At 74.3% G+C, this 41765-nt stretch carries 37 protein-coding genes (1 of these 37 only partly in view); 17 read left to right on the forward strand and 20 right to left on the reverse strand.

All coding sequences use genetic code 11. The features are described 5' to 3' along the window. The 6 genes from ACFVTF_RS16270 to ACFVTF_RS16295 all read right to left on the reverse strand — a co-directional run. Window positions 1-398, reverse strand: the start of a protein-coding gene (locus ACFVTF_RS16270) for an IucA/IucC family protein (protein ID WP_387814068.1). 1318 nt of this gene lie to the left of the window's left edge; only the first 398 of its 1716 coding nucleotides appear in the window; it begins with the start codon at window positions 396-398; its stop codon lies beyond the left edge, outside the window. Then, window positions 395-1603 carry an acetyl-CoA carboxylase biotin carboxylase subunit family protein gene (locus ACFVTF_RS16275; protein WP_387814070.1) on the reverse strand — a complete coding sequence of 403 codons (1209 nt, stop codon included), beginning with the start codon at window positions 1601-1603 and terminating at the stop codon, window positions 395-397. Before ACFVTF_RS16275 ends, ACFVTF_RS16270 begins: the two co-directional genes overlap by 4 nt. A gap of 103 nt (window positions 1604-1706) precedes the next feature. Beyond that, window positions 1707-2696 (reverse strand): ABC transporter substrate-binding protein, encoded by a 990-nt coding sequence (locus ACFVTF_RS16280; RefSeq protein ID WP_387814072.1) that lies wholly within the window; start codon window positions 2694-2696, stop codon window positions 1707-1709. 87 nt (window positions 2697-2783) lie between these two features. After that, a complete protein-coding gene (locus tag ACFVTF_RS16285) occupies window positions 2784-3626 on the reverse strand; it encodes an ABC transporter ATP-binding protein (protein WP_387814074.1) in 843 nt (280 codons plus the stop codon). Further along, window positions 3626-4660 carry a FecCD family ABC transporter permease gene (locus ACFVTF_RS16290; RefSeq protein WP_387814076.1) on the reverse strand — a complete coding sequence of 345 codons (1035 nt, stop codon included), beginning with the start codon at window positions 4658-4660 and terminating at the stop codon, window positions 3626-3628. Before ACFVTF_RS16290 ends, ACFVTF_RS16285 begins: the two co-directional genes overlap by 1 nt. Then, window positions 4657-5622: a FecCD family ABC transporter permease gene (locus tag ACFVTF_RS16295; protein ID WP_387814132.1), complete on the reverse strand. Its 966-nt coding sequence runs from the start codon at window positions 5620-5622 to the stop codon at window positions 4657-4659. Before ACFVTF_RS16295 ends, ACFVTF_RS16290 begins: the two co-directional genes overlap by 4 nt. Before the next feature lie 275 nt (window positions 5623-5897). Here ACFVTF_RS16295 and ACFVTF_RS16300 point away from each other — a divergent pair, with 275 nt between their 5' ends. Together ACFVTF_RS16300 and ACFVTF_RS16305 are read left to right on the forward strand one after the other, a co-directional pair. Continuing rightward, window positions 5898-6698 carry a (2Fe-2S)-binding protein gene (locus ACFVTF_RS16300; protein WP_387814078.1) on the forward strand — a complete coding sequence of 267 codons (801 nt, stop codon included), beginning with the start codon at window positions 5898-5900 and terminating at the stop codon, window positions 6696-6698. Window positions 6699-6799: 101 nt separating this feature from the next. Beyond that, entirely contained in the window at window positions 6800-7201 is a 402-nt protein-coding gene (locus ACFVTF_RS16305; RefSeq protein WP_371520546.1) for a VOC family protein, read from the forward strand. Here ACFVTF_RS16305 and ACFVTF_RS16310 read toward each other — a convergent pair. Continuing rightward, the gene (locus ACFVTF_RS16310) at window positions 7162-7536 is read right to left on the reverse strand and encodes a DUF6191 domain-containing protein (protein WP_387814080.1); all 375 of its coding nucleotides are present in this window, start codon (window positions 7534-7536) and stop codon (window positions 7162-7164) included. The two genes, ACFVTF_RS16305 and ACFVTF_RS16310, sit on opposite strands and share 40 nt — an antisense overlap. Before the next feature lie 104 nt (window positions 7537-7640). On the opposite strand from ACFVTF_RS16310, the gene ACFVTF_RS16315 reads away from it, so the two are divergent. From ACFVTF_RS16315 to ACFVTF_RS16335, 5 genes are all read left to right on the forward strand, one after another. After that, complete coding sequence (locus tag ACFVTF_RS16315; RefSeq protein ID WP_371520551.1) at window positions 7641-8399, forward strand: dienelactone hydrolase family protein; 759 nt, start codon at window positions 7641-7643, stop codon at window positions 8397-8399. A gap of 450 nt (window positions 8400-8849) precedes the next feature. Next, complete coding sequence (locus ACFVTF_RS16320; protein WP_387814082.1) at window positions 8850-9728, forward strand: alpha/beta fold hydrolase; 879 nt, start codon at window positions 8850-8852, stop codon at window positions 9726-9728. Window positions 9729-9843: 115 nt separating this feature from the next. After that, entirely contained in the window at window positions 9844-11985 is a 2142-nt protein-coding gene (locus ACFVTF_RS16325) for a protein kinase (protein ID WP_387814084.1), read from the forward strand. After that, entirely contained in the window at window positions 11982-12284 is a 303-nt protein-coding gene (locus tag ACFVTF_RS16330) for a glutaredoxin domain-containing protein (protein WP_387814086.1), read from the forward strand. Before ACFVTF_RS16325 ends, ACFVTF_RS16330 begins: the two co-directional genes overlap by 4 nt. 762 nt (window positions 12285-13046) lie before the next feature. Then, on the forward strand, window positions 13047-14684 hold the full coding sequence (locus tag ACFVTF_RS16335) for a M4 family metallopeptidase (protein WP_371520562.1): 1638 nt from the start codon (window positions 13047-13049) through the stop codon (window positions 14682-14684). A 94-nt stretch (window positions 14685-14778) separates the two neighbouring features. Here the strand turns inward: ACFVTF_RS16335 and ACFVTF_RS16340 are convergent, their stop codons facing one another. The 3 genes from ACFVTF_RS16340 to ACFVTF_RS16350 all read right to left on the reverse strand — a co-directional run bounded on the left by ACFVTF_RS16340 (window position 14779) and on the right by ACFVTF_RS16350 (window position 18212). Next, window positions 14779-16083, reverse strand: a complete 1305-nt coding sequence (locus ACFVTF_RS16340) for an MFS transporter (protein ID WP_387814088.1) — start codon at window positions 16081-16083, stop codon at window positions 14779-14781. Between the two features lie 294 nt (window positions 16084-16377). Further along, window positions 16378-17364, reverse strand: coding sequence for an ABC transporter substrate-binding protein (locus tag ACFVTF_RS16345; protein WP_387814090.1), 987 nt, complete (start codon window positions 17362-17364; stop codon window positions 16378-16380). A 59-nt stretch (window positions 17365-17423) separates the two neighbouring features. Next, entirely contained in the window at window positions 17424-18212 is a 789-nt protein-coding gene (locus tag ACFVTF_RS16350; protein ID WP_371520571.1) for a MerR family transcriptional regulator, read from the reverse strand. 394 nt (window positions 18213-18606) lie between these two features. Between ACFVTF_RS16350 and ACFVTF_RS16355 the strand changes: the two genes are divergently transcribed. Genes ACFVTF_RS16355 through ACFVTF_RS16365 form a run of 3 tightly spaced genes read left to right on the forward strand, consistent with a single transcriptional unit; the run spans window position 18607 to window position 22045 of the window. After that, window positions 18607-20169, forward strand: a complete 1563-nt coding sequence (locus tag ACFVTF_RS16355; protein ID WP_387814092.1) for a flavin-containing monooxygenase — start codon at window positions 18607-18609, stop codon at window positions 20167-20169. Then, a complete protein-coding gene (locus ACFVTF_RS16360; protein WP_387814094.1) occupies window positions 20166-21143 on the forward strand; it encodes an alpha/beta fold hydrolase in 978 nt (325 codons plus the stop codon). The genes ACFVTF_RS16355 and ACFVTF_RS16360 overlap by 4 nt, the downstream gene beginning before the upstream one ends. Further along, window positions 21140-22045 (forward strand): SDR family oxidoreductase, encoded by a 906-nt coding sequence (locus tag ACFVTF_RS16365; protein ID WP_387814096.1) that lies wholly within the window; start codon window positions 21140-21142, stop codon window positions 22043-22045. The genes ACFVTF_RS16360 and ACFVTF_RS16365 overlap by 4 nt, the downstream gene beginning before the upstream one ends. 165 nt (window positions 22046-22210) lie before the next feature. Here the strand turns inward: ACFVTF_RS16365 and ACFVTF_RS16370 are convergent, their stop codons facing one another. Next, window positions 22211-23665, reverse strand: a complete 1455-nt coding sequence (locus tag ACFVTF_RS16370; RefSeq protein WP_387814098.1) for a PLP-dependent aminotransferase family protein — start codon at window positions 23663-23665, stop codon at window positions 22211-22213. Between the two features lie 204 nt (window positions 23666-23869). Here ACFVTF_RS16370 and ACFVTF_RS16375 point away from each other — a divergent pair, with 204 nt between their 5' ends. After that, window positions 23870-24466, forward strand: a complete 597-nt coding sequence (locus ACFVTF_RS16375) for a LysE family translocator (RefSeq protein ID WP_371522926.1) — start codon at window positions 23870-23872, stop codon at window positions 24464-24466. 93 nt (window positions 24467-24559) lie between these two features. Here the strand turns inward: ACFVTF_RS16375 and ACFVTF_RS16380 are convergent, their stop codons facing one another. From ACFVTF_RS16380 to ACFVTF_RS16395, 4 genes are all read right to left on the reverse strand, one after another. Continuing rightward, the gene (locus ACFVTF_RS16380) at window positions 24560-25573 is read right to left on the reverse strand and encodes a serine hydrolase domain-containing protein (protein ID WP_387814100.1); all 1014 of its coding nucleotides are present in this window, start codon (window positions 25571-25573) and stop codon (window positions 24560-24562) included. Further along, window positions 25570-26502, reverse strand: coding sequence for a DUF6895 family protein (locus ACFVTF_RS16385; protein WP_387814102.1), 933 nt, complete (start codon window positions 26500-26502; stop codon window positions 25570-25572). Before ACFVTF_RS16385 ends, ACFVTF_RS16380 begins: the two co-directional genes overlap by 4 nt. After that, window positions 26499-27254, reverse strand: coding sequence for a hypothetical protein (locus ACFVTF_RS16390; RefSeq protein ID WP_387814104.1), 756 nt, complete (start codon window positions 27252-27254; stop codon window positions 26499-26501). Before ACFVTF_RS16390 ends, ACFVTF_RS16385 begins: the two co-directional genes overlap by 4 nt. 217 nt (window positions 27255-27471) lie before the next feature. After that, a complete protein-coding gene (locus ACFVTF_RS16395) occupies window positions 27472-27672 on the reverse strand; it encodes a hypothetical protein (RefSeq protein ID WP_371520590.1) in 201 nt (66 codons plus the stop codon). A gap of 156 nt (window positions 27673-27828) precedes the next feature. Here ACFVTF_RS16395 and ACFVTF_RS16400 point away from each other — a divergent pair, with 156 nt between their 5' ends. Both ACFVTF_RS16400 and ACFVTF_RS16405 read left to right on the forward strand, forming a co-directional pair. After that, complete coding sequence (locus ACFVTF_RS16400; RefSeq protein ID WP_371520592.1) at window positions 27829-28602, forward strand: SDR family NAD(P)-dependent oxidoreductase; 774 nt, start codon at window positions 27829-27831, stop codon at window positions 28600-28602. 154 nt (window positions 28603-28756) lie between these two features. Continuing rightward, window positions 28757-30598: an ABC transporter ATP-binding protein gene (locus ACFVTF_RS16405; RefSeq protein ID WP_387814106.1), complete on the forward strand. Its 1842-nt coding sequence runs from the start codon at window positions 28757-28759 to the stop codon at window positions 30596-30598. A 127-nt stretch (window positions 30599-30725) separates the two neighbouring features. Here the strand turns inward: ACFVTF_RS16405 and ACFVTF_RS16410 are convergent, their stop codons facing one another. After that, a complete protein-coding gene (locus ACFVTF_RS16410; protein ID WP_371520597.1) occupies window positions 30726-31394 on the reverse strand; it encodes a lysophospholipid acyltransferase family protein in 669 nt (222 codons plus the stop codon). Between the two features lie 174 nt (window positions 31395-31568). Between ACFVTF_RS16410 and ACFVTF_RS16415 the strand changes: the two genes are divergently transcribed. Then, on the forward strand, window positions 31569-31781 hold the full coding sequence (locus ACFVTF_RS16415) for an EF-hand domain-containing protein (RefSeq protein ID WP_371520600.1): 213 nt from the start codon (window positions 31569-31571) through the stop codon (window positions 31779-31781). A 120-nt stretch (window positions 31782-31901) separates the two neighbouring features. On the opposite strand, the gene ACFVTF_RS16420 is transcribed toward ACFVTF_RS16415, so the two are convergent. Then, a complete protein-coding gene (locus ACFVTF_RS16420) occupies window positions 31902-34112 on the reverse strand; it encodes a CDP-glycerol glycerophosphotransferase family protein (RefSeq protein WP_387814109.1) in 2211 nt (736 codons plus the stop codon). Window positions 34113-34909: 797 nt separating this feature from the next. On the opposite strand from ACFVTF_RS16420, the gene ACFVTF_RS16425 reads away from it, so the two are divergent. After that, window positions 34910-35176: a hypothetical protein gene (locus tag ACFVTF_RS16425; protein ID WP_063349971.1), complete on the forward strand. Its 267-nt coding sequence runs from the start codon at window positions 34910-34912 to the stop codon at window positions 35174-35176. A 241-nt stretch (window positions 35177-35417) separates the two neighbouring features. Then, window positions 35418-35864, forward strand: a complete 447-nt coding sequence (locus tag ACFVTF_RS16430; protein ID WP_363367071.1) for a YjbQ family protein — start codon at window positions 35418-35420, stop codon at window positions 35862-35864. Window positions 35865-35951: 87 nt separating this feature from the next. Here the strand turns inward: ACFVTF_RS16430 and ACFVTF_RS16435 are convergent, their stop codons facing one another. Beyond that, complete coding sequence (locus ACFVTF_RS16435; RefSeq protein ID WP_371520611.1) at window positions 35952-36557, reverse strand: DUF1990 family protein; 606 nt, start codon at window positions 36555-36557, stop codon at window positions 35952-35954. Between the two features lie 177 nt (window positions 36558-36734). Between ACFVTF_RS16435 and ACFVTF_RS16440 the strand changes: the two genes are divergently transcribed. Continuing rightward, the gene (locus ACFVTF_RS16440; protein WP_371520614.1) at window positions 36735-36953 is read left to right on the forward strand and encodes a hypothetical protein; all 219 of its coding nucleotides are present in this window, start codon (window positions 36735-36737) and stop codon (window positions 36951-36953) included. Between the two features lie 153 nt (window positions 36954-37106). Here the strand turns inward: ACFVTF_RS16440 and ACFVTF_RS16445 are convergent, their stop codons facing one another. Both ACFVTF_RS16445 and ACFVTF_RS16450 read right to left on the reverse strand, forming a co-directional pair. Continuing rightward, complete coding sequence (locus tag ACFVTF_RS16445; protein ID WP_387814112.1) at window positions 37107-40169, reverse strand: AAA family ATPase; 3063 nt, start codon at window positions 40167-40169, stop codon at window positions 37107-37109. Next, window positions 40166-41335 carry an exonuclease SbcCD subunit D gene (locus tag ACFVTF_RS16450; RefSeq protein WP_387814114.1) on the reverse strand — a complete coding sequence of 390 codons (1170 nt, stop codon included), beginning with the start codon at window positions 41333-41335 and terminating at the stop codon, window positions 40166-40168. Before ACFVTF_RS16450 ends, ACFVTF_RS16445 begins: the two co-directional genes overlap by 4 nt. Window positions 41336-41765: the final 430 nt, after the last annotated feature.

Consider the following 41765-nt stretch of genomic DNA (forward strand, 5'->3'; position numbering starts at 1 on the left):
CAGTCGGCCGGGTCCTCGCCGTACAGGTCGGTGAGCCGGGCGTGCACCTCGGGCCGCGCGCGCTCGTGCAGTTCCATGGTGGCGAGGGTCTGGCGGCACTCCTCGGCGAAGGCGTCCCAGCCGGGCCGGTCCTCGGCCTCGGCCAGGCCGGCCAGGGCCGCCACGACGGCGTCCAGGCCGGTGAGCCGGCGCCCGGCCAGCTCCAGCAGGGGCAGCCGGGCGGCGTACTCGCACTGGAAGCCCTCGACGGCGACGGGCAGGGCGAGTCCGGCGTCCGCGACGGTGAACCAGGCGCCGTCCGCGCGGTCCTCCACGGCGCCGCGGGTGCGCAGGCCGAGGACGTCCTCGCGCAGCAGGGCGGAGAGCACCCGCAGGGTGAGCTGCTCGTCGGCGGTCACGGGGTGATCTCCCAGCGGTTGGCGGCGCGGAACCGGGCGACGGCGGCGTCCACGGCCTCCTGGTCGGCGCCGACGGCCCACATCACGCCCAGGTAGTCGCGGTTGGTGCGGTAGTGCTCGTGCCGCTCGCCGAGCGGGCGCAGCGGGCGGTAGGCGAGCCGGACGCCGTCGCGCTCCTCGTCGTACGGGCCGGGGGCGGCGGTGAGGATGCCGGCGCGGTCGGCGCAGACCACCTCGTTGCGGGCCCGGCGCGGGGTCGCGGCGCACTGCGCGCCGAGGTCCGCGGGGAGTTCCCGGCCGAGGTGGGCCGCGAGGATGTGCTCGAAGAGCGGGACGCCGAGGATCTCGGCGAGCATCAGGTCGCACTGGTCGCCGATGGCGCGGTAGTTGACCTCGATGATCCGGGCGCGGCCGTCGGGCTGCACGACGAACTCGGTGTGGCAGGCGCCGAGTCCGATCCCGAGCGCGTCGAGTTGGGCGAGCACCTGCGCGACCACCTCGCCGGGGTGCGCGGGGGTGAACTCCAGCACCTCCTCGATGAAGTCCGGCGGCGGGGAGAGCTGCGTGCGGAAGCCGCCGAGGACGTGCCGGCGGCGGCCGTCGCCGAGTGTCTCCAGGGTGCACAGCCGGCCGTCCAGGAACTCCTCGACGACCAGCGTCGCGCCGGCCCGGCGGTGCTGGATCTCCCGGCAGCGGAGGGCGAGTTCGGCGGCGTCGGCGACCAGTGTGACGTCCTCGCTGGCCACTCCCTCACGGGGTTTGACCACGCACGGGAACGGCGGCTCCAGCTCGGCCGGGTCCTGCCCGGAGGGCAACTCGGCGGACCAGACGGCGTCCTGCCCGGTCAGGGCGAGGTGGCGGCGCAGCTGGCCCTTGTCCTTGGCCCGCAGTGCGGCCTTCCAGTCCTTGCCGGGGAGGCCGAAGTACTCGGCGGCCAGGGCGGTCTGGGTCTGCAGGTGGTCGCTGTTGCTGAACACCGCGTCGGGCGCGTGGTGGCGGGAGACCAGGCTGATCACGGCGCGGAAGTCCCGGACGTCGCACTCCAGCACCTCGGGTGCGGTGAACGGGAGGTCGGCGTAGGCCTTCCGGTGGGGTTCGGCGTGGTCGGTCAGGACGGTGACGTCGAGCCCGAGCCGGGCGGCGGCGGGCAGGAAGCCGGCGGTGACCGAGTCGGTGGGGTTGAGGGCGAGCAGGTAGAGCCGCATGGGGTGGTGGTCCTCGGGGGTGGTGGCGGACGGGAGCGACGGCGGGCGGTGGCGGTGGCGGCCACAGCGGCAGCCGCCACCGCCCGCCGTCGTCCGTCGGCGGTTACTTGGGCGCGTCCACGCCCGCGGCCTTGGCGATGTCGCCGAGCATGGCGTCGGCGGCCTGGACGCCGATGCCGGACATCCAGGTCTCGTCCGGGACGTTGAAGACCTTGCCGTTCTTGACGGCGTTCAGGCCCTGCCAGACCGGGGTCTGCTGGACCTCGCTCTCCTTGGTCTTGGACGGGTCGTCGGCGGTGGTGACGAACACCAGGTCGGCGTCGGCCTGGTTGATCTGCTCGGCGCTCACCTCGACGATGTTCTTGTCGACGTCCTGGGCGGCCGGGCGGGCCAGGCCGACGTCCTTGAGCACCACGCCGCTGTAGGAGGCCTTGGCGTAGAGGCGGGTCGGCCCGGCCACGAAGCGGACCACCGAGGCGGTCGGCATGGCGCCGCCGTTCTTCGCCTTGATGGCCTCGCCGAGCTTGGCGGCCCGCGCCTCGTAGTCGGCGAGCGCCTTCTTGGCCTCGTCCTCCTTGCCGAGGGCCTGCGCGTAGAGGGCGAGGTTCTCCTTCCACGGGAACCCGGTGGTCTCGGCGAGCACGGTCGGCGCGATCGCGTTCAGCTGGTCGTAGACCTTGGCGTGGCGGACCTTGGAGGAGAGGATCAGGTCGGGCTTCAGGGAGGCGATCAGCTCCAGGTTCGGCTCGTTCATCGGGCCGACGTCCTTGGTGTCCTTGATCTTGTCCTTGAGGTAGTTCGGGAACCCGCCCTCGGTCTTCATGTGCGGCGACACCGCGCCGACCGGGGCGATGCCGAGCAGCGTGACGTCGTCCAGCTCGCCGCTGTCCAGCACCACGACGCGCTTGGGCTGGGCCTTGATCTGGGCCGTTCCGGCGGCGTGGGTGACGGTGCGCGGGAAGCCGGCGGAGGCGCCGGCGCTCGCGGAGGAGGCGTCCCCGCCCTGCTTGGTCCCGCCGTCGCTGCCGCAGGCGGCGAGCAGCGTGGTGGACAGGGCGACGGCGAGGACGGCGACGGGGAGGCGGCGGTTCATGGGGGTCCTTGGATCGGGTCGAGCGGGGGTCGGGTTGCGGAGCGTCGGGGGTGAGGGGCGTCGGGGGTGACGAACGGGGGTCAGCGGTCAGCGGTCGGCGGCGCGCGGCCGGGTCCGCGCCCGGGGGACGACCAGCGGCGTGCCGGTCTCCGGGTCGGGCACCACCCGGCACGGCACCTGGAACACGGCCTCGACCAGGTCGGCGGTGAGGACCTCGGCGGGCGGCCCGGCGGCGGCGAGCCGCCCGTCCTTGAGCACCACCAGGTGGTCGGCGTACCGGGCGGCCTGCCCGAGGTCGTGCAGCACCATGACGACGGTGCGTCCGGCCTCGGCGTGCAGGTCGGCGACCAGGTCGAGGACGTCGAGCTGGTGGCGCAGGTCGAGGAAGGTGGTCGGCTCGTCGAGCAGCAGCAGTTCGGTGTCCTGGGCCAGGGCGAGCGCGATCCAGGCGCGTTGGCGCTGTCCGCCGGAGAGCCGGTCGACCTGCTGCTCGCGCAGTTCGGCGGTGCCGGTCCGGGCGAGGGCGTCCTCGACGGCGGCCTGGTCGGTCCTGGACCACGGGCTGAGCATCCGCTGGTGCGGGTACCGGCCGAGCCGTACCAGCGCCTCGACGGTGATCGCCTCGGGGGTGACCGGCTGCTGCGGCAGCAGGCCCATCCGCTTGGCGAGGGCCCGGGCGGACATCCGGTGGATGTCGGAGCCGTCCAGGGTGACGGTGCCGGCGGCGGGGGCGAGCAGCCGGACCAGTCCGCGCAGCAGGGTCGACTTGCCGCAGGCGTTGGGCCCGACGATGGCGGTGACGGCGCCGCCGGGCAGGTCGAGGTCGAGTCCGTCGACGATCGTGCGGTCGCCGTAGCGCAGGTCGAGGCCGTGCGCGGCGAGCCGGTTGGCGGTGGTGGTGACGGACCCGACGGTCGTCGTGGGCGTCATCAGTTGCTCCTCTGGGGAGGCCGGCCCTGGCGGATCATCAGCGCCAGGAGCCAGGGCGCGCCGAGCGTGGCGGTGACGGCACCGACCGGCAGGCCGTGGACGGGGATCACGTGGAGCACGAGGAGGTCGGCGGACAGCAGCAGGACGGCGCCGGTGAGGGCGGTGAGTCCGAGCGTGCCGAGGGTGGGCGGCCCGGCGAGCAGCCGGACCAGGTGCGGCACGGCGAGCGCGACGAACGCGACCGGGCCGGTGAGGGCGGCGGCCAGCGAGGCGAGGGTGATGCCGAGCAGCAGCAGCCGGAGGCGGTCCCGGCCGGGGTCGAGGCCGAGGCCGCCGGCCGAGTCGTCGCCGAGGTCGAGGACCGCGATCCGCCGCTGGCAGAGCAGCACGGCCAGGGCGGTCAGCGCGATGGCGGAGCCGCCGATCCACACCTCGGTCCAGTTGCGGCCGTAGAGCGAGCCGGTCGTCCACTGCATCGCGGAGGAGGCCAGCTCGGCCGGGAACCGTACGATCATCAGGTTCACGGCGGCGGCGAGACCCTGCTGCACCGCCAGGCCGACCAGCACCAGCCGGGTGACGGCCATCTTCGACCGCCAGGCGAGGCCGCCGAGCAGCAGCGCCGCCAGCAGTCCGCCGCCGAGCGCGGCCAGCGGGATCAGCTGCTGGGAGGCGCCGGTGGCGAGCATCAGCACCGCGCCGAAGGACGCGCCGCCGGTGACGCCGATGGTGTCGGGGGAGGCCAGCGGGTTGCGGAAGAGCCGCTGGAGCACCGAGCCGGCCATCGCCAGCCCGGCCCCGGCGATCAGCGCCGACACCACCCGGGGCGCCCGGAACTGCTGCACCACCAGGACGTTTCCGGGTTCGCCCTGCCCGACGAGGGCCCGCAGCGCGTCCCATCCGGACAGGCTCAGCTGTCCGGTGCCGAGCGCGACGCCGGTCAGCACCACCAGGACGGCGGCGGCCAGCGCCGACCACGCGGCGGTGCGGGCCCGGCGGCGGGCGAGCGTGCCGACGGGCACGGCGAGCGCGGTCACCGGGCCACCTTCCGGGCCAGTACGGCGAGCAGCGGCGCGCCGAGGAAGGCGGTCACGATGCCGACCTCGATCTCGGAGGGGCGCACCACGAGCCGTCCGAGCACGTCGGCGGCGAGCAGCAGCAGCGGACCGGCGATCAGGCAGCCCGGCAGCAGCCAGCGGTGGTCGTTGCCGAGCAGCGGGCGGACCAGGTGCGGCGCGGCCAGTCCGATGAACGCCACCGGCCCGGCGACGGCCACCGCGCTGCCCGCGAGCAGGACGACGGCCAGCCCGCCGGCCAGTCGGATCCGGGCCACCGGCACGCCGAGCGACTGGGCGGTCTCGTCGCCGAGGGCGAGCGCGTTGAGGGCGGGCGAGATCGCGAACGCGCCCAGCAGGCCGAGCAGCAGGAACGGCAGCACGGGGGTGAGGGTGTCCAACTGCCGCCCGCCGATCGAGCCGGCCAGCCAGAACCGGGCTTCGTCCAGGGTGCGGTGACTGGCCAGCATCAGCGCGGAGGTCCAGGAGGTGAGCACCACGGTGAGCACGGTGCCGCCGAGCGCGAGCCGGAGCGGGTCGAGGTCGCCGCCGCGCCGGGACATCGCGTACGCGGCGACCGCGGCGACGGCCGCCCCGGCGAAGGCGAACCAGACGTACTCGACGGGCCGGGTGAGGCCCAGCGCGTAGATCGCGGCGACCACGGCGAGGCTCGCGCCGGCGTTGACGCCGAGGGTGACCGGGGAGGCGAGCGGGTTGCGGGTGACGCCCTGGGCGACCGCCCCGGCGACGCCGAGCGCGGCCCCGACGGCCAGCCCGATCACCGTTCGCGGCAGGCGAAGGCCCGTCACCACATCGGCGTCGCCGCCGTGGGCGGCCCCGGTGAGGGCGTCGGCCACGGTGGACAGCGGGATGGATCGGGAGCCGAGCGCGAGGCTCAGCGCGGCACACAGCACGAGCGCGCCCACACCGGCGAACAGCAGCAGGGGCCGCTGGACCGCCGACGATCGAGGCGTCGCCGGGGCTGTGGTGGCCGGCGGGTCGGTTCTCAACACGAGTCGAGATCTTAGGTTAGGTTTACCTAAGTTCGTCAATCTTGGGCCGTCTGGTCCGATGTCGGGCCGTTCGCCGCGGCGCCACCCTTGCCCGGGTGTCGTGGGTGTCGCGCCGCCCGGCCCGGTCCCGGGTGGTGCGCATCCTGAGGCGTTGTAAGGTGAGCCTCACCTTATTCGATCATGCGGAGTCGATCCACGGAGCGCCGATGATCCCCGGAACACCCCTGCCCGTCGCGCCGACGTCCACCCTGCCCGGCGACTACCGGCGCCTGCGCGAGCTCTGCCCGGTGCTGGAGCTGCGCCTGCTCGGCGCCGACGAACCCGACCCCCGTGCCGCCGACGGCTGGTACTCGGGGGCCGAACTCGCCGCCGACGAACGGGCCCTGGCCGCCGTCCTGGCCGGCGGGGAGGAGCGCATCGCCGCCGAACACGGCCGCGCCCCCCGCCCGCACGTCACCGCCTCCAGACTGCTGCACCACTACGTCTGGTCCGCGTGCCTGCTCATCGCGGGCCCCTGGCACCTCGCCCGGAAAGTCCCCCTCGTCGACCCCGCCGACCTCTGGCTGCACGCCCCCACCGGGGACCTCGCGCTGCGCCCGCGCGACCACGTCACCCTCCCCGGCGACGACGAACTCCGCGCCGAACTGCGGGCCGCCGTGGTCGCCCACGTCGGGCCGGTGCTCGCCGCCTTCGCCGCCCCCAGCCGGCGCCGCGACCGCGCGCTCTGGGGCATGGTGACGGACGACCTCGCCTCGGCCGTCTGGTACCTCGGCCGGATGCTCGGCGAGGAGGACGCCGCGGTCGTCGCCGCCGGGGCGGTGCTGCCCGGCGGCACCCTCCCGCTGCCCGGCGCCGCCGACTTCCGCCGCCTGCACACCCCCGACGGGCGCGGCCACCACACCCGTACCCGGCTCGGCTGCTGCCTCTACTACGCCGTCAAGCCCGAGGCCGTAGCCTGCCTGACCTGCCCGCGCACCGGTGACGAGGAACGGCTGCGCCGGTTCTGAGGGGTCCGTCCGCGGATCGCCGTCGGGGGGCGTCGAGGGGATCGTGTGGGGGGATCGTCGGGGACGGTTCGTTGTCAGTGGTATCGGCTAGGGTCGCGGCCATGATCGATTCGACGACGCGGGTCCGTATCGCCCGGCCCTCGCGCGACCTCGCGGCGGCCGAGCGCTTCTATGTCGGCGGCCTCGGCCTCGACGTGCTGTGGCGCACCACCGAGCGGGTGTCCGGCGAGCACGACCTGCTGATGGTCGGTCCGCCCGGCGGAGCCTGGCACTTCGAACTCACCCACGACCCGGAGAACCCGCTGGAGCCCACCCCGACGGTCGACGACCTGTTCGTCGTCTACCTCGGTGCGCCGGTGGACGACGCCCTGGTCGCCCGGCTGGAGGCCGCCGGCGGCACTCCGGTCCGGGCCCACAACGCCTACTGGGAGGAGTTCGGCGTGACGATATCCGACCCGGACGGCTACCGGCTGGTGCTCTGCTCCCGTGCCTGGGGAGCCTGACCGCCTGTCCGACCCCGTTCGGTCTCGCCGCCCGCCCCGCCCCTGTTGTGCAGCACCGCCACGCCCCGGTCCAGGTCCACGCCGAAGTGCGGCGGCGCTCCGACTTGGGCGCCGTCCCGCAGCGTCAGCTGTTCCCGCCGCTGTTCGACCTGCACCCGCTTGCCCGGGCTGAACAGCGCCTGCACCTCCTCCAGCCCGCCGCCCAGGCCCACCCCGGTGCTCCCGCCGCCCCGCCGCCAACGCCCCGAGGACTCGCCCCGGATCTGCCACGCGATCAGCAGTATCAGCCCGATCGCCGCCGCCGCCACGCACGCCACATCTACGATCACACCCATGTACGCCCAACGCCGGGCGGTCGCACCCGCGTTCCCCGCGGGCGCCGCGCCGGCGGCGGCGTCCACCGGCTACCTGCCGCGCGAACCGAAGGAGACCCCTCACCATGACCGTGCGCGGAACCACCGTGGACATCCCGACGGCGGACGGCACCGCCGACGCCTACCTCGCCCATCCCGACGACGGGCGGGCCCATCCCGGAGTCATCCTCTACATGGACGCCTTCGGGCTCCGACCCCAGCTGAAGGACATGGCCGACCGGCTCGCCCAGGCCGGGTACGCCGTGCTGGTCCCCAACGCCTACTACCGGAACGGCCGCGCGCCGGTCGTCGAACTGCCGCCGCTGATCGACCTGGAGAAGGACCCGACGATCTTCCAACGGATCGGCCCGCTGCTCCTCAGCCTCACCCCCGAAGTGACCGCCCGCGACGCGGACGCCTACCTGCGCTGGCTCGCCGACTCCCCGCTCGTCTCGGACGGCCCGGTCGGCCTCACCGGCTACTGCCGCGGTGCGTTGCTCGCCCTGTGGACGGCCGCCAGCCACCCCGACCGGATCGCCGCCATCGCCGGGTTCCACGGCGGCAACCTCGCCACCGATGCGCCGGACAGCCCGCACCTGGGCGCCTCCCGGATCACCGCCGAGGTGTACTTCGGCCACGCCGACGAGGATCCGTCCATGCCCGCCGAACAGATCGAACGGCTCGCCGAGGCCTTCACCGCCGCTGGTGTCCGCCACCGGGAAGAGGTCTACCCGGGCGCCGCGCACGGCTACACCCAGGCCGACACCACCCGCTACGACGCCGTCGCCGACGCCCGCCACTGGGAGGCGGTGCTCGACCTGTTCGGGCGGACCCTGTCGGCCTGAGCCGCCGGAGGGCCGGGGCGGCGGCCGCGGTGCGGTCAGCGCGACGCCGCCCCGGTCTGGGCCGTGCGGGCGCGGGCCGGTGGCGGCCTCGCGCCACAGCACCTCCTCTTCGTCCTCCGGTCACGCGACGGACGCGAGGTGTTCGGGTTTGAGTGGAGCCGGGCCGTCATGGTCTGGTGCCTGACAGCGAGTCCGGGCCCGACTGGTGGCCGATCCGCCAGGCGTTGGGGGCGCCCGGGGCTCGTGGCAGCGGTGAGCAAAGAACCCGCGTCACCGGGCAGCACAGGCCGGGACCGGGCGGACGGATCCAGGGGGGAACCGAACGTGCAGAAGACGGAGAACAGGCAGAACGCGCAGGAGCCGTGGGGCGCGCGGGACACGCAGGGCGCACGGGGGATGGGGGGCGTACAGGCAGTACGGGGCACACAGGGCACGCGGGGCACACGGGCCATGCGGGACGTGCAGGACGCCATCGCGCAGGCGCTGGCCGAGAGCCTCCCCGGCGGGGTCCGGCAGGGCGAACTCGACCGTGGTGGACGGGCGTTGCGCTGGGTGGAGGCGGGTCACGGCGGCCCGCCGGTGGTGCTGCTCGCGGGCTGCGGCACCTCGTCGCTGACCTGGGCGCCGGTGCTGTCCGAACTGGCCGCGCACAGCCGGGTCGTGGCGTACGACCGGGCCGGGCTCGGTGCCAGCGACCCCGCTCGCGTCCCCGGTCCTTCGCTGGAGTCCCCGACCGGGGACCTGGCTGCCCTGGTGGAACACCTCGGCGCCGGCCCGGCCGTCCTGGTCGGGCACAGCTGGGGTGGCCAGCTGGCCCAACTCCTCGCCTGGCGGCACCCGGAACTGGTGGCCGGCCTGGTCCTGGTGGATCCGGCGCACGAGGAGTTCCAGCCACCGGCCATCCGCGCGGCCGAGGCCGTCCTGTTGCGGGTGGGGCTGCTCAGGGCGGCCATGACGCCCGCCGCACGCCGTGCCGGGGGAGCCGTCGCGAGGGCGGAGGCGGCCGTCGAGGCACACCACCACCAGCGGCGGACCGTCCTCGACGAGAACCGGCTGACGGTCCTCGCGGTCTCCGAGCTCCGGCGGCGGCGCGCGGCCTCGCGGCTGCCCGACGTGCCGGTGACGGTGCTGAGCGCGACCGACGGCCTGCCGGGGGCGATGCGCGCCCGCTGGACCGTCCTCCAGTCACACGTCGTCGCCGGCGCGGCCAAGGGCTCGCACATCGTGGTGCGCGGCGCCGGCCACCACGTCCACGCCGACCACCCGCAGGCCGTCGCGGCCGCCGTCCTGGAGGTGGTCGAGCACGCCCGGCAGGGCCGGGTCAGCTGACGGTGGCGGCCCTCAACCCCTGGCCGGACAGTGCCTGCTGACCGTTCGACCCCCTCTGGCACACTGGGGGCCGAACGGCCCGCTGGGGAGGGTCATGACACATGGGGGCGGGAGCATGAGGGGTGCGGGCGCCGTGCTCGGCGGGCGGTACACGCTGGTCGAGCGGATCGGCGGCGGGGGGATGGGCACGGTCTGGCGGGCCGACGACACGGTGCTGGCGCGGCCGGTGGCCGTCAAGATCCTGCACTCGGCGCTGTTCGAGGACGACACCTTCATCCAGCGCTTCCGCCGGGAGGCCCAGCTGGTCGCCGCGATCGACCACCCCGCCGTCGTGGACGTCCACGACTACGGCGAGAGCGGCGGCGGTGCGGAGGGCCGGGAGGGCGGCGAGGGCGGCGACGCCGGGGACCGCTGCGCCTACATCGTCATGGAGCTGGTCGACGGCCTGCCGTTGGACCGGGTGCTCGCCGAGGAGGGCCCGTTGCCTCCCGAGCGCGCCCTCGGCCTGGTCGCCGCCGCGCTGGACGGCCTGCACGCCGCCCACCGCCGGGAGATCGTGCACCGGGACATCAAGCCGTCCAACCTGATGGTGCGCACGGACGGCCGGGTGACCATCACCGATTTCGGCATCGCCCGGGCGATCGCCAGTACCAAGATCACCGCCTCGCACGCGATCGTCGGCACCGCCCTCTACATGGCCCCCGAACAGGCCGAGGGGACGGGCACCGGGCCGGGCTCCGACCTCTACTCGATCGGTGTGGTCTGCTTCGAACTGCTCACCGGGAAGCCGCCGTTCGTCGGCGAGAGCGTGTTGGAGGTCGCGCTCAAACACGTCCGCCAGCCGGCGCCGGAGCTGCCGGGGGCCTTCCCGGCGGCGGTCCGCGAGCTGGTCGCGAAGGCGCTGGAGAAGAAGCCGGAGGACCGGTTCGCCGACGCCGCCGAGATGGCGGCCGCGGCCCGGACGGCGATCGGTGCGAAGGACGCGGGCGCCGCGGCGGGTGCGGCCGGCGCCCCGGCCGACACCGGGACGGTCGACCTCAGGGCGGCGGCCGGGGGAGCGGCCGCGGGTGAAGGGGCCGGGGCCGGGGTGGCCGGGGGCGCCGGCGCGGCGAAGGCCGGTGCCCTGGTGCCGGTCGCGGACGGCGCCGACCAGCCCGCGTCGGGCGAGCGCCCGGCGTCGGGTGGCCCCGTGCCGGACGAGGACGAGGTCGCGAAGGTGGGGCCGCAGCCGGTGACCGAGCCGGGCAAGCGCCGGTCGCGGCGCGCACTGCTGGTGCCGGTGATCGTCCCCGTGGTCATCTCGATGGGCACGGCGACCGTCCTGCTGGTGGACCGCGGCCCCGGCCGGTCGGACGCGGCCGAGCCGCCCGCCGCCCAGCCGACCGTCGTCGTGACGGCCCCGGTGACCCCGGGCACGGGCAGCCCGACGGCTCCGGCCACGACGCCGCCCGTCACGCCGACACCCTCCGACACCCCGGTCGCCGACCAGCAGCCGAGCACCCAGCCGGGCGCGCCCGTCCCGGCCCCCGCGCAGGGCGGCAACGGAGGCGCGGCGGGCCGGGGCACCGGTGCGGGCGCGGCGGGCGGCGGCAACGCGGCCGGTGGCGGCGGTGCTTCGGGTGGTTCCGCGGGCGGTGCCTCGGGCGGTTCCGCCGGCGGGGGTTCGGGCGGCCAGTCCAACCAGTCCGGCGGCGGGGGCGGCACCGCCAACCAGCCCGCCAACCCCAATCCCAACCCGCAGCCCCCGGCCCAGAACGCGGCCGGTGGCTCTCCTACCGGGGGCGGCTCCCCGTCCGGCGGCGGTTCGCCCTCGGGCGGCGGCAACCCGCCGGCCCCGCAGACCCCGACCCGGCCGCCGTCGTGCGGCGGCACCTCCTGGACCACCATCGTCAACGTGAAGGACGGCCGCCCGATCGGGATGGCCCGCGACGAACTGACCGGCGACAACCCGATCGTGGTCGGCGGCGCGGCCCAGTACGGATGGGTGCGGGCGACCGACCCCGGTTCCTGGATCAGTTTCAACGCCTGCAACAGCGGCGGGCCGCTGCTCGTCCAGACCATGGACGGCAAGGTCACCCTGAGCGGCGGCTTCAGCTTCCTGACCAACTGGACGGTGCGCAGCGGATCCGCCCAGGGCTCCTACACGCTGGCCGACTACCAGAACCAGCGTTGCATGACCGACAACGGCCCGGGGAGCGCGGTCACCATGGTGACCTGCACCCCCGGCAACACGGCCCAGGAATGGCGGTTCCAGTGACAGCGACCGGCGGAGCCGACGACGGCGTGGTCCTCTACTGGCGGCCGCTGTGCACGTTCTGCATGAACCTGCGCCTGGCGCTGCTCTTCACGCGCCTGCGCTACAGCCGGCGGTTCACCATGGTGAACATCTGGAAGGACCCGGACGCCGCCGCCTCCGTCCGCTCGGTCGCGGACGGCAACGAGACCGTGCCGACCGTCACCGTGGCCGGGCGGCCGATGGTGAACCCGTCGATCCGCCAACTGCTCGCCGCAGTGCGGGAGTACGCGCCGGATGTGCTCCCCGAGAAGTCTCGCTGACCGGTCCGGGCGAGGAGCGGTACCCCTTCGCTCTCCCGGTCCAGACCCCGATCCCGCCGTTTCCGCTGCTGCCGCTGCCGTTTTCGCCGCCGCTTCCGCGGCCGGACGGGCCCGGCGCGGGCGAGCGGGGCGCCGCGGGAGCCGGGCGTCAATCGCAGCTGCCGGTGGAGGAGGGGCCGTTGTGGGGCGCGGGGTCTCCCCGGCTCCGGTGCGCTCCTGAGCGGTCGCTCCCAACTCGCCGACTGCGCTGAGGAGTCGGGCGAACACGAGGTCCGGTGGCGCTAGCAGATGGCCCGGCGGCGGGCAAGGGTGGCAGGTGGCGGGACCTCGCCAACCGGATGTCAAGATTCCGTATGGGAAGTTCTACAGGCATGTAAAAGTCGATTTCGGCCCGCTCGGCTCCGCGCGCCGGATCGGCGTTCGATAGTCGATCGGACATCGGTGCAGGCGGTCGGGCGTGGTTCGGGTGGGAACCCACCGCAAGGCGCGGTGAATTGCCCCGTTTTGCCCACCACTTGAGAGCCCTGGCGAGCTGGCGGGACCTGGCCAATCGCTGAGGTAGACCTGTCAATTCACCTGCTGGATTGTCATGCTTCTGGACAGCCCCGGCGGTAGCCCCCACCCCCACCCCTTGGTGGCTCGCCGCTCGACCGCCCGGGGTTTCAGCACGTCAGCGCCCATTTCCGCCCCACAGGTGCCGACCCCGGCCCCCGGAACGCGGCGCGACCGCGTCCACACGCGGTTTCCCGGAAGGACTCGCACGTGAAGCGAAAGCTCGCAGCTGTCGCCGTACTGTCGGCCACCGCCCTGCTGACCGGTGTGATCCAGGTGAGCACCGCCGCCCAGGCCAGCCCCGTAGCGGGCGTCCAGGCCCAGGCCGACCACCAGCACGCGGCCGTGCTCGCGCTGGCCGGCGGCCAGTCCGGCCCGCTCGCCAAGGCCCTCGCCCTCGGCGAGAAGGAGCGGCTCGTCGCCAAGGACGCGGTGGTGGACAAGGACGGCACCCGGCACCTGCGCTTCGAGCGCACCTACGCCGGCCTGCCGGTGCTCGGCGGCGACCTGGTCGTCCACCAGAAGGCCAACGGCTCGGTCAAGTCGGTCGACAAGGCGGTCTCCGCCAAGCTCGCGCTGCCGAGCCTGACCCCGCAGATCCCGGCCGACAAGGCCGCCGCGCAGGCCGCCGGCGCCGTCCAGGCCACCGTCGGCGTCGTCGCGGACAAGGATGAGTCCCCGCTGGCCGACGTGCACCAGACCGGCAAGGCCGAACTGGTCGTCTGGGCGAGCGACGGCAACCCGCGTCTGGCCTACCGGACCACCGTCGAGGGCGTGCGCGCCGACGGCACCCCGAGCAACCAGGTGCTCGTCACCGACGCCGCCACCGGCAAGGTGCTGTCCACCCACGAGAAGATCGAGACCGCCGCCGGCACCGGCAAGGGCGTCTTCGTCGGCCAGGTGCCGCTCACCACCGCGCAGAGCGGCTCCAGCTACTCGCTGAAGGACGACACCCGCGGCGGCCAGTCCACCACCGACATGAACAACGGAACCGCCGGCAACGGCTCGCTGTTCGCCAACACCTCCAACAACTTCGGCGACGGCACCGCCTCCAACCGCGAATCCGCCGCCGTGGACGCCCAGTTCGGCGCGGCCACCACGTGGGACTTCTACAAGAACACCTTCGGCCGCAACGGCATCCGCAACGACGGCGTCGGCGCCGCGAGCCGCGTCCACTACGGCTCCAACTACGTCAACGCCTTCTGGGACGACAGCTGCTTCTGCATGTCCTACGGTGACGGCAACGGCGACGCCGCCCCGCTCACCGAGATCGACGTGGCCGGCCACGAGATGAGCCACGGCGTCACCGCCGCCACGGCGAACCTCAACTACTCCGGTGAGTCCGGCGGCCTCAACGAGGCCACCTCCGACATCATGGGCACGATGGTCGAGTGGTACGCCAACCTGCCCTCCAACCCGCCGAACTACTGGATCGGCGAGCTGATCAACCTGAACGGCAACGGCACCCCGCTGCGCTACATGGACCAGCCCAGCAAGGACGGTCAGTCCGCCGACTCCTGGTCCGCCGGTGTGGGCAACCTCGACGTGCACTACTCGTCGGGCGTGGCGAACCACTTCTTCTACCTGCTGTCGGAGGGCAGCGGCGCGAAGAGCATCAACGGGTTCGACTACAACAGCCCGACGGCCGACGGCTCCTCGCTCGCGGGCATCGGCCGGGACAAGGCCGCGCAGATCTGGTACCGCGCGCTGACCGTCTACTTCACCTCCACCACCGACTACGCGGGCGCCCGGGCGGGCACCCTCAGCGCGGCGGCGGACCTGTACGGCAACGGCAGCGCCGAGTACAACGCGGTCGCGGCCACCTGGACGGCGGTCAGCGTCAACTGACGACCGCCTGAGTGGGCCCTGCCGAACCGTGGGTGCCGGCGGGCAGGGCCGCACGGCGGGGGTGACGGTGTGCGGACCACCGTCGCCCCTGCCGTCATGTGCGCGGGGCGCGACGCGCGGGCGCGGCGATGCGGGGTCGGACGCCGGAACCCTCAGACCGACCGTCGGTCCCACCGTCGGCTCCACCGCCGGTCGGAGCGGTCGGAGTGCGGCGGCGGTAGCGCTGTTCGGTCGCGGTGCACGCGGCGAGCAGCAGGGCGGCCGCCGCCGCGGCCGCGGTGATCGCGAACGGTGCGGCGGGCGCGAAGTGCGTGGTCGCCCAGCCGCCCAGGAAGGTGCCGGCCGACTGGGCCAGGATCAGCGCGCTGACCAGCGCCGCCATCGCCTCGCCCAGCCGGACGGCCGGCACCGTCCGCTCGACCAGGCCGAACATCGTGATCATCTGCGGTGCGACCGCCACCCCGAGGAGGCCCACGGCAACGGTCAGGCTCCACAGGCTCCCGGCGGAGACGAGCAGGACGCAGGAGGCGGCGAACAGCAGCACCGTGCCCGCCCGCAGCCGGGACGCCAACTCCCACCGGGCGGGCAGGCCCGCGGCGGCGATCCCGGCCAGGGAACTGGTGAACCCGATGAAGCCGTACAGCAGCCCGGCGGCGCCCGGCCGGCCCAGTGCCTCCGTGGTGGCGGTCACCCCGACCTGCACCGAGCCGAAACACGCGCCCAGCAGCGCCATCCCGGCCAGCAGCAGGACGTAGGGCAGGGTGAGCAGCCGCTCGGCGGAGCGGGCCGGGGACTTCGGGATGCCGGGGGAGGCCGTCGGGTGCAGCGCGAACAGGGTCGCGCAGACGCCGGACAGCGCGGCTGCCACGAGCAGGCCGACGGCGGGGGAGGAGACGGTGGCGAGGACCCCGACCAGTGCCGGCCCGGCGGTGAAGCCGACTTCGTCGACGATCCCGTCCAGCGACAGCATGACGGAGGTCGACTCCCTTTCACCGGCGGTCAACCGGACCCACCGGCTGCGCGACAGCGGGCCGACCAGCGGGACGGACAGGCCGACCACGGCGGCGGGCGCGAGCTGCCAGCCGAGGGCCGACCCGCGTTGCGAGGCGGCCACCAGCGCCACCAGTGCCGTCGCGTTGACCAGCGCGGCGACCAGCCCGACCGTCCGCTGCCCGCGTCGGTCCGCCAGCCGACCCACCAGCGGGCCGCCGACCGCCTGGCCGACCGCCAGCGCACCGGCGACCAGGGAGCCGCGCCACACGCTGTCGGTGTTCCGGCTCACCAGCAGCAGGGTGCCGATCGGGCTCATCGCGTTCGGCAGCCGACCGAGCAGTGACCACAGCAGCACCCGGCCGCCGGTCAGTTGCGCCGCCGTACGGAACTTCACGACCACGGACATCGGTACGCCCCCACACGGAGCCGGTGCGGGCGCCCGCCTCCCGTCACCGGCCCGACCAGGCGACAGCGACCTGCGGGTGAGCCTCGACGGTAGGGGTGCGCCCGGGGGGTGGGTAATCGGTCGATCGACCAGTGGCGGCGGGGGTGGGGGAGGGGTGGGGTTGGAGGAGTGGACAACGGGTGGGGCGCGCGAGGTCGCGGCGGTCCGTCACCATCGGTCCGTCACCATCGGCCCGCCGCCTTCGGTCCGCCGCCCTCGGCCCGCCGCCTTCGGTTCGTGCGCCGCCGGGCGTGCTCAGGGCGCGAGGTCCTTCCGGATCTGGTCCAGGATCAGGCCGGCCCCCGTGTAGCCGATCCCGAGCATCCACAGGCTGTCGTCGACCCGGAACACCCGGCCGGTGCGGACGGCTTCCAGGTTCTTCCACAGCGCGCCATCGGTGATCCTGCCCTGGTCGGACTTGGCCGCGTCCCCGTAGACCGAGTAGAAGATGACGTCGGCCGCCGCCTGGTCGACCTGCTCGGGGCTGATCTCGACCGAGAACCCGGGCTTGTCCTGGTTGGCGGGCCGGCCGAGCCCGAGGTCCTTGAACAGCGAGCCGACGAAGGTGTCGTTGAGGTACAGCCTGGTCGGTGCGCCCGCGAGGAAGCGGGCCATCTCGACCCGGGTGGCGGCGGCCTTGGCCGGGCCGCCGAGTGCGGTGACCAGGTCCCGAGCCTTCGTCCGGTACGCCGCGTCGGCCGCTTCGGCTTCGGCCTGCCGGCCCATCGCCTCGGCGTGCAGCCGGACGTTCTCCTTCCAGGCGGGCCCGGTGGTCTTGGACAGCACCGTCGGCGCGATCTTCGCCAACTCGTCGTACCGCTTGTCGTCGCGCACCTGGTTGCTCAGGATGAGGTCCGGCCGCAGCGCCGCGATCGCCTCCAGGCTGGGCTGCCCGATGGCGCCGACGGCCTTCGTCGTGGCCAGCCGTTCGGCGGGCAGGTAGGCGGGGAAGGGGGCGCCCTCGGTGACGGTGGTCGCGCCGACCGGCGTGAGCCCGAGGGTGACCACGGAGTCCAGCGCGTCGGTGTCCAGCGCCACCACCCGGGCGGCCCGGGCCGGTACGGTGCTCTCGCCGCGAGCGTGCCGGATGGTACGGGGTCCGGACCCGCCGGAACCGCTGGCCGTTCCGGTCGAACCGGCCGACGGTGCCGGGGAGTTCGGACCGCAGGCGGCGAGGGCGAGGCCCGGGGTGAGCCCGGCGGCGAGGCCGAGCGCGGCGCGGCGACTGAGGGGTCTGGGCATCGGCGTTTCCTCCAACGGGTGGGCAGGGCGCGGGAATCCCTGCCCTCCCGCCGGAGGGGTTACGCCTCGGTGTCGTTCTCCCGTCGCTGGCGCAGCAGTTCGTCGTACTCGGCGGGCACCCGTCGGTCCATCGCCAGGGCGAACTGCGCGTCGACGACCGTACGGGCCAGCGGCCGCACCCGCAGGATGCGTTCGGTGAGCCGGGCCGCCTCGCCGGGCGGCAGCGGGGCGTCGGCGGCGAGGGCGCCGAGCAGGTGCTCGCCGACCACGTCGATGAAGATCTCGGCGATGGCTTCCACGTGCTCCTGGGTGCGCCGGCTGGCGTCCAGCACCACGGAGAGCGGTACGCCCTCGGCGACGAGCGCGGTGGTGGCGTCCATCAGGCGGCGGCTGATGTGGGTGATCCCGTCGTCGTCGATCGTGATGTAGCCCTGGGCGATCGACTCGGCGGTGTTCTCCTCGGTGAGCTGGTCGTCGAAGACGGTCCTGAGTTCGTCCCAGTCCAGGCGCACCGGGGTCTCGTCCGACCAGGGGGCGACGATCGCGGCCTCCAGCCCGATCAGCTCGGCGACGTCCCGCCCGCTCTCGCCGGCGCCGATCAGTTCGGCGATGCCGCCCAGGGTGTGGCCGCGGTCCAGCAGTTCGCCGATCATGCGCAGCCGGGCCAGGTGCTCCTCGCCGTACCAGGCGATCCGGCCCTCCTTGCGGGGCGGCTGGAGCAGTTTGCGCTCGCGGTAGAAGCGCAGCGTCCGGCTGGTGATGCCGGCCGCCTCGGCCAGTTCCTCCACCCGGTACTCGCGTTTTCCGTCACCCGCAGCTGCTCTGACCTTGTCCACGGCGATCAGCATAGGTCCGTCACCTCCGAAGGCTCCCGGAATCCGGGTGGCCGCGCTTCTTCCATCCGGTGTCAGCAAGGGCTACCCTGCCAATCGTGCCAGTAATTACTGGCGCGATTAGCGGGGCTCCGACGCCGGTCGTCGGGGAACCCTCTCGGCAGTACGGCAAGGCGGCGCGCAAGGCGGCGTAAGGCAGTGCGCACAGCACCATGCAGAGCAGCACCAGAGCGATACCGCGGCTTCACCCGGGCGCATCAGGGCAGCATCAGGGCAGCGCCAGGGCGGTACGAGAGCAGTCGAGCACAGCACGAGCACGGCGTCGTCGGCGCGCCAGGAGGCGCGGTACGAGCGGGCGCCACGGTACGGCAGCGCGAAGATCATCGCCCCACCCTCACGAGGAGGCCGCATGGCATCCAGCAGCAAGCGCCCCCGCTCCGGCACGTCCGGTGCCCCCGCGGCGGACGAGGCCGTCCCGCACGTGCGGGTGGCGGTGATCGGCTCCGGCTTCGGCGGTCTCGGCGCCGCGGTCCGGCTGCGCCGCGCCGGGATCACCGACTTCGTCGTCCTGGAGCGCGCGGACTCGGTCGGCGGCACCTGGCGCGACAACAGCTATCCCGGCTGCGCCTGTGACGTGCCCTCGCACCTCTACTCCTTCTCCTTCGCGCCCAATCCCGCGTGGCCGCGCAGCTTCTCCGGCCAGCCGGACATCCGCGCCTACCTGGAGAAGGTCGCCAGCGTCTTCGGCCTGCGCCCGCACCTTCGGTTCAACACCGAGGTACTGGAGGCGCGTTGGGAGGCCGAGCAGGTCCGCTGGCGGATCACCACCTCGGCCGGTCAGTGGACCGCGGACGCGGTGGTCTCCGCCGCCGGACCACTGGCCGACCCGCAGATCCCCGACCTGCCGGGGCTCGGCGCCTTCCCCGGCAAGGTGTTCCACTCCTCCCGCTGGGACCACGACTACGACCTGACCGGCAAGCGGGTCGCGATCGTCGGCACCGGAGCCTCCGCCGCCCAGATCATCCCGTCGATCCAGCCGAAGGTCGGCAGGCTGACGGTCTTCCAGCGCACGCCCGCCTGGGTCCTGCCGCGCCGGGACCGCGAGATCAGCCAGCTGGAGAAGTGGCTGCACGACCGCGTGCCGGTCACCGGGAAGATCCGCCGCGGCACCCTGTTCGCCCTCCGCGAGCTCCAGGTGGACGCCTTCGTGCGCCGCCCGGGCATGCTGCGCGTGGTCCAGCAACTCGCCGAACGCCACCTCGCCCAGGGCGTTCCCGACCCGGCCCTGCGCGCCAAGCTCACCCCGGACTACCGGATCGGCTGCAAGCGCATCCTGCTCAGCAACACCTACTACCCGGCGCTCGCCGCGGCCAACACCGAGGTCGTCGCCTCCGGCCTGCGCGAACTGCGCGGCTCCACCCTGGTCGCCGCCGACGGCAGCGAGCACGAGGTCGACGCCATCGTCTTCGGCACCGGCTTCCACGTCACCGACATGCCCATCGGGGCCCGGGTGTTCGGCGCCGACGGCACAAGCCTGGCGGAGGAGTGGAAGGACGGCATGGAGGCGCTGCGCGGCTCGGCCGTGCACGGCTTCCCGAACCTGTTCTTCGTGATCGGCCCCAACACCGGCCTCGGCAACAGCTCGATGATCCTGATGATCGAGTCCCAACTGAACTACCTGATCGACGCGTTGACCACGCTCAAGTCGATCGGTGCCACCGCGATGCAGCCCACCGCCCGGGCCCAGCGGCAGTGGAACCTCGAACTCCAGCACCGGATGGACCGCACCGTCTGGACCACCGGCGGCTGCCGCAGCTGGTACCTGGATCCGAACGGCAAGAACACCGTGCTGTGGCCCGGCTCCACCACCGCGTTCCGCCGCGCCACCCGCAAGGTCGACCTCGGCGAGTACGAACTGATCATGCGCGCCGGCCAGGACACCGCCCGTGCCGCGCAGGAGGTGTCCGCATGAGCGCCGCCGAGCTGCCCGCCGAGTACGTCCCGCCCGTGCCCGTCGAGGAGTTGAGCATCCGATCGGCGGACGGGATCCGGCTGCACGTCGAGGTCCACGGTCGGCCCGGGGCGCCGACCGTCGTGCTCGCCCACGGCTGGACCTGCTCAACCGCCTTCTGGGCTCCGGTGATTCGCCAACTCGCCGACCGTTACCGCGTGGTGGCCTACGACCAGCGCGGCCACGGGCACAGCGAGATCCCGCCGAGCCGGGTCCGGTACTCCACCCGGGCGCTGGCCGAGGACCTCTCCGCCGTCCTCGCCCGGACCGTCCCGGCGGGGGAGAAGGCCGTGCTCGCCGGGCACAGCATGGGCGGGATGACCATCATGGCCGCCGGTGGCCGCCCCGAGATCGCCGAGCGGACCGCCGCCGCCGTCCTGGTCTCCACCGGGCCGGGTGAGCTGGTGGCCGAACTCACCGTGCTGCCCGAGGCGGTGCGTTCCCCGGGGCTGCGCCGCCTCCTGAACCGCCTGCTGCTGCGCTCCCGGCTGCCGCTCGGGCCGGTCTCGCCGGTCAGCCGGGTCGCGCTCAAGTACGCGACCATGGGGCCGGGTTCGCCCGCCGGGCAGGTGGAGGCGACGGCCCGGATCGTGCACGCCTGCCCGACCGCCGTCCGCGCCAACTGGGCGGCCGTCCTCGACCGTCTGGACGTCCACGCCGGACTCGCCCGGCTCGCCGCACCGACCGCCGTCGTGGTCGGCACCGCGGACCGGCTGACCCCGCCGGTGCACGCGCACCGGATCGTCGCCGAACTCACCGACGCGCAGGGGCTGTTGCTTCTTCCGGGGGTCGGGCACATGGCGCCGCTGGAGCGGCCGGTCGAGGTCGCGGCCGAGATCCACCGCTTGGCCGCCGCGTACCTGTCCGCCGCGCCTGCCGCCGTCTCCGCCCCTACCTCCTCCGCCCCCGTTTCCGAGAGGACCGCCGCCGCATGAACGCCATCCCGCCGTTGTCCGCACAGGTCGTCGTCGTCACCGGGGCCGCCCGCGGGGTCGGGGCTTCGCTCGCTCGCGCGCTCGCCCGGCGCGGGGCCAAGGTCGCCCTCCTGGGGCTGGAGCCGGACGAGCTCAAGGCCGTCGCGGCGCAGTGCGGCGCGGCCGCGACCAGCTGGGAGGTGGACGTCACCGACCTCGACGCGCTCGGCGACGCCGCCCGTCGGATCAAGGAGCACTACGGCCGGATCGACACCGTGGTCGCCAACGCCGGCATCGCCATCGGCGGGCCGGTGGCGGACAGCGATCACCGGGCGTTCAGCCGGGTGATCGAGGTCAACCTGCTCGGCAGCGTCGCCACGGCCAGGGCCTTCCTGCCCGCGCTCGCCGAGAGCCGGGGCTACCTGCTGCAGATCGCCTCGCTCGCCGCGCTCACTCCCGCGCCGCTGATGAGCGCGTACTGCGCCAGCAAGTCCGGGGTGGAGGCCTTCGCCCACTCGCTCCGCGCCGAGGTCGCCTACCAGGGGGTCAAGGTCGGTGTGGGATACCTGAGTTGGACCGACACCGACATGGTGCGCGGCGCGGACGAGGACGCCGTGCTCAAGCAGATGCGCACCAGGCTGCCGTGGCCGGCCAGCAAGACCTACCCGCTGGAGCCCGCAGTGGAGCGGATCGTCGCCGGCATCGCCCGGAGGTCCGCCCATGTCTACGCGCAGGCCTGGCTGCGCGGCATGCAGCCGGTCCGCTGGCTGCTGCCGAGCCTGATCGCGGCGGTCGGCTCCCGGGATGTCGCCCGGATCGCGCCCCAGCTCGCCGCCACCGCCGCCTCCCGGTTGCGCGCCGTCGGCGCCGGCGGAGCTGCGGACACGGCGGTGCGGGGCGGCCGGACCGGCGCCGCCGACTGAAGGGCGCCGACTGACGGGAGCCGACTGACGGGCGCCGACTGACAACTGACGGCTGACAGATTTCAACTGACGGATAACAGATAACAGATTTCAACAGTTGTTATCTGTTATCCGTCAGTTGTTCGGCCGCTTGGCTGCTTCGCTGCCTGACTGCCCGGCCGCCCGTCACTCCGTCCACTCCTCCGCCGTCCCCCGCGCGATCCGTGCCAGCGTCTCCAGCGCTCGCGTCAGCACGGGCAGCGGCGGCGAGGCCAGGGCGACCCGGACGGCGGACGGGGAACGCCGGGGGTCGGCGGCGAACGCCGCCGCGGGTGTGACGGCGATGCTCGCCCGCGCCGCCGCCGCGACGAACGTCTCCGCCCGCCAGGACGCCGGCAGCTCCCACCACAGGTAGTACGAGCAGGGGTCGGCCCGGACGCGCTGCCCCGCCAGCACCTCGCGCGCCAGCAGCTGGCGCGCGACGGCGTCGGCGCGCTTGGCCGCCGCGACCTCGGCCACGGTGCCGTCCCCGATCCAGCGCACGGCCGCCTCCAGGGCGAACCCGCTGGGCGTCCAGCCACCCGAGCGCAGTGCGCCCGCGATCCGCTCGCGCAGCGCGGCGGGGACGACCGCGAACCCGGTGGTCAGCCCAGGCGCGAGCCGCTTGGAGAGGCTGTCGACGAGGACGGTGCGTTCCGGTGCGAGGTCGGCGAGGGCGGTCAGCTCCGGGCGGAGGAAGGACCAGATCGCGTCCTCGACCACCGGCAGGTCGAGGCGGCGCAGCTCCTCGGCGAGGGCGGCCGTCCGCTCGTACGGCAGGCTCCCGCCGAGCGGGTTCTGCAGCCTCGGCTGGACGTAGACGGCGCGCAGCGGCGCGGCCCGGTGGGCGGTGGCCACGGCGTCGGGCAGCAGCCCGTGCTCGTCGACGGCCAGCGGCACGAGTGTGATGCCCAGCCGCTGGGCGACGGCCTTGACCACCGGGTAGGTCAGCGCCTCCACCCCCAGCCGGTGGCCGGGCGGCACCAGCGCGGACAGTGCCGCGGCGACGGCCTGCCGTCCGTTGCCCGCGAACAGCAACTCCTCCCCGGCGATCTCCGGGGTCACCTCCCGGTCCCCGCCCGACCGGTCCCCGACCGACAGATCCCCACCCGACAGGTCCCCGCCCGGCCGGGCACCGTCCATCCGGCCACCGCCCGACCGGCGTTCGTCCGACAGCAGTGCCGCGAACGCCTGCCGGGCCGCGCCCGTCCCGGCCGCGCCCACCGGTGCGAGCGCGGCACCCAGCGCGTCCGCCCGGAGCAGCGGCGCCAGTCCGGCGGCCAGCAGTCCGGCCTGCTCGGGGACGGCGGGGTAGTTGAGTTCCAGGTCCACCGGCGCGTCGGCCGGTTCGGCGAGCGCCACCTGCCCGCCGGTTGCCCCGCCGCCGGCCCCCTGCCCGGCCCGGACGAAGGTGCCGCGCCCGACCTCCCCGGTGGTCAGTCCGCGCCGGGCCAGTTCCCGGTAGACGCGCCCGGCCGTGGAGTTGGCGATGCCCCGGCTGCGGGCGAAGGCGCGCTGGGTGGGCAGTTGCCGGCCCGGCCGCAGCCGCCCGTCGGTGATGGCGCCGGCGACCTCGTCGGCGATCCGGCGGTAGTCGTCCATCGGGGGGACCCCTCCACGCGAGTTGACGGCATTGCACGGCACCGCGCCAGCATTGCACCGAGTGCAAAGTCATCATTGCATCGAGATCGATGCCGGGCCTAGCCTCCTCGCATGGAAGCACTGACCTCCACCGCTCCCGCCGCATCCGCCCTGTCCGCCGTGGGCGGGCACGCCGTACTCGGGGTCGCCGCCGTGGCGCTCGGGATGGTGCTGACACCGGGGCCCAACATGATCTACCTGGTCTCCCGGTCGATCGCCCAGGGCCGCCGCGCCGGGCTGCTGTCGCTGACCGGGGTCGCGGCCGGTTTCCTGGTCTACCTGGCCGCGGTGACGGCGGGCGTGGCCGCCGTGTTCTCGGTGGTGCCCGCCCTCTACACCGCGATCAAGCTGGCCGGCGCCGGCTACCTGCTGTGGCTGGCCTGGAAGGCCGTCCGTCCGGGCGGTACGGCGGTGTTCGCCCCGCAGCAGCTGCCGCCGGACCCGCCGCGCCGACTGTTCGCGATGGGCTTCCTGACCTGCCTGCTCAACCCCAAGATCGCCATCATGTACATCTCGCTGCTGCCCCAGTTCGTGGCGCCCGAGCGTGGTCACGTCGCGGTGCAGAGCCTGGTGCTGGGGCTGACCCAGATCGTGGTGGCGGTCACCGTCAACGGGCTGATCGCGGTGAGCGCGGGAGGCATCGCGTCCTTCCTCGACCGCCGTCCCGCCTGGCTGCGGATCCAGCGCTACGCGATGGGGACGGTCCTCGGCGGCCTCGCCGTCCACATCGCCGCCGACCGCGCCAAAGCCGTGGCAGCCTAGGTCCGCAGCGCCGCCCGCCGTCCGCCGTCCGCAGCCCGCAGCCCGCAGCCCGCAGCGCCGTAATACGGCAGCGCCGCACCCCCAGACCGGGTCCTAAGCCGCCCGCAGCACCTCGTACGCCGCCTGGAGGAACCGCCCGTCCAGCGACGGCCCGGTGTTGGCCAGGGCCGCCACCGCGGCCGACGTCTGGGGCGAGAACCCGACGAAGGCGGTGAACCCCCGGGTCGCCCCGGCGTGGAAGTACAGGTCGCGCCCGCCCGGGCGGCGGTGGTTCCACACCAGGCACAGCTGGTCCGTCGAGCGCGGCAGCCGCAGCCGCGGCCGCTGGACCTCGCTTAGCGCGGACGCCAACTCGCCGTGGCCACCGTCGAGATGCGCCCTCAGGTAGCGCAACAGGTCGGCCCCGCTCGCCCGGAGCGCGCCGGCCCCCGGCAGTCCGGGGATGTGCCACGGCGGCAGTTCCTGCCCGCGCCGGTACCCGACCGCCCGCCCCGGCGGGTCCGCCGTACAGGTGGTGGCACCGAGGCCCAGCGGTCGGAGGACCCGTTCGGCGAGCAGTTCCCCGTAGGGCGAGCCGCCCGTCTCGGCGAGCGCCCGACCGAGCAGCGCGACACCGTAGTTGGAGTACCGGTACCGGCTGCCGGGCCTGCACCGTACGGTGGTTCGGGCCACCCCGGCCCTCAACTGCTCGTCCCCGAACGCGACGTACGGATTGGTGAACCAGGTCGGCACGGCGCGCGCGGCCAGTCCGGGCGGCAGCCGGGGCAGGCCCGAGGTGTGGGTGGCCAGGTGCAGCAGTCTGATCGGCTCGGGGGAGCGGACGGTCACCGGGCGCCAGCAGTCCGGCAGGTGGCGTTCCACCGTGTCGTCCAGGGAGAGGTCTCCGCGCGCGGCCATCTGGGCCAGCAGCAGCGCGGTGAAGGTCTTGCTGACCGAACCGAGTTCGAAGACGGTGTCCGGCGAGCACGCGGCCCTCCGCCCGTGCCCGAGCCGCCCGTGGCAGTGCACCTCCTGCGTGTCCCCGAGCGCGACGGCGACCGTGACGGCGCTGGCGTACGGCCCGGCCGCGCGCACCACCTCCGCGACGGCCGGACCCAGCCCGTTCACGCGGCCGCCGTGGTGGCCCCGAGCGCCCGGGCGAGCGTGATGCCACCGGCCACCACCGCGACGACGGCGGTGTGCTGGTGGTCCTGGAACGCCCGCTCGCGGTCCTCGTCGACCGGGTCGGTGTCGCGCGGCAGCAGGCCGTCCTCGTGCTGGACGGCGGCCAGCGCGTCCCAGCCCTGCCGCCCGGTGGCCGGCTCACCGATGCACGCGTCGACCACGAGGAGTTCGGCGGCGAGGTCCCACTGGCCGATCTCCAGCCAGATGTCGAGCCAGGCCGGCAGCCAGTCGCGCACGTGCTCGCGCATCGGCTCCGGCAGGCCGTCCGGGCGGGCGCCCCAGTCCGTGAGGTGGAAGACGGTGTGGGTGATGTCGTAGCCGGTCATCCAGTTGACGGCCCACGGCTCGGGCGTGGCGCCCAGCCAGGTGCCGGCGGCGAGTGCGGCCCAGTCCGGCTGGTGGGCGAGCCCGATGACCCGTCGGGCGTTGGCGACCCCCAGGCGCCGGTTGGGGTGGATCTCCTCGGCGTGCGCGGCCCGCAACCGGCTGAGCGAGTCGAGCAGTTCCTCCAGCGCCGGGTGGCGGTAGCCGGCCCGGGCGAAGTGGGCGTAGGTCTCCAGCGGGTCGGTCATGGTGAAGTGGCGCAGCTGCCGTTCGTACAGCAGGTCGCCCTCGCGCAGTTGCGCCCAGGCGTGGTCGAGCAGCTCGCGTGCGGTGCGGGCCTCGGTGGGCCCGGTGACGCCGTCGCGCAGGATCAGCGAAGCGGCCAACGCGATCTCGCCGAGCGGTTTGTAGGCGTCGTCGGGGTCGGAGAGGTCGACCACGGTGTTGTCCGGGATCCGGCCGAGGCCGTCGGCGTGGGAGGCGTGCAGCCAGGCCAGCGCGCGCGAGGCGAGCCGCTGCGCGGTGGCGAGGACGTGGGTGTCGGTCATCGGACCCGGCTCCGTCGGTCGGCCGGCGGACGGGAGGAGCGGTCGAGCAGCCGACCGGCGACGGCCAGTTCGAGTCCGGTGCGGGCGCTGCCGTTACCGGCCAGCCGGATGCGCTCCAGGACGGGTTCGACCTCCAGTCGCAGCGGCCGGCCCTCGGCACCGGCCCAGGCGAGCCAGCGGGCGAGCCGGGCGGCGGTGGGGAGGTCGCGGCGCAGCATGGAGCGGACGGTGCCGCGGGCGAGGGCCAGGGTGTGCGCGCGGGCGGTGTCGTGCACCGGGCCGTCGAGCCCGGGCAGTGCCAGGACGGACAGCTGCGCCATCCGCACCGACCAGGTCTGCCAGCCGACGGCCTCCGGGCCCGGAGGCGGCACGGGCGGCGGGGCACCGGTTCCGTACGGCGTGCGGGCGAGCACCTGCCCGGCCGCCCAGTCCTGCCATGCGATCACCAGCGCGGCGTCGGCCGGGGCCGTTGCCGGGTCCGGTGCCGGGTCCGGCGCCGGAAAGGCCTGCCGCGCCTGGGCCAGCAGTTCGGCGGTGGGCTCGTCGGGCGCGGCCCCGGCGAGTAGTTGCGGGGCGAAGAGGTCCGCGCCGAGCACCCGCAGCGCGGCCAGGGTCGGGCGCGGTACGGCGCCGTCCGGGTCCGCGAGCGCGGCTGCGCCCGCGTCGCCCCGGAGGGCGTCGAGGGTCCGGCGCGCCACCCGTTCGACGGCTGCGGCGTACTCGTCGCGCAGTGGCGTCTCGGCGAAGGGCATCGGTGCTGTTCCTCCTGGTCGGGGAGCCCCCGGCGGGCGGCCTCGCGGGCGCGGGTTCGCGGGCGCGGGTTCACGCGGACGGGCTCACGGGCACGGGCTTACGAGCCTCGTCAGGCCCGCCGAGGAGCCGGGGAAGGGGTGGGCCGGTCCACATCGGTGGACCGGCCTCGCGATCGGGTCGCCCGGCTGCCGGGTCGGTGATCGGGTCGCCCGGCTGCTAGCGGGTCGACTTCTCCTTCGGTGGCTTCGGCGACAGCAACAGCGCCAGCAGCAGGAGTCCGAGGGCTTCGGGCGAGTACGTGGGCGCGTCGGACACGACGGCCTCGTCCTCCACCATCAGGCTCGCGAGTGTGTCCGTCTCGGCGCGCGTCGCGGCCGGCGTGGTCGTGGTCTCGTGGGTCCGGGAGTGAGTAAGCATCAGAAGTGCCTCCTCAGTTGAGCGTCACCGCCCGGTCGGGCGATGCCCCCGTCCGAACGGTACGGGCGCGGTCCGGTACCTGCATCCGCAGACGGCCGGGCCGGGATAGTCCATTCGGAGTGGGCGCGGCCGCGGTGAGTCGGTACCGTCGGTGGCATGACCACAGCCTTGATCACCGGCGCGACCGCCGGCATCGGAGCCGCGTTCGCGCGTCGGCTCGCCCGCAGCGGCTACCAGCTCGTCCTGGTGGCCCGGGACACCGGGCGCCTGGAGCGTGCGAGCGCCGACCTGCACGCCGAGCACGGAGTCGAGGTGGAGGTGCTGACCGCCGACCTCGCCACCGACGAGGGCATCGCGGCCGTGGAGGCCCGGCTCGCCGACTCCGCCCGCCCGGTGGACCTGCTCGTCAACAACGCCGGTTTCGGCAACAAGGGCGCGTTCGGGACCGTCCCGCTCCAGGACGAGCTGGACATGCTGAAGGTGCACATCGAGGCGATCCTGCGGCTGACCACGGCGGCCCTGCCGGGGATGCGCGAGCGCGGTCGCGGCGCGGTCGTGAACGTCGCCTCGGTGGCGGCGTTCCTGCCGCGCGGCACGTACGGGGCGAGCAAGGCGTGGGTGGTGAGCTTCACCCAGGGCGTGCTGCGCGACCTCGGCGGCACCGGGGTGCGGATGATGGCGCTCTGCCCGGGCTTCACCCGCACCGAGTTCCACCAGCGGGCCGGCATGGGCACCGGCAACATCCCGGCCTGGTCCTGGCTCTCGGCCGAGCGGGTGGTGGCGGAGGCGATGCGCGACCTGGCCCGGGGCCGCTCGTTGTCCGTGCCGGGCAAGCGCTACAAGGCGGTGGTGGCCCTCGCCCGCCTGCTGCCTTCCGGCCGGCTGGGCGGCCTGTCCTCGAAGGCGGCGCGCAGCTACCGGACGAACTGACGCGGTCGGGGCGGTCGGGGCGGTCTGGCGGCCGGGCGGTCCGAGGGGTGGTCGCCGTGGGAATAGATCCAGCCTCACTATTAGCTAGTCTAACTATGAGCTATTCTCGCTATGCTGGCGGCCGTCCGACCGCCCCACCCACGGAGGTTTGCCCTTGAGACCCACCACCATCAACTGGACCCCGCCCGAACGCGCCCAGGGCGAGCCCCGCCCGCCGGCCCAGTGGCGGCGCATCCTCGCCCTCTTCCGCCCGTACACGGGCCGCCTCACCGTCGTCGGGCTGCTGGTGGCCGCCTCCGCCGTGGTGTCGGTGGTCTCGCCGTTCCTGCTCAAGGCGGTCCTCGACACCGCGATCCCGCAGGGCCGCACCGGGCTGCTCAGCCTGCTCGCGCTCGGCATGGTTCTCGCGGCCGTGGTGAACAGCGTCTTCAACGTCCTGCAGACGCTGATCTCCACCACCGTCGGCCAGCGCGTCATGCACGACCTGCGCACCGCCGTCTACAGCCACCTGCAACGGCAGTCGCTGGCGTTCTTCACCCGCACCCGCACCGGCGAGGTGCAGTCCAGGATCGCCAACGACATCGGCGGCATGCAGTCCACCGTGACGTCCACCGCGACCAGCCTGGTCTCCAACTTCACCGCGGTGATCGCCTCCGTGGTCGCGATGGTCGCGCTCGACTGGCGGCTCACCGTCGTCTCGCTGCTGCTGCTCCCGGTGTTCGTCTGGATCAGCCGGCGGGTCGGCAACGAGCGCAAGAAGATCACCACCGAGCGGCAGAAGCAGCTGGCCGCGATGAGTTCGGCGGTCCAGGAGTCGCTGTCGGTCAGCGGCATCCTGCTCGGCCGCACGATGGGCCGCTCCGACTCGCTCGCCCGTGAGTTCACCGGGCAGTCCGACCAGTTGGCCGACCTCGAAGTGCGGTCCAGCATGGCCGGGCGCTGGCGGATGAACACCATCCAGATCGTCATGGCCGCGATGCCCGCGGTCATCTACTGGGCGGCGGGGCTGTCCGCGGCGGGCGGCGCGCCGATCGTCTCGGTCGGTACCCTGGTCGCCTTCGTCACCCTCCAGCAGGGCCTGTTCCGCCCGACCGTCAGCCTGCTCTCCACCGGCGTGGACGTGCAGACCTCGCTCGCGCTCTTCCAGCGCATCTTCGAGTACCTCGACCTGCCGGTGGAGATCGCCGAGCCGCCGGAGCCGCGGAACCTGACCGACATCCGCGGCGAGGTCCGCTTCGAGGGCGTCGACTTCCGCTACGACCCCGCGCAGGAGCGGCCGACGCTCTCCGGGGTCGAACTCAAGGTCCCGGCCGGGAGCTCGCTGGCCGTGGTCGGTGAGACGGGCTCCGGCAAGACCACGCTCAGCTACCTCGTCCCGCGGCTGTACGACGTCACCGGCGGCCGGGTCACCATCGACGGCGTGGACGTGCGCGAACTGTCCTTCGACACGCTGGCCCGCGCGGTCGGCGTGGTCTCCCAGGAGACCTACCTCTTCCACGCCTCGGTCGCCGAGAACCTGCGCTTCGCCAAGCCGGAGGCCACCGACGCCGAACTGGTCGAAGCCGCCCGGGCCGCGCAGGTCCACGAGACCATCGCCGCCCTGCCGGACGGCTACGACACCCTGGTCGGCGAGCGCGGCTACCGCTTCTCCGGCGGCGAGAAGCAGCGCCTCGCGCTCGCCCGGACGATCCTGCGCAACCCGCCGGTGCTGATCCTCGACGAGGCCACCAGCGCGCTCGACAACCGCACCGAACAGGCCGTCCAGCAGGCCGTGGACACCCTGGCCGCCGGCCGCACCACCATCACCATCGCGCACCGGCTCTCCACCGTCCGGGCCGCCGACCAGATCGCCGTCCTCGACCACGGAGAGGTGGTCGAACTCGGCACCCACGAGGAACTGGTGGAGCTGGACGGCCGCTACGCGGCACTGCTGCGCCGGGAGGCGCCGGAGCCGGCCGCCGTCGTACCGGAGGCGGCCGCGCTCGGACACGTGTGAGCGGCCGACCGGGTGCGGCGCGACGTGATGTGGCGAGGTGTGACGTAGCGGGGCGTGATGTGGCGGGGTGCTACGTGGCGAGGCGTGATGTGGCGGGGTGCGATGCGGCGCGGCGCGCGGCCGGGGCCTACGCGGCCTTCGGCGCCTCGTTGTAGCTCTCCGCGACCTCCTGGCCGGAGAGCCGCTGGATGGCCGCCATCACCTCGTCGGTCACCTGCCGACGGGCCTTCAGCGAGCGGGCCTGCCCGTGCAGCTCGTCGAAGTGCAGCGGCTCGCCGAAGCGGACGGTCACCTTCTTGATCCGCGGCATCCGCTTGCCGACCGGCAGGATCTGCTCCGGCCCCTCCAGCGCCACCGGCACCACCGGTACGCCCGCGGTCAGCGCCAGCCAGGCGACGCCCGTCTTGCCCCGGTAGAGCCGGCCGTCCAGCGACCGGGTGCCCTCGGGGTAGATGCCGAAGGCCTTGCCGTCCTCCAGGATCTCCAGCGCCGACTCCAGCGAGGCCTGAGCGGAACGGTAGGTGCCGCGCTCGACCGGCACCGCGCCGATCGCCTCGAAGAAGTCCTTGGACAGCCGGCCCTTGAGCCCCGTTCCGGTGAAGTACTCGGCCTTGGCGAGGAAGTGGACCCGGCGCGGGGCGGTGAGCGGGATCACCACGCTGTCGATGAAGGACAGGTGGTTGCTGGCCAGGATGACCCCGCCCTTGCGCGGCACGTTCTCGATGCCCTCGATGGTCGGCCGCCAGATGCCGCGTGAGACGGGTTTCAGCACCAGCCTGGTGGCGAGATCGAGCATGGTCCCTCCCTGGACGAACGATCGCCCGGGAGGAGCCCGGGCCTGCAATCAGATCCGCAGACTACGACAACCACCCCCGCGGCCGTCCACTCCCGGAGACCGTGGCGCGCACCACGGCCGGGTAGGGTACGCCCGTCCGAACAGAGCACAACCCCGCAGTACCAGGAGGGCACGATGGAGACCACCGAGGCGATCAAGGCCATGTTCGACCGTTTCGACAAGAACGGCGACGGCAAGATCACTCCGGCCGAATACGCGCTGGTCGCGAACGAGATGGGCGACCACGACGTGACGCTGTCGATGGCCGAGGCCCTGATCCACGCCATGGACACCCACCACCAGGGCTACCTGACCTTCGACGAGTTCCTGGCCGCCCGCCAGCGCTGAGCGTGCCGACGGGTCCGGTCGCCGTACCGGCGGCGCCGGGCCCGGTGCCACACGGCTCCTCAGGGCTCGTCAGGGTTCGTCAGGGTTCGGGTCAGGGCTCCGGGAGCGCCGCGGAACGCCTCAGGACTCCACCGGGAACACCCGGCGCACCACCCGCTCCGCCGCCCCGCCGTCGTCCCACGGACAGAACCGCGCCCGGAAGCGCGCCCGAGCGGCCGGCTCCGGATCGCCCGCCAGCAGCGCCTTCGCCAGTCCGTCCGGGTCCACCGTGACGGCCCCCGGCGGCTGCTCGAACAGGTCGAAGTAGACGCCGCGCACCCGCTGGTACTCCTCCCAGTCCGGCGCGAAGATCACGACCGGCCGGTCCAGCACCGCGTAGTCGAACATCATCGACGAGTAGTCCGTCACCAGCGCGTCCGCCGCGAGGTAGAGGTCCTCCACGGTCGGGTGGGCCGAGACGTCGACGATCGCGGCCGCACCCTCGCCCGCCGCCAGGTCGCCCGGGCCGTCGGTGTGGAAGTAGTGCGTGCGCACCAGCAGGGTGAAGTCCGGACCCAGCCGCCGGGCCAGCTCCCGGACGTCCAGCAGCGGCACGTAGCCGCCCTGGTCGCCGCGGTGGGTCGGGGCGTACAGCACGGCCGTGGTGTCCGGCCGCAGCCCGAACCGCTCGCGCATGGCCCGCACTTCGTCCGGTGTGGTGTTGGCCAGCCGGTCGTTGCGCGGGTAGCCGGTGTCCAGCATCTCGTACCGGCCGGGGAAGGCGCGGGTGAAGTGCTCGCTGGTGTGCGGGTTGGAGGAGACCAGGAAGTCCCAGCGGTCGACGGCCTCCTGGAGCAGGTCGAAGTCCATCCCCTCGGCGGCTTCGGGGCGTTCGCGCAGGTCCATGCCCATCGCCTTGAGCGGGGTGCCGTGTTGGGTCTGCACGTGCACGGTGCCCGCCCGCTTCGCCATCGTGCGCGGGAAGTTGACGTTGTTGACGAAGTACTTGGCGGTCGCCATCGCCTTGAGGTAGGCCGGGGTGTTGACGATCACGTACGGCACGCCGGGCGGCATGGCCGCGGCCTGCTTGCGGTTCTCCACCACCCACACGCCCCGGATCTGCGGCGCCAGCTCCCGGGCCTTCTCGTAGATCGCCGCCGGGCTGCACGCGTAACCCCGGTGCCAGTACGCCGCGTAGACCGCCAGGTGCTCGTCCAGCGGCAGCCGGCGGAAGGCGTTGTACGCGGTGAACCGGGCGCCGCTGCGCACGCCCTTCTTCACGGCCGGGGCCACCGCCCGTGCCCCGCGCTTGAGTTCGCGCGGCAGCTGCCCGGTGCGGCGCAGCTCCGCGTACGCGATCCGGGCGCCGCGCGCGGCCAGCCGGTACTGCACGCCGCGCACGCCGCCGGGGTAGCGGTAGCCGGCCGGGCGGTGCCGGGCGAAGTGCCGGGCGATCTGGCGGAAGAAGTCCTTGCGCCGGTCGACGGGGACCAGCCCGGGGGTGTCGTAGACGTTCAGCGCCTGCCGGACGGTCCGGTCGAAGACCAGGGTGCGCAGCGCGTCGGGGACGGGCCGGCCGGGGCGGTCCGGGCGGTCCAGGAAGGCGAAGATCGCGTCGTACTGGGCGAACACGTCGGCGTGCTTGGGGGAGGCGGTGGCGGTGATCGCGCCGTCCCGGCCGCGCCGGTAGAAGTAGCAGGGGCGGTCGAGGTAGCGCAGCCGCCCGGCGGCCAGCAGCGCGGGGTAGGTGACCGAGATGTCCTCGTAGTAGCCGCGGCCGAAGGAGACGCCGAGGCCCTCCAGGAAGGCGCGGCGGAACACCTTGTTCCAGACCGACATCACGGTCTGGAACAGCGCCGGGTGCTCGGCCAGCGTGCACCCCTCGACCAGCGGGGAGTCGGCCAGCACGTGGCGCCAGGGGTTCGGCTCGGTCCCGCCGTCCGGGTAGACGTGGGTGAAGCCGGTGAGCAGGACGTCGGCGGGCGCTTCGGTCCCGCGCTGCCGCTCCTGCTCCCGCTCCAGTTCGTCCAGGATCGCGCTCACCGTCCGCTCGGGCAGCCAGTCGTCGCTGTCCACGAACCAGACGTACTCGCCGCGCACCTGCGCCAGGGCGGCGGTGCGGGCGCCGCCGAGGCCCTGGTTCTCGGTGAGGTGCAGGACCCGGAGCCGGGGGTCGCGGGCCGCGTAGGCGTCCAGGATCGCGCCGGAGCCGTCGGGGGAGAGGTCGTCGACCGCGATCACCTCGAAACGGGACTCCGTGGCGGGGGTGTCGCCGAGGATCGAGTCGAGGCAGCGCGGCAGGAACCGCTCCACGCCGTGGACCGGGAGCACGATGCTGAGGAGGAGGGGCACGCTGGCCGAGTCTACCGATCCACCGGGTGCGACCTGCGGGGACGTCCGGCCGAGGTGACCGGCCGGGCCGGCCGGTCGCCGTGGAGCCGTGGCCACGGTCGCCCCGGGCCCGGAACCGCCGGTGCCGGGCCCTGAACGGGGCGGCACCGGCAGCCTGGCGGCGGCCCGGCCGACCCTCTACGGCCGGCCGCCTTTCCGGGCACCTCGCGAGCCTGGCCACCGCAGCGTCGAGGCGGCCGGGCAGTGGCTCGCGGGAGCCGGAGTTCTTCACCACTCGAACACGCACCCGGGTGCGATTCGGGCGCGCACGTGTTCTCACAGATATTGCTTGGAGGATTGCCGGGAGTCAATCCCTCGAATGTGTTCACTTCATGAAGCCTGGAGGTGTCGACCGGTCGCTTTGTCGATGGCCCCGGCTGTCCCCTATATCCACCGCGGCATCCGCGTCGTGTGCACCGCCGCATCCCTCATGGCTCTCGGGCGGCCCGGCGGGACGCCCGGCGGACCGCCCGCAGGGACGGGTGCGGAGACGGGTGCGGAGACGGGTGCGGGGTCGCGTGCGCCCGGCGTGCGCCTCGTGGCCGGGCGCCGGGCCCGTGCCCCGGGTACTGCTGACAGATGGCCGGTCGTGCACCATCATTGATGCCTAGTCGTGATCGGCCTGGTGGCCCCTGGTGCATCGTCAGTTGACGCCGCACGGTACGGTGGCACAACACCAAGGACGGTTGCGCGAAGACCGTCCATCGCGGATAGTCTTCGCCTCACGGCCCTGGCGCCTCGTAGGGGTGGGAAAACTGATGGAACACATGCAAGTGCGGACTCGGCCCCGCGTGCCGGCGATCCAGTGCGGTGTCGGCACGACCGGCCGTCGGATCGACCGACACCTGGCCGTGCTCGGCGCGCCCGCGCTCCCGGCGGTGGACACCGCCGAGGCGCTCGGGTTGATAAGGGAGCTGACGCCGCGCGGTGCGGACGCCCCGACGGCCAAGCGTCGTCACGCGCGGATCTCGCTGCTGACGCCACTGCGTCGGCTGCGGCGAAGCCTCTTCGGCGGGCGCGGCTAGCGCCCGTCGGCTCGGGGCCCAGGGCTCCGCGGCCCGGGGCCTCCCGGGCCACCCGACGCGGATCGGGACCCCGACCCGACGGACCACACGGACCGTCGGGTCTTCGGCGTACCCGGCTCCGGGGCCGCCCCGGCCGGGCCGATGTGGTCTAAACCTTTCACCCTAGTGCACCTAGCCGCCCCCGCAGGCGGAGTCGGCGAGGTGCTGCGCGGGGCCCGCCGAGGTGGGTCAGGATGGCGCCATGGCGGACAACATCCACTCCACCCACCAGGGCCTCTTCCAGACCACCACCATCGAGATCACCACCGGCAGCCGAGAGGTCGCGCTCGACATCACCGACCGCTGTGCCGCGTTCCTCACCGAACGGGCCGCCGGCCGCGACGGCCTGCTCAACGTCTTCGTCCCGCACGCCACCGCCGGGATCGCCGTCCTGGAGACCGGATCCGGCAGCGACGACGACTTCCTCGCCACCCTGCGCGAACTGCTCCCCGCCGACGACCGCTGGCGCCACCGGCACGGCAGCCCCGGCCACGGCCGGGACCACGTGGTGCCCGGCCTGGTCGCCCCGCACGCCACCCTGCCGGTGATCGGCGGCCAGCTGGCGCTCGGCATCTGGCAGTCCGTGGTGCTGATCGACACCAACGGTGACAATCCACGGCGGACCGTGCGGCTCTCCTTCTTCGGCTGATCCGGCTCGCTCGGCCGAGGTTCCTTCGGTCGGCATTCCCTTGGCCAGGACTTCTTCGGCCGACACTTCTTCGGCTGACTCGACGCCCTACTCGACGGCGGGACCGGCCGGGCTCGCGGGCTCGGCCGGCCCGGCCGGCTCTTCCACGGCGACGGCGGCGGCCACCGCGGCCAGGTAGCGCTCGATCGCCAGGTACTGGCAGAGCAGCGCGACCGGCCGGCCCAGCCGCGCGTACCAGGCGGTCAGCCGGGAGAACGCCGACACCTCGAACCACACCTCGCCGGCGGCGTCCATGGACACCAGGAACGCCTCCTCGCCGCACTCCGGGTGCCCGGGGAGCGTGCCGTAGGCGAAGCCGATCCGGTCCGGCTCCTCGACCGTCCACACCACCCGGCACGGGATCACCAGTCGGGGCCACCGGCCGCCCGGCAGGCTCAGCCGCAGCAGCACCGTCGACCCCGGCTCGGCCGGCGCGTGCGGGTACACGGCGAAGCCGGTGCCCAACTGGCTGCCCCAGCCGAGCACGTACCGCCCGGCCCGGGCCAGCACCTGCGGCCCGCGGCCCAGGTGCACCCGTCGGCGCAGGTGCGCGTAGCCGTCCGGCAGCGGGCCGCCGCGGGTGGCACCGACCTCGGGGTAGGAGGGCGCGGTGGCGCGGGCGGCGAGCAGGCGCCGCTGGAGGTCGGTGGCCATGCGGTCACCGTAGCCGGGCGTCGCGGGCCCGCCGCAGGCGGGTCGACCGGGGGGCGGGGGCGGGGCGGGGCGGCCCGGCGCTCGGGTCGGGCTCGGGTCGGGCTCGGGTCGGGCTCGGGTCGGGCTCGGGTCGGCGGCGCCTTGCGGCGGGGGCCGGGGGCGGAGTAGGAAGGCGGCATGAGCGACAGCGCGAGGAACGAGGACACGGCGGTCTGCGAGTTCGCCCCCGACGGCGGGGCGCAGGCGGCGCTGGTGCGCGATCCGGCGTCGACCGGGCCGCGGGCCGACTGCGTCCTGTGCGGGGAGCCGACCGAACTGCCCACCGACCACCCGGGCAGCACGCTCTGCCCGGTCTGCGCCTGGCAGCAGGCCCAGCGGGTGGCCTGTTCGGGCTGATGCGACGCAGCGCGCCCTAGCCGCAATGCCACCGGCTTGGTAGCGCCCGCAAGCCGGTGACCTGCGGCGATTCTGGGCCCAGAAGGCCTCAGAAGGCCTCAGAAGGCCCCGGAAGGCCGCCTCGTAACCGCTGGCAGTGTCCCCGAGTGGCCCCTAGGCGTCCTCCCGCCCGGCCAGGGCCAGGGTCGAGCCGCGTCGCCCCTTGCGGACCAGGAGCTGGGCGGGGATGCGGGTGCGCAGGTCGGCGACGTGGCTGACGATGCCGACCGCCCGGTCGCGTTCGCGCAGGCCGTCGAGGACGTCCATCACCTCCTCCAGGGACTGCTCGTCGAGCGTGCCGAAGCCCTCGTCGATGAACAGGGTGTCCAGCGGCATGCCGCCGGCCTCGTCGGTGACCACGTCGGCCAGGCCCAGAGCCAGGGCGAGGGAGGCGAAGAAGCTCTCGCCCCCGGAGAGCGTCGCGGTGTCCCGCTCGGTGCCCGTCCAGGCGTCGACCACCCGCAGGGCCAGGCCCGAGCGCTTGTTGCCGGTGCCCCGGTCGTCGCTGTGCACCAGGGTGTAGCGGCCGCCGGACATCCGGACCAGCCGGTCGCTGGCCGCCGCCGCGACCTGCTCCAGTCGGGCCGCCAGGACGTAGGACTCCAGGCGCATCCGGAGCCGGTTCTCGGTGGAGGTGCCGGCGGCCAGCGCCGCGAGCCGGTTGATCCGCCCGTACCGGGCCAGCGCCGGGGCCAACTCGGCGGCGAGGCCGGCCAGTTGGCGACCGATCGAGGCCAGTGCCGCGCATCGTTCGGCGGCTGCCGAACGGGCGGCGTGCGCCCGGCCCAGCCGGTCGGTGGCGGCGCCGAGCGCGGCCGCGGCGGCGGACAGGTCGACCGGCGGACGGGCCGCGGCCGCGGCCAGATCGGGCAGCGCGAGTTCGTGCCGGACGGCGGCGGACTCGGTCCGGTGCCGCTCCAGTCGGGCCGCCAGCCGCTCGCGCTCCGCGCGGGGGAGCAGCACGGCCAAAGCCTCCTCGGGGCTCGGGAACCCCGCTGCGGCGGCGGCCCCGGCGAGCTCGCCCTCGGCGTCCCCGAGCCGGGACAGCGTCTGCGCGCAGGCCCGCGAGGCCTCGGCCACGGCGGCGACCCGCTCGACCAGCCGCTCCAGCGCGGCCGCCCGTGCGGCGACGGAGGCCGCCTCGCCCCGGGCCGCGGCCACCCGCGCGGCGAGTTCGTGCTGTTCGTGCTGGAGCGCCTGGAGCCGGTCGGTACGGACGGCGGCGCGCTCCCGGGCTTCGCGCAGCTCGGCGAGCCGGCGGTCCTGGTCGGCCGACAAGCGGGCGATCTCCTGCTCGACCCGGCCGAGCGCCTCCGCCGAGTGCAGCGCCTCGCGGTGCTCGCGGTCCAGCTCGGCGAGGGCCTGCGCGAGCGCGTCGGCACCCTCCGGCCCGGCCGCTCCGGTGGCCGTCGCCTCGCGGACCCGCAGCGCGGTGAGGGCCTGGTCCGCTGCGGTCCAGGCCTGTTCGGCGACGGCCTGGGCCCGGCCGGCACGCTCCTCGTCGTCGGCGCCGACCCGGCCGTCGGCGCTCTCGGCGGGTGCCGGGTGTTCGGGTGAGCCGCAGACCCGGCAGGCCTCGCCGGTGCGCAGTTGCTCGGCCAGTTCGGCGGCCATGCCCGCCAGCCGCCGTTCGCGCAGGCCGAGGCCGTACTCGCGGGCGTCCAGCGCGGCGGTGCGCAGGGCGGCGGCGCGCGGCTCGGCGGCGGCGATCTCGGCCCGCAGGCCGTCGCGCTCCCGGGCGGCGTCCAGGCGGGTGCTCAACTCGACCCGCCGGTCGTCGAGTTGCTCGACCAGCACGCCCGCCGCCCGGGCCCGGGTCTGCTCCTCCTGGAGGCCGCCGAGCCGCTCGTCGTACTCGGCCAGCCAGTCCTCGGCCTCCTCGGCGAGCTCGTCGGCCCGCCGGCGTTCCTCGTCCAGGCTCCGCTGCTCGCGGGCGAGTTCGGCGCAGCGCCGCTCCTCCGCCCCGGCGGCCTCCAGCCGGACCAGCCCGGCCCGCAGGCCCCGTTCGGCCTCGGCCAGCTCGGCGGCCCCCGCGTCGGCCAGCGCCGGGCCCCCGGCGGCCGCGCTGCCCGCGCCGCCGGCCAACACCTCGCCGGCCAGCACCTCGCGGTGCCGGCGCTCGGCCTCCCGGGCCCGCCGGTGCGCCTCGGCCGCGCCCTCGTGCAGCCGCAGCGCGGACTCCACCCCGACGGCCGCCTGCGCCGCCGCCAGCCGCCGGCCGTCCCGGGCCGCCTCGGGCTCGAACGCGGCCAGCCGGTCGGCCTGGAGCAGCGCCTGCCGGTGGCGGTGCTGCCGCCCGGCCAGCTCCTCGGCGGCCGCGCGCTCGCCCTGGGCGGCGCGTTGCGCCTCCTCGGCGCCCGCCAGCGCCTCCCCGGCGACGGTGAACTGTTCGGCTGCGCCGCTGCGCAGGATCGCCGCCCAGCCGAGCACCCCGGCGGTCAGGTCGGCGGCGTCGTCCTCGGCCGGCACCCAGCCCTCGGCGGGCTCGGCGCCGGGGCCGGCCGCCTGCTCGGCCTTGCTGGCGAGATCCCGCAGACGGCGCCGGCCGGCCTGGACGGCGGCCTCCTGGACGCGCCGCTGCTCCGCGAGCCACCCCTCGACGTGCTGGAACCGCTCGGTGTCGAACAGCCGCCGCAGCAGCTTGCCGCGCTCCTCCGAGTCGCCCTTGAGGAAGCGGGCGAAGTCGCCCTGCGGCAGCAGCACCACCTGGCAGAACTGCTCCCGGTTCATGCCGATCAGCCGGTGGATCTCCTCCCCGGCCTCCTGGTGCGACTTGCTCACCGCCCGCCAGCCGGGCGTGCCGTCCCCCGCGTCGGCGGCCCACTCGCGCAGCAGGGTCTGCGGCCGTTCGACGGTGGTGCCCGTGCCGACCTTCTTCGGCCGCCGCTGCTCCGGCAGCCGGGTGATCTGCAGCCGCCGCCCGCCGAGCGTCAGCTCCAGCCGGACCTCGGTCAGCCTGCGCGCCTCGGCGTGGTCGCTGCGCAGCCGGTTGGCCCGCCGGGTGCCGGGGACGTCGCCGTAGAGGGCGAAGCAGACCGCGTCCAGCACGCTGCTCTTGCCCGCGCCGGTGGCGCCGCGCAGCAGGAACAGGCCGCCGGCGGCGAGCGCGTCGAAGTCGACGCTCTCGCTGCCCGCGAACGGGCCGAACGCGCTGACGGTGAGCCGGTGCAGCCTCATCGGGGCAGGTCCGCCTTCCGGTCGGTGGTCTCCCGGACGCTCTCGAACCCGGCGCGCAGCCAGCCCAGCTCGTCCGGCTCCGGCTCGGCACCCGGGCGCACGTGCCGCAGGAAGCCCTCCGCGATCTCCAGGTCGGCCCGGCCGCTGACCCGGGCGGCGTACGACCGGGAGGGCTCGGCCTCGCTCTCCTCGGGGTCGAAGAGCAGCTGGAGGGTGTGCGGGAAGCGGCGGCGCAGCTTTTCCATCGGCTCGCTCGGGCGGGCCGCGTCGGTGAGCGTCGCCTGCACCCAGGCCTGCTCGTACGGCGCGTACTCGTCCTTGGTGAGCAGCGCGTCGAGGCTGTCGCGCAGGGTGGCGAGCGGGCGCGGGCGCGGGCAGTCGACGCGCTCGGCGGCGACCGAGCCGTCGGCCGCGAGGTCGACCAGCCACATGGTCTTTCGCTGCTTCACCTCGGAGAAGGAGTAGGCGAGCGGCGAGCCGCTGTAGCGCAGGTGCGGGGCCAGCGTCTGGCAGCCGTGCAGGTGGCCGAGCGCGGCGTAGTGCACGCCGTCGAAGACGGAGGCGGGCACCGAGGCGACGCCGCCGACCGCGATGTCCCGCTCGCTGTCGCTCGCCGTGCCGCCGGTGACGAAGGCGTGCGCCAGCACCACCGCGCGGGTCCCGGCGGGGCGGGCCGCGAGATCGGCCCGGACCAGGTCCATCGCCGCGCCGAGCACCGCCGCGTGCCCGCCGCGCTCCAGCCCGAACCGCTCGCGCACCAGTGTCGGCTCCAGGTACGGCAGCCCGTAGACCGCCACCGGCCCGTGCTCGTCCGCCAGCAGCACGGGGGCGGCGCACTCGCCCGGGTCGGTCCGCAGGTGGATGCCGGCCCGGCCGATCAGCCCGGCGCCGACGCCGAGGCGGCGGGCCGAGTCGTGGTTGCCGCTGATGAACACCGTCGGCACGCCCAGCCCGGCCAGCCGGTGCAGCACGTCGTCGAACAGGGCGACCGCGTCCAGCCCCGGCAGCGCCCGGTCGTACACGTCCCCGGCGACGAGCACGGCGTCCACGCGCTCGGCCCGGACCACGTCCACCAGGTGGTCCAGGAAGGCGCGCTGGGCGTCGTGCAGGCTCTCCCGGTGGAAGGAGCGGCCCAGATGCCAGTCGGAGGTATGCAGCAGTCGCATGGTTCCCGACCTTAACGTCCGGCACCGACAATCCCGTCGGGATCAGGTGACCCGGGGGTCCCGGGGCGCGCGTGTTCGATTACTCGGGGTGGATTGTCAGTGGCTCTGTGTATGTTCCTCGACGTCGGCGGCTCCGGGGTCGGGGCCGTCGGCGGTGTCCGGTGCTGGGTCAGTCGTGGGAGGAACCATGCGGGTGTGGTCGTTGGGTCGTGAGGGCTCCGGGGTCGCGGAGCGTTGTGCGGGGCGTTGTGGGGGCCGCAGGGGCTCCGAGTGTTCCGGGGGCGTCGATGTCTTCGGGCGGTCGCGGGTCCGCCGGCGGGTGCTGCTGCGCGCCGGGCGGCGGGCCGGGGCGGACGGTGGGCCGGGCGCTCCCGGTGGGGCCCGGCCGTCCGGTGGTGACCGGCCGCCGGGCGGGCGTGCGGGCGGGGCC

The sequence above is a fragment of the Kitasatospora sp. NPDC057940 genome, assembly GCF_042887425.1.
Taxonomy (GTDB): domain Bacteria; phylum Actinomycetota; class Actinomycetes; order Streptomycetales; family Streptomycetaceae; genus Kitasatospora.

Bases quoted from the DNA above. Each gene is read 5' to 3' on its own strand.
- ACFVTF_RS16275 (WP_387814070.1), bottom strand. From the start codon at position 1,603: ATGCGGCTCTACCTGCTCGCCCTCAACCCCACCGACTCGGTCACCGCC.
- ACFVTF_RS16280 (WP_387814072.1), bottom strand. From the start codon at position 2,696: ATGAACCGCCGCCTCCCCGTCGCCGTCCTCGCCGTCGCCCTGTCCACC.
- ACFVTF_RS16285 (WP_387814074.1), bottom strand. From the start codon at position 3,626: ATGACGCCCACGACGACCGTCGGGTCCGTCACCACCACCGCCAACCGG.
- ACFVTF_RS16300 (WP_387814078.1), top strand. From the start codon at position 5,898: ATGATCCCCGGAACACCCCTGCCCGTCGCGCCGACGTCCACCCTGCCC.
- ACFVTF_RS16305 (WP_371520546.1), top strand. From the start codon at position 6,800: ATGATCGATTCGACGACGCGGGTCCGTATCGCCCGGCCCTCGCGCGAC.
- ACFVTF_RS16310 (WP_387814080.1), bottom strand. From the start codon at position 7,536: ATGGGTGTGATCGTAGATGTGGCGTGCGTGGCGGCGGCGGCGATCGGG.
- ACFVTF_RS16315 (WP_371520551.1), top strand. From the start codon at position 7,641: ATGACCGTGCGCGGAACCACCGTGGACATCCCGACGGCGGACGGCACC.
- ACFVTF_RS16320 (WP_387814082.1), top strand. From the start codon at position 8,850: ATGCGGGACGTGCAGGACGCCATCGCGCAGGCGCTGGCCGAGAGCCTC.
- ACFVTF_RS16325 (WP_387814084.1), top strand. From the start codon at position 9,844: ATGAGGGGTGCGGGCGCCGTGCTCGGCGGGCGGTACACGCTGGTCGAG.
- ACFVTF_RS16340 (WP_387814088.1), bottom strand. From the start codon at position 16,083: ATGTCCGTGGTCGTGAAGTTCCGTACGGCGGCGCAACTGACCGGCGGC.
- ACFVTF_RS16345 (WP_387814090.1), bottom strand. From the start codon at position 17,364: ATGCCCAGACCCCTCAGTCGCCGCGCCGCGCTCGGCCTCGCCGCCGGG.
- ACFVTF_RS16350 (WP_371520571.1), bottom strand. From the start codon at position 18,212: ATGCTGATCGCCGTGGACAAGGTCAGAGCAGCTGCGGGTGACGGAAAA.
- ACFVTF_RS16355 (WP_387814092.1), top strand. From the start codon at position 18,607: ATGGCATCCAGCAGCAAGCGCCCCCGCTCCGGCACGTCCGGTGCCCCC.
- ACFVTF_RS16360 (WP_387814094.1), top strand. From the start codon at position 20,166: ATGAGCGCCGCCGAGCTGCCCGCCGAGTACGTCCCGCCCGTGCCCGTC.
- ACFVTF_RS16365 (WP_387814096.1), top strand. From the start codon at position 21,140: ATGAACGCCATCCCGCCGTTGTCCGCACAGGTCGTCGTCGTCACCGGG.
- ACFVTF_RS16370 (WP_387814098.1), bottom strand. From the start codon at position 23,665: ATGGACGACTACCGCCGGATCGCCGACGAGGTCGCCGGCGCCATCACC.
- ACFVTF_RS16375 (WP_371522926.1), top strand. From the start codon at position 23,870: ATGGTGCTGACACCGGGGCCCAACATGATCTACCTGGTCTCCCGGTCG.
- ACFVTF_RS16385 (WP_387814102.1), bottom strand. From the start codon at position 26,502: ATGACCGACACCCACGTCCTCGCCACCGCGCAGCGGCTCGCCTCGCGC.
- ACFVTF_RS16390 (WP_387814104.1), bottom strand. From the start codon at position 27,254: ATGCCCTTCGCCGAGACGCCACTGCGCGACGAGTACGCCGCAGCCGTC.
- ACFVTF_RS16395 (WP_371520590.1), bottom strand. From the start codon at position 27,672: ATGCTTACTCACTCCCGGACCCACGAGACCACGACCACGCCGGCCGCG.
- ACFVTF_RS16400 (WP_371520592.1), top strand. From the start codon at position 27,829: ATGACCACAGCCTTGATCACCGGCGCGACCGCCGGCATCGGAGCCGCG.
- ACFVTF_RS16410 (WP_371520597.1), bottom strand. From the start codon at position 31,394: ATGCTCGATCTCGCCACCAGGCTGGTGCTGAAACCCGTCTCACGCGGC.
- ACFVTF_RS16415 (WP_371520600.1), top strand. From the start codon at position 31,569: ATGGAGACCACCGAGGCGATCAAGGCCATGTTCGACCGTTTCGACAAG.
- ACFVTF_RS16425 (WP_063349971.1), top strand. From the start codon at position 34,910: ATGGAACACATGCAAGTGCGGACTCGGCCCCGCGTGCCGGCGATCCAG.
- ACFVTF_RS16430 (WP_363367071.1), top strand. From the start codon at position 35,418: ATGGCGGACAACATCCACTCCACCCACCAGGGCCTCTTCCAGACCACC.
- ACFVTF_RS16435 (WP_371520611.1), bottom strand. From the start codon at position 36,557: ATGGCCACCGACCTCCAGCGGCGCCTGCTCGCCGCCCGCGCCACCGCG.
- ACFVTF_RS16440 (WP_371520614.1), top strand. From the start codon at position 36,735: ATGAGCGACAGCGCGAGGAACGAGGACACGGCGGTCTGCGAGTTCGCC.
- ACFVTF_RS16445 (WP_387814112.1), bottom strand. From the start codon at position 40,169: ATGAGGCTGCACCGGCTCACCGTCAGCGCGTTCGGCCCGTTCGCGGGC.
- ACFVTF_RS16450 (WP_387814114.1), bottom strand. From the start codon at position 41,335: ATGCGACTGCTGCATACCTCCGACTGGCATCTGGGCCGCTCCTTCCAC.